Annotated in this window: 45 protein-coding genes, 1 tRNA gene and 1 other RNA gene (1 of these 47 cut by a window edge); 29 read left to right on the forward strand and 18 right to left on the reverse strand. The window is 65.3% G+C overall.

Annotation, left to right across the window (positions count from 1 at the left end):
* The 5 genes from rtcA to AC07X4_RS05195 all read right to left on the reverse strand — a co-directional run.
* Positions 1–925 carry the 5' portion of an RNA 3'-terminal phosphate cyclase gene (gene rtcA, locus AC07X4_RS05175; protein WP_494739450.1) on the reverse strand. It extends 143 nt beyond the left edge of the window, so the window shows 925 of its 1068 coding nt (coding positions 1–925); it begins with the start codon at positions 923–925; the stop codon falls past the left edge of the window.
* A complete protein-coding gene (locus AC07X4_RS05180; protein ID WP_494739451.1) occupies positions 922–2145 on the reverse strand; it encodes an RtcB family protein in 1224 nt (407 codons plus the stop codon). Before AC07X4_RS05180 ends, rtcA begins: the two co-directional genes overlap by 4 nt.
* 54 nt (positions 2146–2199) lie before the next feature.
* Positions 2200–3012: a hypothetical protein gene (locus AC07X4_RS05185; RefSeq protein WP_494739452.1), complete on the reverse strand. Its 813-nt coding sequence runs from the start codon at positions 3010–3012 to the stop codon at positions 2200–2202.
* Between the two features lie 9 nt (positions 3013–3021).
* Positions 3022–4155: a slipin family protein gene (locus AC07X4_RS05190; RefSeq protein ID WP_494739480.1), complete on the reverse strand. Its 1134-nt coding sequence runs from the start codon at positions 4153–4155 to the stop codon at positions 3022–3024.
* A 296-nt stretch (positions 4156–4451) separates the two neighbouring features.
* Positions 4452–4524: transfer RNA gene (locus tag AC07X4_RS05195), tRNA-OTHER, on the reverse strand.
* 344 nt (positions 4525–4868) lie between these two features.
* On the opposite strand from AC07X4_RS05195, the gene rtcR reads away from it, so the two are divergent.
* Both rtcR and rnpB read left to right on the forward strand, forming a co-directional pair.
* On the forward strand, positions 4869–6503 hold the full coding sequence (rtcR, locus tag AC07X4_RS05200; RefSeq protein ID WP_494739453.1) for an RNA repair transcriptional activator RtcR: 1635 nt from the start codon (positions 4869–4871) through the stop codon (positions 6501–6503).
* Positions 6504–6513: 10 nt separating this feature from the next.
* Positions 6514–6853: RNase P RNA component class A (gene rnpB, locus AC07X4_RS05205), an RNA gene on the forward strand.
* Between the two features lie 23 nt (positions 6854–6876).
* On the opposite strand, the gene AC07X4_RS05210 is transcribed toward rnpB, so the two are convergent.
* From AC07X4_RS05210 to AC07X4_RS05245, 8 genes are all read right to left on the reverse strand, one after another.
* Positions 6877–7284, reverse strand: coding sequence for a hypothetical protein (locus tag AC07X4_RS05210; protein ID WP_494739454.1), 408 nt, complete (start codon positions 7282–7284; stop codon positions 6877–6879).
* Complete coding sequence (locus tag AC07X4_RS05215; protein WP_494739455.1) at positions 7284–8165, reverse strand: DUF6402 family protein; 882 nt, start codon at positions 8163–8165, stop codon at positions 7284–7286. The genes AC07X4_RS05210 and AC07X4_RS05215 overlap by 1 nt, the downstream gene beginning before the upstream one ends.
* Before the next feature lie 172 nt (positions 8166–8337).
* Positions 8338–9624, reverse strand: coding sequence for a M48 family metallopeptidase (locus AC07X4_RS05220; protein WP_494739456.1), 1287 nt, complete (start codon positions 9622–9624; stop codon positions 8338–8340).
* 2 nt (positions 9625–9626) lie between these two features.
* A complete protein-coding gene (locus tag AC07X4_RS05225) occupies positions 9627–10892 on the reverse strand; it encodes a YjgN family protein (protein ID WP_494739457.1) in 1266 nt (421 codons plus the stop codon).
* 336 nt (positions 10893–11228) lie between these two features.
* The gene (locus AC07X4_RS05230; RefSeq protein ID WP_494739458.1) at positions 11229–12023 is read right to left on the reverse strand and encodes an rRNA pseudouridine synthase; all 795 of its coding nucleotides are present in this window, start codon (positions 12021–12023) and stop codon (positions 11229–11231) included.
* Positions 12024–12054: 31 nt separating this feature from the next.
* Positions 12055–13752 carry an MBL fold metallo-hydrolase gene (locus tag AC07X4_RS05235; protein WP_494739459.1) on the reverse strand — a complete coding sequence of 566 codons (1698 nt, stop codon included), beginning with the start codon at positions 13750–13752 and terminating at the stop codon, positions 12055–12057.
* Positions 13753–13832: 80 nt separating this feature from the next.
* Positions 13833–14585 (reverse strand): maleate cis-trans isomerase family protein, encoded by a 753-nt coding sequence (locus AC07X4_RS05240; RefSeq protein WP_494739460.1) that lies wholly within the window; start codon positions 14583–14585, stop codon positions 13833–13835.
* A gap of 93 nt (positions 14586–14678) precedes the next feature.
* The gene (locus tag AC07X4_RS05245) at positions 14679–15641 is read right to left on the reverse strand and encodes a Bug family tripartite tricarboxylate transporter substrate binding protein (protein WP_052952277.1); all 963 of its coding nucleotides are present in this window, start codon (positions 15639–15641) and stop codon (positions 14679–14681) included.
* Between the two features lie 98 nt (positions 15642–15739).
* On the opposite strand from AC07X4_RS05245, the gene AC07X4_RS05250 reads away from it, so the two are divergent.
* Positions 15740–16609, forward strand: coding sequence for a LysR substrate-binding domain-containing protein (locus AC07X4_RS05250; protein ID WP_056745290.1), 870 nt, complete (start codon positions 15740–15742; stop codon positions 16607–16609).
* Between the two features lie 7 nt (positions 16610–16616).
* On the opposite strand, the gene AC07X4_RS05255 is transcribed toward AC07X4_RS05250, so the two are convergent.
* Complete coding sequence (locus AC07X4_RS05255) at positions 16617–17819, reverse strand: MFS transporter (protein ID WP_056059279.1); 1203 nt, start codon at positions 17817–17819, stop codon at positions 16617–16619.
* A gap of 124 nt (positions 17820–17943) precedes the next feature.
* On the opposite strand from AC07X4_RS05255, the gene AC07X4_RS05260 reads away from it, so the two are divergent.
* On the forward strand, positions 17944–18828 hold the full coding sequence (locus AC07X4_RS05260) for a LysR substrate-binding domain-containing protein (RefSeq protein ID WP_494739461.1): 885 nt from the start codon (positions 17944–17946) through the stop codon (positions 18826–18828).
* Between the two features lie 25 nt (positions 18829–18853).
* Here the strand turns inward: AC07X4_RS05260 and AC07X4_RS05265 are convergent, their stop codons facing one another.
* Both AC07X4_RS05265 and AC07X4_RS05270 read right to left on the reverse strand, forming a co-directional pair.
* Positions 18854–19051 (reverse strand): hypothetical protein, encoded by a 198-nt coding sequence (locus AC07X4_RS05265; protein ID WP_015012532.1) that lies wholly within the window; start codon positions 19049–19051, stop codon positions 18854–18856.
* Positions 19052–19172: 121 nt separating this feature from the next.
* A complete protein-coding gene (locus AC07X4_RS05270; protein WP_494739462.1) occupies positions 19173–19877 on the reverse strand; it encodes a glutathione S-transferase N-terminal domain-containing protein in 705 nt (234 codons plus the stop codon).
* A 95-nt stretch (positions 19878–19972) separates the two neighbouring features.
* Between AC07X4_RS05270 and dapF the strand changes: the two genes are divergently transcribed.
* The 4 genes from dapF (at position 19973) to lepB (ending at position 23361) form a co-directional block, all read left to right on the forward strand.
* Positions 19973–20854 (forward strand): diaminopimelate epimerase, encoded by an 882-nt coding sequence (dapF, locus tag AC07X4_RS05275; RefSeq protein WP_494739463.1) that lies wholly within the window; start codon positions 19973–19975, stop codon positions 20852–20854.
* Entirely contained in the window at positions 20851–21540 is a 690-nt protein-coding gene (locus AC07X4_RS05280) for a DUF484 family protein (RefSeq protein ID WP_056059265.1), read from the forward strand. The genes dapF and AC07X4_RS05280 overlap by 4 nt, the downstream gene beginning before the upstream one ends.
* Positions 21541–21596: 56 nt before the next feature.
* Positions 21597–22574, forward strand: a complete 978-nt coding sequence (locus AC07X4_RS05285) for a tyrosine recombinase XerC (RefSeq protein WP_146869966.1) — start codon at positions 21597–21599, stop codon at positions 22572–22574.
* 118 nt (positions 22575–22692) lie between these two features.
* Positions 22693–23361, forward strand: a complete 669-nt coding sequence (lepB, locus tag AC07X4_RS05290; protein ID WP_494739464.1) for a signal peptidase I — start codon at positions 22693–22695, stop codon at positions 23359–23361.
* Between the two features lie 39 nt (positions 23362–23400).
* Here lepB and AC07X4_RS05295 read toward each other — a convergent pair whose 3' ends face one another.
* Positions 23401–25062, reverse strand: coding sequence for a methyl-accepting chemotaxis protein (locus AC07X4_RS05295; RefSeq protein WP_494739465.1), 1662 nt, complete (start codon positions 25060–25062; stop codon positions 23401–23403).
* Positions 25063–25094: 32 nt separating this feature from the next.
* Complete coding sequence (locus tag AC07X4_RS05300) at positions 25095–25622, reverse strand: chemotaxis protein CheW (protein WP_099731229.1); 528 nt, start codon at positions 25620–25622, stop codon at positions 25095–25097.
* Between the two features lie 228 nt (positions 25623–25850).
* On the opposite strand from AC07X4_RS05300, the gene AC07X4_RS05305 reads away from it, so the two are divergent.
* The 21 genes from AC07X4_RS05305 (at position 25851) to ftsZ (ending at position 51438) form a co-directional block, all read left to right on the forward strand.
* Complete coding sequence (locus AC07X4_RS05305) at positions 25851–27086, forward strand: class I SAM-dependent rRNA methyltransferase (RefSeq protein ID WP_494739466.1); 1236 nt, start codon at positions 25851–25853, stop codon at positions 27084–27086.
* Positions 27087–27197: 111 nt separating this feature from the next.
* Positions 27198–28259: a CobW family GTP-binding protein gene (locus AC07X4_RS05310; protein WP_494739467.1), complete on the forward strand. Its 1062-nt coding sequence runs from the start codon at positions 27198–27200 to the stop codon at positions 28257–28259.
* A 197-nt stretch (positions 28260–28456) separates the two neighbouring features.
* A complete protein-coding gene (gene dksA, locus AC07X4_RS05315) occupies positions 28457–29254 on the forward strand; it encodes an RNA polymerase-binding protein DksA (RefSeq protein ID WP_494739468.1) in 798 nt (265 codons plus the stop codon).
* 45 nt (positions 29255–29299) lie between these two features.
* A complete protein-coding gene (locus AC07X4_RS05320; RefSeq protein WP_494739469.1) occupies positions 29300–31039 on the forward strand; it encodes an STAS domain-containing protein in 1740 nt (579 codons plus the stop codon).
* 150 nt (positions 31040–31189) lie between these two features.
* Positions 31190–31756: an ATP-dependent protease subunit HslV gene (gene hslV / locus AC07X4_RS05325; protein WP_056059237.1), complete on the forward strand. Its 567-nt coding sequence runs from the start codon at positions 31190–31192 to the stop codon at positions 31754–31756.
* A gap of 132 nt (positions 31757–31888) precedes the next feature.
* Positions 31889–33214, forward strand: coding sequence for an ATP-dependent protease ATPase subunit HslU (hslU, locus tag AC07X4_RS05330; protein WP_056059234.1), 1326 nt, complete (start codon positions 31889–31891; stop codon positions 33212–33214).
* A gap of 252 nt (positions 33215–33466) precedes the next feature.
* The gene (mraZ, locus tag AC07X4_RS05335) at positions 33467–33895 is read left to right on the forward strand and encodes a division/cell wall cluster transcriptional repressor MraZ (protein ID WP_015012546.1); all 429 of its coding nucleotides are present in this window, start codon (positions 33467–33469) and stop codon (positions 33893–33895) included.
* Between the two features lie 8 nt (positions 33896–33903).
* A complete protein-coding gene (gene rsmH, locus AC07X4_RS05340; RefSeq protein WP_494739470.1) occupies positions 33904–34830 on the forward strand; it encodes a 16S rRNA (cytosine(1402)-N(4))-methyltransferase RsmH in 927 nt (308 codons plus the stop codon).
* Between the two features lies 1 nt (position 34831).
* A complete protein-coding gene (gene ftsL, locus AC07X4_RS05345) occupies positions 34832–35158 on the forward strand; it encodes a cell division protein FtsL (protein WP_494739471.1) in 327 nt (108 codons plus the stop codon).
* A complete protein-coding gene (locus AC07X4_RS05350; RefSeq protein WP_494739472.1) occupies positions 35155–36900 on the forward strand; it encodes a peptidoglycan D,D-transpeptidase FtsI family protein in 1746 nt (581 codons plus the stop codon). Before ftsL ends, AC07X4_RS05350 begins: the two co-directional genes overlap by 4 nt.
* Entirely contained in the window at positions 36900–38414 is a 1515-nt protein-coding gene (locus tag AC07X4_RS05355) for a UDP-N-acetylmuramoyl-L-alanyl-D-glutamate--2,6-diaminopimelate ligase (RefSeq protein WP_494739473.1), read from the forward strand. The genes AC07X4_RS05350 and AC07X4_RS05355 overlap by 1 nt, the downstream gene beginning before the upstream one ends.
* Complete coding sequence (locus AC07X4_RS05360; RefSeq protein ID WP_494739474.1) at positions 38405–39883, forward strand: UDP-N-acetylmuramoyl-tripeptide--D-alanyl-D-alanine ligase; 1479 nt, start codon at positions 38405–38407, stop codon at positions 39881–39883. The genes AC07X4_RS05355 and AC07X4_RS05360 overlap by 10 nt, the downstream gene beginning before the upstream one ends.
* Before the next feature lie 39 nt (positions 39884–39922).
* The gene (gene mraY, locus AC07X4_RS05365) at positions 39923–41101 is read left to right on the forward strand and encodes a phospho-N-acetylmuramoyl-pentapeptide-transferase (protein WP_494739475.1); all 1179 of its coding nucleotides are present in this window, start codon (positions 39923–39925) and stop codon (positions 41099–41101) included.
* Positions 41098–43074: a UDP-N-acetylmuramoyl-L-alanine--D-glutamate ligase gene (gene murD / locus AC07X4_RS05370; protein WP_494739476.1), complete on the forward strand. Its 1977-nt coding sequence runs from the start codon at positions 41098–41100 to the stop codon at positions 43072–43074. The genes mraY and murD overlap by 4 nt, the downstream gene beginning before the upstream one ends.
* Complete coding sequence (ftsW, locus tag AC07X4_RS05375; protein ID WP_056059212.1) at positions 43071–44339, forward strand: putative lipid II flippase FtsW; 1269 nt, start codon at positions 43071–43073, stop codon at positions 44337–44339. The genes murD and ftsW overlap by 4 nt, the downstream gene beginning before the upstream one ends.
* Positions 44340–44418: 79 nt before the next feature.
* Complete coding sequence (murG, locus tag AC07X4_RS05380; RefSeq protein ID WP_395452814.1) at positions 44419–45489, forward strand: undecaprenyldiphospho-muramoylpentapeptide beta-N-acetylglucosaminyltransferase; 1071 nt, start codon at positions 44419–44421, stop codon at positions 45487–45489.
* Positions 45486–46919, forward strand: coding sequence for a UDP-N-acetylmuramate--L-alanine ligase (gene murC / locus AC07X4_RS05385; RefSeq protein ID WP_494739477.1), 1434 nt, complete (start codon positions 45486–45488; stop codon positions 46917–46919). The genes murG and murC overlap by 4 nt, the downstream gene beginning before the upstream one ends.
* Positions 46916–47905: a D-alanine--D-alanine ligase gene (locus AC07X4_RS05390; RefSeq protein ID WP_494739478.1), complete on the forward strand. Its 990-nt coding sequence runs from the start codon at positions 46916–46918 to the stop codon at positions 47903–47905. The genes murC and AC07X4_RS05390 overlap by 4 nt, the downstream gene beginning before the upstream one ends.
* On the forward strand, positions 47905–48708 hold the full coding sequence (locus tag AC07X4_RS05395) for a cell division protein FtsQ/DivIB (RefSeq protein WP_494739479.1): 804 nt from the start codon (positions 47905–47907) through the stop codon (positions 48706–48708). Before AC07X4_RS05390 ends, AC07X4_RS05395 begins: the two co-directional genes overlap by 1 nt.
* A gap of 107 nt (positions 48709–48815) precedes the next feature.
* Positions 48816–50045, forward strand: coding sequence for a cell division protein FtsA (gene ftsA, locus AC07X4_RS05400; protein WP_015012559.1), 1230 nt, complete (start codon positions 48816–48818; stop codon positions 50043–50045).
* Between the two features lie 151 nt (positions 50046–50196).
* Positions 50197–51438 (forward strand): cell division protein FtsZ, encoded by a 1242-nt coding sequence (gene ftsZ, locus AC07X4_RS05405; RefSeq protein WP_056059196.1) that lies wholly within the window; start codon positions 50197–50199, stop codon positions 51436–51438.
* Positions 51439–51746 lie beyond the last annotated feature (308 nt).

Raw genomic sequence — 51746 nt, forward strand, 5'->3', positions numbered from 1 at the left:
CACTGCGCCACACAGACAGGGCCAGCGGCAGCATCCACTGGTCCGCCAGGTGCGGGCCCAGCGCGCCGGTGCTGCGCTGGTAGGCGCGCACCTCGTCCACCAGCCGCTTGGCCACCTGCTCGGCCGACAGGCTGCGCTCGCCCAACTGGCAAAACACCTCGGTCACCTGCGCATACTCCAGCGTGGCGATCAGCGCATTGCCCGGGCCCTCGTTCTGGCGTGTGGATGGCTGGCGCAGTTGGCCGGCCTCGAACGTCCAACCCATGCGCTGGCCCAGCGCCTCCAGCTCCCGCGTGGCAATGTGGCGCGCCAGGCCGGGTGCCAGTGCCTCGCCCCAGCCGTTTTGCAATGGGCCGCGCTCCAGCACATCCACCGGCGCCAGCGGCTGCGTGGTGGTGGTGGCGGGCGTGATGTGCGCCACCAGCTCGCCGCCCCCGGCGGGGTAGAAGCCCCGCCGCTGCAGTTGCAACTCCAGCCCCACCCCCATCCGCCGCACCAGCGGCGCAAAGGCGCGTTCCAGAAAATCAAACGGCGGCGCCATCGGGTTGTGCGTGCCACCCGACAGCTCGACCTTGCTCGGACCATCGGCCAGCATCAGCGCGGGCAGCACCGTCTGCAGCACCAGCAGGCAACTGCCTGCGGTGGCAATCTGAAAACGGTAGTCGCCCGCACGCACCACGCCGGGTGTGAACACCAGCGTTTGCGAATTCAGCTCCGCGCCTTCGGCCTGCCCACCGCACACGGCCACCGCCGCTTGCACACAGGCCAGGTGCTGGCGCATCAGCCCCGGCTTGGGACGCCCCGCACGGATGCGCGTGATGTGCAGCGGGCGGCCGGTGACCATGGACAGGGCCAGGCCGGTGCGCAGGATCTGGCCGCCGCCTTCGCCGGTGGAGCCGTCTAAGTCCAGTTGCTGCACGTTCATCCCTTCACGCACACGACTTGCTTGAGCGTGTACACCACCTCCACCAGGTCTTCCTGCGCCGCCATCACCGCGTCGATGTCCTTGTACGCCATCGGAATCTCGTCGATCACATCCGCGTCCTTGCGGCATTCCACGCCCTCGGTGGCCTTGATCTGGTCTTCGACCGTGAACAGCTTCTTGGCCTTGGTGCGGCTCATGGTGCGGCCTGCGCCGTGGCTGCAGCTGTTGAAGCTCTCGGGGTTACCCTTTCCGCGCACGATGAAGCTCTTGGCCCCCATGCTCCCAGGGATGATCCCCAGCTTGCCTTGCTCGGCACTCACCGCGCCCTTGCGGGTCACGAACACGTCTTGCCCGAAGTGCGTTTCGCGCTGCACATAGTTGTGGTGGCAGTTCACGGCTTCCACGTGCGTCTCGAATGGCTTGGTGATCACCTTGCGCAGCGCGGCAATCACGCGGCCCATCATCACCTCGCGGTTGGCGGCGGCAAACTTTTGCGCCCACCCCACGGCCTTCACGTAGTCGCCGAAGTACTGCGCGCCTTCCTCGAAGTACGCCAGGTCCTTGTCCGGCAGGTTGCGCTGGTTCATCTCGGCGTCCTTCTTGGCCAGCTCGATGAAGTGGGTGCCGATGGCGTTCCCCACCCCGCGCGAGCCCGAGTGCAGCATCACCCACACGGACTGGTGTTCGTCCAGGCAGATCTCGATGAAGTGGTTACCCGTTCCCAGCGTTCCCAGGTGCTTGTAGTTGTTGGTGTTCTTGATGCGCGGGTGCGCCTCGCAAATTTCCTCGAACTCATCCACCAGCCCCGCCCAGGCGCGATCGGTTTCAGCGGGCGGCGTATCCCAGCTTCCCTTGTCGCGGCCGAAGCGCTTGGGCGTCATGCCCACAGGCACGGCGCGCTCGATGGCGGCTCGCACGCCGGACAGGTTGTCGGGCAGGTCGCTTGCCGTGAGCGTGGTCTTGCACGCCATCATTCCGCAACCCAGGTCCACCCCCACCGCGGCGGGGATGATGGCCTTGAGGGTGGGCACCACCGAGCCGATGGTGGCGCCGATTCCCAGGTGCACGTCGGGCATCACCGCCACGTGCTTGAACACGATGGGCAGGCGCGCGATGTTGCGCAGCTGGTTCTTCGCGTCTTCCTCTACAGGCACGCCGTTCGTCCACATCTTCACGGGAACGCCGTTTGGGATTTCGAGTTGTTCGTAGTTATTGGTCATGGTTCTTTTCTCGTTGTTTCTTTGTTGTGTTGTTCGTTTTTTGGGCGACGGGCGTTATGCAGTCATCGCGTCAAAGACTGCGCTGATCCGCTCCGGGAGCGGGTAGCGCTGATGGTCCACGGCCCCCGCTGGCAACCAGGAACTGGTGGGGCCTGCATCCACCAGGCGCATGAGCTTTTCCGCCCAACGTGCCTTGGTGGCGGGCCTGTTCAGCCATTCCTCCATGGTGCGTTTGTATTCGGCCTGGTCGGCGGCAAACGCATTGCCCATCTGGTTGGCATTCCACACATAGTCCCAATAGCACGCGTCCACAAAGTTCAGGGTCGATGTGTCGCTGCCGCTATCGAGCCAGTGCTGTAGCAATGGCTCCAGCGGCACGCGGGCATAGGCCCACATGAGCAAGATGGTGAAGGCGTTATCCCCCTGGAAAAGCGAATCGTTGCCCGCAGGCCATTGCTCCAAGCCTTGTGCAAAGTACGCCAGCGCAAAGCCCTGCAGCGCAGCCTGTTCTGTCGCTGAAAAGGAGCCGGGCTCGCACCGCCCCAAGCGGTCCAGGTACAGCTCGGTGGAGTGGTGCAACCGGGCGCCTTCGGCCAGCAGTTCCAGCAGCCGTGGGGCCAGGTATTTGATTTCATCCGCAGGCTGCACCTGGCTCTTGGCCGAATCGTTGTATTGGTAGAAGTGCTTCTCGGTCAGTTGGGGCAGCGGCAGGTGGCTCATTTGCAGTGCCAGGTCAGCATCCATGCAGCAGGCAGTGCAGACATCCAGGGTGCCCACCTCTGGTGCGCTGTATTGGGCAAACGCCTGGTAGACCGCCTGTATGGCTGCTTCCAGCGGTGTGGTTACAGGTGTCGGTTGCTTCTTCATAGCGTTCTTTCATCTCATTTTCACCAGGCCGTTCAGCACCTGGTCCAGGCCGCCGAACACCGAGATTTTGTCGATGCGCTCAGCCACCCGTTCCAGGGTCTCCAGCTCTTTCATGCGCAGGGCGACGGGGTTGTCCTCCATCACCTTGGCGGTGTTGAGCAGCGAGCGCGTGGCGGCGGTTTCCTCGCGGCGGCGGATTACGTTGGCCTCGGCCTGCTTCTGCGCCTGCACCACCTGGGTCAGGATGGTCTTCATCTCGCCCGGCAGCACGATGTCCTTCACGCCCACGCTTTCCAGCTGCATGCCGTAGGGCAGCAGCTTGGCGGCCATGTGTGCGCTCACCACGTCGTCGATCACCGTCTTGTTCTCCAGCAGCTCATCGAGCGTGCGGGTGCCCACGGCGGCGCGCAGCGCAAACTGCAGCTCGCGGTACAGGTGGTCGGCAGGCTTTTGCAACTGGGCAAAGGCGCGCAGCACATCGGTGTAGCGGTAGGTGGCGCACAGGTTCAGACGCAGGCTTACCTTGTCGCGGGTCATGATGTCCTGGCCCGATACCTCCACGGCTTGCAGGCGCAAATCCACCATCTCCACGGCCACGGTGCGGCCGTACTTCCAGAAGGCGTAGGTGCCTGCGGTCAGCAGGCGCTCGACCTTGCCGTCCACCGTCAGCAGGCCGCACTGGCCCTCGGGCACCTGCACTTGCAGCACACCGGCCAATCCGGTCACGCTGCGCTGGCGCAGCTGGGTTTGCGTCAATCGCGCCACCAGTGCGGCGGGCAGTTCAGGGCCTGCTTGCAGGTCCACCACGTGCACGCTCACATCCACCAAGCCTTTCCAATAAAGACGGCGGGTGCCAGGGGGCAGGATCTCGACCAGCACGCCGTTTTCGCTGCGCAGGCCCACTTCGGTTTCCGACAGGCTCACCTGCACAAACTCGGCTGCCACCACGGCGGGTTCTTGCGCCATCAGGTACTCGGCCAGGCCGTGGGTGAAGGCGGGTTGTTCGAGGGCGAAGGTTTCCACGCGCAGCGCGTCGGTGCCCGCAAACAGCCAGTAGGTGCCGCTGCGCAGCACGCGGTCAAAGCTGCCATTGCGCAGCAGCAGGGCGCGTTCGTTCTTCTTGACGGTGGCGCGTTGGAACATCTTCGTCAGCATCTCTTTTTCCTCTCTCTTCTTCGTTGTCGTATCGGGTTGCCGTTACAGCGATGGCGGGGTGCCAGGGGGTGCAGCCTGGGCCGTGCAGTGCGCCGTGGTGGCTGCCGCCATCCCCAGCGGGAATGGCGGCAGCGCGGCTGGCTGCGGGCGCGGGCTGTGCCGGGTGCTGGCACAAGCCGCCACCGGCTGACGGGGTGAATCCCTTGCGGTCGCTGCGCAACCTCGGGGCCTCTCCCCGCGTTCGGCGGGTGGTCTTTCGACCGGTACTTCCAAACAAGGTCTTGCGACCGTGGGCAGGAATCGAACCTGCGACAACCGCCTTTCGGCGGGGCTCTACCAGACTGAGCTACCAGTGGTGGCACGCCTGGAGTCGAACCAGACACTTCCTTTCGGAGTGGTCACCACGACCGTGCCGCTACCCAGCGTTGGCGATGTGCGGCATGCAGAACATCAACAGAACCCGAAGGCCCCGGACGCCCTGCACCGGTGGGGCGAACATTTGTCCTAACCCCAGCCTGTGAGCGGTCACCGCTTGCGCTGGATGCTTCTTCTATTGCCAGATGTGTGCCAGCTTGTGGTGAGTGGTATTCAACTTGCCCAAGCTGTTGATTTGTATGGTGATATTTTTGTTTTTACGAAATTGGTGTGGTGTGCGTTTGTCGGAATAATTAGAATGAAAGCTAGTTAAATAGACAAAATAAATGCGCAAAAACAAGGTGGTCATGGGGTTCCTTGGCACCCAGCTCGACTCCGGCCGGGGCGCCGGGCGGTGGGAGAAGTGGCGCCCCACCGTATCGCTGGTGCAGCATGAGGACGTGGTGATCGAGCGGCTGGAGCTGCTCTACACACCACCGCACCGCGAGCTGGCCCACCAGGTGCGCACGGACATGGCGACTGCCTCGCCCGAGACCACGGTGAACCTGGTGCCGCTGCCCATTGCCGACCCGTGGGACTTTGGCGAGGTCTATGCCCAGCTGTACGACTGGACGCAGGCCTACCGCTTTGACACCGAGCGCGAGGAGTACTGGACGCACATCACCACCGGCACGCACGTCGCGCAGATCTGCCTGTTCCTGCTGGTGGAGTCGCGCCGCATTCCGGGTGTGCTGGTGCAGACCTCTCCGCCCAAGCGCCAGCAGATGGGCAACCCTGGCAGCTACACGCTGATCGACCTGGACCTCTCGCGCTACGACGTGATCGCGCAGCGCTTCGGCGCGGAGCAGCAGGATGCGGTGCAGTTCCTCAAAAGCGGCATTGCCACGCGCAATGCGCGCTTCAACGCGCTGATCGACGAGGTGGAGCGGGTGGCGGTGCGCTCGCGCGCACCCATCCTGTTCACCGGGCCCACGGGCGCAGGCAAGTCACACCTAGCGCGGCGCATGTATGAGCTGAAAAAATCCCGTCACCAGGTCGAGGGCGAGTTTGTGGAAGTGAACTGCGCCACGCTGCATGGCGACGGTGCGGCGTCCACGCTGTTCGGCCACAAGAAAGGTGCGTTCACCGGCGCTGCGGCCGACCGTGCGGGCCTGCTGCGCACGGCGCACAAGGGCGTCCTGTTTCTGGACGAGATTGGTGAGCTGGGCCCGGACGAGCAGGCCATGCTGCTCAAGGCCGTTGAGGAAAAACGCTTCTACCCCCTGGGCAGCGACCGCGAGGTGGAGAGCGACTTTCAACTGGTAGCTGGCACCAACCGTGACCTGCGCACCGAGGTGGCGGCAGGGCGCTTTCGTGAGGACCTGTTTGCGCGTATCAACCTCTGGAGCTATGTGCTGCCGGGCCTGGCCCAGCGGCCCGAGGACATCGAGCCCAATGTGGACCACCTGCTGCAGCGAGCGGGCGAAGAGCTGGGCCGCAGCGTGCGCTTTTCCAACGAGGCGCGCGCTGTCTACCTGCGCTATGCCCAGTCGCCTGAAGCGCTGTGGACTGGCAACTTCCGCGACCTCTCGGCCAGTGTCACGCGCCTGGCCACTCTGGCTGATAGCGGCCGCATCGGCCTGCCGCTGGTGGAGGCCGAGATCGCCCGCCTGCGCTGGCTGTGGCAGCCCGCGAGCGATGCGCGCCATGGTCTGGTTCCCGCCGCAGGCGCGGTGGGGCGCGACGAACTCGCGGCTTTGCTGGGTGACGAGGTGGTGGAGTCCATGGACCTCTTCGACCAGTTGCAATTGGCCGCCGTGCTGCAAGTCTGCCGCCAGTCGCGCACCTTGTCGGACGCGGGGCGCCAGTTGTTCCAGGCCTCGCGCACGCAGCGCACCGTGGTCAACGATGCGGACCGGCTGCGCAAGTACCTGGCGCGGTTTGGACTGGATTGGGAGCGGGCATCGGGTGCTGGGCGATAATCTCGCCCGTGAAGCACGCCAGACCGCCGCTGGTGCAATCTGGGAAACCAGGCACTGGAGGAACGTCCGGACTGCACAGGACAGCGTAGCAGCTAACGGCTGCCCACCGTGAGGTGAGGATCAGAGCAACAGAGACGAGTCCCGGGGGAGTGCCGCAAGGCAAACCACCGGGGGTGAAACGGGCAATCTCTACGCGCAGCAATACCAAGTAGGCCAGCGTTGATGTGGTTCCGCAGAGCTGGCGGGTAGGTAGCACCGAGCCGTGGTGGCGACACCCGGCCCAGATTAATGGCGGTCACACTGCGGGCAACCGTGGTGCACAGAATCCGGCTTATCGGCGTGCTTCACACTTTTTCTTAGAGTACTTTCTGGCTCAGTGTTTGTAGTTTGGGCAACTTGGGGCTTGGGCGGGCTCGTTGCATTCCCCTGGGATGTTCTCGAAAATGACGTCGCGTCCGACATATACCTTGTTGAATTGCAATGGGGGATCCAGGTGCCAGCTGATTTCGCCATTGAACAGCAAATCAACGACCGCACTTTCGCCCAACAGTGTTTTTGGCTCGATGCGGTACAGGCGAACGACATAAGGCATCTTGTGGGCGGGGTGCACCACGCGTTGCAAAAAAGATGCCTTATGGAACTCCAATCGATAAACCCGGTGTGGGCTATTCTCCGCGTCGGCGAAGGTAGGGGTGGCCAGGTACCAACCTATAGCGCATAGAACACTGAGCGCGATGCACCATGCAATACAAGGTACTCGTTTCAAACGGGAAAATTGCATCACCACTCCAGCCGAACAGGGGTTGTCAGGCGAACCCGATGCACGTCCGACAAGACCATGAAATCTCCGCCGTAGCCCTGCGTTTTGCGCCATTGCCTGAAATGCTTGTTTTGCACAAGATAGTTCTGGCTGCGCAGCTCGGAAGGATCTCCGTACGCCCATTGGGTGGTTGTGGGAACGTCAAGTGCCAGTTGCGGTTTGCGTTCTACGCCATTGAAACTCCAGAAGCCCAGAGGCTGCGACAGAAAAGAGTCGTCGTTGAAGTCATAGGAATCGCGCAAGTAGAACCCTAGTTCATCGATCACGATGGCTGCTTTGCCCGGGCCTTTTGGCGTAACGACGCCCGAAACGGCCACCTTGAGAGTGGCTTCTCCCATCGCACCATAGAAGTCATCCATGGGGTCGCTGAGGTTACCGATGCTCTCGAAATTCACCTGGCTGGTCTGGTCGAGGATTTTTGCAGAGTGGGCAAGGTTTCCAAACTGCCAGCACTGGGTGGATCGTCCCACCCCTTGCTCCGCTACCCTTCGTTGCAATTGAGCTACTCCTGCCGGGCTGGACCATTTGCTCTGCAACTTGGCCAAGGCCGCTTGCACTCTCGCATGGCTTAATGCCCACGTCATCTTTACCGTGGTTTCGTCCAATTGCGCGGGATTCAGCTGTGTTAACCGGTGCGGCGCTCGCCCACTTTTTACTGCATCTGACATCACATGTGCTGGCGCCCTGAACCAGCGGTCCATAAGCGTAGCTGCCACTGGCCATCCTAGACGGGCGCGCATGACATTGGGGATGTCATCCAGCCTGAATCGCTGCACCTTTGGTGGCAGCCGTTTTTCAAGCTGCGCCGAGAGCTGCTCTGCTCCTGAGACGATACCGCCCATGATATTCCCTCCCACATCCGCTTCTTTTTAAGCAGTGGATTCTCATGGTTGAGCGTTCGTGAGCTTTGTAAGGTGGCTCTTTTTTGGTTACGGGGGGTAACCCGATGGGGCACGCCGCAAGTGCGTTAGCGCAGGTCTTGCGCTTGTTACGGTGGACTGGCCTGGGTGTGGGTCACTTCTTTGCGCAGTGCGGCGCGTGCCCTTGCTCCAGTTCGGTGGCGCGTTTCACCGTCTCGGGGTGGCTGCTGAGCAGCGACCAGACCGGGTGAGATTCGGCCTCCTGTCCCAACTTGCGTTTGCGTGTGGCGTCGGGCGCGCTGGCGGCTGATTGGGGCGTAGGGCCGTGGGAAGCATCGACTGGGTTGTCGCCGGCCGCCTTTTTGTCCTTGTCGCTGCCCTTGCCCTTGTCCTTGTCCTTGTCCTTGTCCTTGTCCTTGTCCTTGTCCTCTTCGTCTTCATCGTCCCGCGCAATGGCCAGCAGCAGCTTGCCCATGGGCGCCGTGGGCAGCGCGGTGTGGCGCATGAGGGCGATGGCGTAGCAGTCGGCCTCGCGCTCGTGGCTGCGGCTGTAAGCCAGTCCCGTCATCACCGAGGCACCGGTGGAGACGATGGCCGACACATCTCCCAGTGCCAAGCCCAGGCCCACATTGAGCACGCCTTGCTCCACCACCATGCGGGTGGTGTGGCGGTGCACGACATGGCCGATCTCGTGGGCCAGCACGCCCACCAGGGCGTCGTCGGGCAGGCCCTTGTCGGCGGCGGCTTTCACGATGCCGTCGGTCATCACGATCTTGCCGCCGGGCAGGGCAAAGGCATTGGCGCCCATGCCCGAACGGAACTCCAGCGACAGGGGCGGGTTGTACTGTGCGTAGCGGTGCAGCGTGGCGGGCGCCTGTTGCACCAACGTGTTGAAGCGTGCCTGGAGTTGCTGCTGCCGCTCTTTGGGGAGCTGGCTGGGCTTGAGCGTGCCTTCATCCATCTGCTTGAGCACGTTCTCAGCCACGCTGGTTTCCCAGCCCAGGGGCACAAACCGCGTGAGCTGCGTGGCCGCCCAGGGTGTGCCGTAGCGGTAGAACAGCGTGAGGCCAATGACGGCGGCGGCCGTCACGCCCAGCAGCACGGGCCAGCGGGTCTGCATGCGTTGTGCGATGCCGGGGCGCTCACCTGCCGCGGCCAGGGCGGCGCGCCATTCGGTCACGGCATCGATCTCCACGCTGCCATGGTCGCGCAGATCGACGACCACGCGGGGTTGCGGCTTGCGCTCGTTCCAGGCCTCGGGCCAGCCCACCTGTTTCCAGGCAAAGACCACAGGCTCGGCCCCGGGCTGTGAGAGCGGGTGCAGCACCAAGGAGGGGCCTTGTGGCGTGGGCCGCAGGCTCACCACCACGGGCCGGGCCTTGCTGCTCTGGCCATCGAACCAGCGCCCGGGGACGAGGGCTGGGTGCGCAGATGCCGACATGTTCAGCCGATAAGGTCGAGGCCAGCCGCATCCGCCAGTGCATCGCCCAGGCCCCCCTGCTGCTGGCGCACCATGGCACCGGTCACCTGCTCCACGCCGCCCTTGACGTGCAGGGTGACGGACTCACACTTCATGCGGTATTCGCTGACCCGCGCAAACGGGCGGTACAGCCCCAACGTCAGCAGGGTAAGCAGCATGTTCTTGATGCGCAGCCACACGTAGCGGCCGCTCTTGAGGTGGCACTTGAAGCGGGCCACGTGGCTCACGCCGATGTTGTTCCACATCAGCTGGAACATGCGCGCCTCGCGGTATGCGCGGGCCGGTGCCGATGCCAGGATCAGCATGAAGATGCCCGCGATGATGGACACGATGATCACCACAAACATCCACAGGCCCAGGCGATCGCTCTGGCCGGCCACCAGGGCGATGGAGCTGCCTGCGAGGATGCCGATCAGCGCCGAGAACCCCACCACGCACAGGATGAATACGGCCACGGTGGCCATCCACACCTTGACGAAGTCCATGTACACGGGCTTCCAGCGGCCTCGCTCGGCACCCACCTGGGCCTTGAGCACCAAGAGGCTCTTGAAGTTGTATTCGGTGCGGATCACGCACAGCACCGACAGCACCAGGCCCAGCAGTACCAAGCCGCCCATGGCGGGCGTGAAGCGGGGCATGGGTTGTTTCTTGCCCTCTTCTTCGATGGCCTCCAGCGCCTGGGCCAGGTCGGGCGACAGCAGCTGCAGACCATAAAACACGCCAAACCACACCAGCGCCAGCGCAAAAACAGGCCAGCTGGCGATGTACACCTCTTTCCAGCTGGCCGTGAACTGCAGTCGCAGCCCGCGCCACCGCGTGGCCCCCAGGCGAAACCGCATGGCGCTGGCCCAGATGAAGGGCGCCAGCGCTGCGCCCGCCAGCAGGAACAGGCCCACCGCCGTGTCCTGCCCGGTGTTGGCGGCCAGGTTGTAGGCAATGGTCAGCAGCATCAGCAGCACAAAGCCCATCACCATCTTGCGCTGCTGCGCGGTGAATTCGAGGGGGCTGCCGGCCACCAGCGTGTGGCTGTAGAAATACTGGGCGGTGCGGCGGCGCGCCCAGGGGGTGTAGATGCCCAGCGTGACGATGGACAGCAGCACGTTGACGATCCAGACCCGGAAATACTCGCCCCCGCTGCCCGTGAACTCGAGCGGGTGGGCATCGATGTTCATCGGCATGAAGGTGGACATCGGCCCCGCAGCGCCGCCAGACGATTGGTTTGTGTTCATGAACTCCCTCCAGAGTGCTGCGCAGTGTAGCAGCGGTGCGGATCGAAGGAATTCAAATGAAAAAGGCTTGAAGCGCCTGTTTTAAAAGCGCTGGCAGCTATGTTTTCAGGAGCATATGTGCTTGACTTGTCCGGTGCGCATCGGCAGGGTGCCGCTGGGCCCGCAAGCCCTTAGGGCAACGCTGAACAAGTCCCTCGCGCACCGCGAACCCCTGCTTTGGGCGGTCTGCCGCGTTGCAAATCCTCGCGATAGCTACGGCTATCGCTGTGGTTTGCGCCTTGCATCCCATCCCAAATCAGGGCGGGCGCCACTGCGGGGGACTTGTTCAGCGTTGCCTTAGAACTTCTCCCAAGGCTGCAGGTAGCGCCACTGCCCCTCAGGCACCTTGGCCAGCGGCACGCGGCCGATGCGGATGCGCTTCATGCCCACCACCGTCAGGCCCACCGCCTCGCACATGGCCGGGATCTGGCCGGGGCGGATGCCCTTGAGCGCAAAGCGCAGCTTGGTTTCGTTCTGCCAGCTCACCTTGATGGGGGGCAGGGGGCGGCCATTGAACGTGAGGCCATGGCACAGGCGCTGCAGGCCATTGGGCGCGATGTCGCCATTGACCTCGACGATGCACTCCTGCTCCAGCGACTCGATGTCTTCGGCCAGCTTGCGCGCGATGCGCTTGTCTTGCGTGTACACCACGAGGCCGCTGGCCTCAATGGGTAGCGGGGTGAAGCATTCGAGCTGCTTGAAGTGGCGCTGCAGCACGCGGATGCCCGAGGCGTCTTCCGGCAGGTGGGACGCCGCGCTGAGCAGCGTGAGCGCCTGTTGCGCACCCTGACTGCGGCTGGCGTGGGCCGCCTGCCCGGTGGGTGAGCCAGGCAGGCCCAGGCCGGCTTCAAACCCTGCGGGCTTGTGCAGCAGCAAGGTCACTGGGGTCAGCTCCAGCAGGCTGGCATCGGGTGCGACCGCCACGGTCTGATCGGGGCGCACGCGCGCGCCGGGGGCTTCCTCGATCTGGCCGTCCACGCTCACAAAGCCGCCCTCGATGAATTGCTCGGCCGTGCTGCGCGAGCAGCTCAGCTGTTCGGCCACGCGTTTGGCCAGGCGGATGTGGGTGGAGTCAGGGTTCTTGTCGGTCATTGAATGAAGGCGGTCTTGGTGTTCTTGTGGTTCAGTCATTGCCGGGCTGCAGAGAGCGAATGCGCTCCACATGCGCCAGCAGCGAGCGCTGGGCCACGGGCCACATGCGCTGCGGTACGTCGTCATAGGCGTGGCGCACCCAGTCGTCCATGCTGCCCTGGGGCAGCGCCTGCATGGCGGCCAGTACCTTGGCCTCGCGCGCCAGGCGGTGGGCCCTGAGCTTGGCGATGGCATTGCGGGCACCGAGGACCGGGCCCCCCAGCACGTAGCCATGCGCGGGCAGGATGAACTCCACGCTGTGCTCGGCGCAGACCGCATCCAGCCGTTCCAGCGAATCCAGGTAGTCGGCCATGTTGCCGTCCGGCGGGTCGATCACCGTGGTGCTGCCGTTCAGGATGTGGTCACCACTGAACAGCAGCGCGTCTTCCACCAGCAGCAGGCACAGGTGGTTGGCCGCATGGCCTGGGGTGTGGATCACCTGCAGGGTATGGGTGATTTTGCCTTCATATGCTAGTCCCTCAAGAACGAGCAGCTCACTATTTTGTAGCGCCCGGTCGGGGGTGAACTGGCTGGCCGCGCGGGCCGTGGGGGCCGACGGCAGGCCCAGAACGGGCGGGCGTGCCTTGCCGGCCTGCACACACATCGCCTGCAGCGGTGCGGCGCCGGGAGAGTGGTCGGCGTGCGAATGGGTGCACACAATCATGCGGATGTCGCCCCCCGCTGCACGCCAGAGCTTGTCCAGGTGCTCGGCGTCGGCCGGGCCAGGGTCGATGGCGATGAAGCCTGTGGCCGGGTCGCCCACCAGATAGCTGTTGGTGCCAGGGCCGGTCATCACGCCGGGGTTGGGCGCGGTCAGGCGCATCACGTTGCGCAGCAGCGGCACGGGGCGCTCGGTCTGCCAGTCCAGCGGGTGCACGATCTGCCCGTCGGGGCAGACCAGCGCCAGCTCGCCAAACGGCATTTCGTCCTCCATGTAGCGCGCTTCCTTGCCTGCCAGCAGGCCTGCGCGCGGGCAGCTGACCCACAGGGGCTGCTCGTGCGCCACGGCGTCCAGCACCGCCTGGGTGCTGGCAAATTGGGCCAGGCGCTGCAGCGTGCGGATGGTCGGGAAGATCATGAAGAACTGCCCCGCCTCGTGCCGCGCCAGCGCGTCGGCAGGGCGCACCCACACGGGCTCGAACTGCTCTGCCTCGTCGGCCACGGGCTCCTGGCCCTCGGGCATGCGGGCCACCAGAAAGGGCACTTCAAAGCGGCGCGCCAGGTCCCGGTCGGCCGTCCAGTGGGCCAGCAGGTACACCCCATCTGCCGCCAGGCGCAGTCCGCGAGCGGCGCACTGCGCGGCAAACGGCTGGTGGCGGTCGATGGCGGCAATGTCCTGCGCGTCGGCCATCTGCCCTTGGCGGGGGCCGTCGGCATGGCGCGCCAGCAATACGCCCAGCTCTTCAAAACTCTCACGGATGGCAGCAATCGCCTGGGTGAGGTGCTGGTGGCTTTGTGTGGGGCGGCGGTCGGCGGTGGCGTGCGTGGCGGGCGCAGCGTCCAGCGCATCAATGCCCCCGCCGGGGAACACATAGGCGCCAGGCGCAAAACTGGCCGTGGCCGAGCGCCGGGTCATGAGGACTTCGAGCCCGCCGCCGCCAGGCACATCGCGCAGCAGCAGCACGGTGGCAGCGGGGCGGGTGGCTACCGGTTCTCGGTGGGGGTGGAGTTGTTGGCTGGAGCGGGGCATCGGGCCATTATCCGGCGTTGCCCTGCAGCCTGCCCGCCAGCTGCTTTCGTCAACGGACCGGCCTCTTGCCCTTGGGGAGGTCAGTAGGCGCCAGAGAGCAGGGCCCCTGCGTTGGGTACCCGCGTTTCCAGCCCCAGGCGCTTGAGCATCGCCCAGGTGGTGCAGGCTGCAGCGGACACGACAGGAATGCCCAACTGGTCCTGTGCCATCTGCACGGACGCCAGCGAGGGCATCTGGACGCAGGCCGAGATCACCACCACGTCCACGCCGCGCGTGTCCAGCCGTTGCACCAGCTGGGCCGGGGCGGCGGGGTCCTGCGCGCCCACCTGCAGGTTGTCGGCAATTTCCAGCGACAGGCTGTCGTGCACGGCAATGCCCTCGTGCTCGATGTAGTCCACCACCAGCTGGGTCAGCGGCTTCATATAGGGCGTGAGCACCGACACCTTCTTCGCGCCCATGGCCTTGAGCCCTTCGACCAGCGCGCCTGCGCTCGACACCACCGGCGCGGGCTTGCCATTGGCCAAGGTGACCTCATGCAGCCGCTTTTCGGATGCGCGGTGGTAGCCCAGGCCCATGCTCATGATGGCCACCAGGCAGGCGTAGCCCATCACGTCCATCTTGCCGTCCGACAGTTCCAGCGCGCAGCGGTCGGAGTCTCGGTCCATTGCGGCCAGCTCTTCCTTGGTGACTTTTTGCATGCGCATGCGGCTGGCGTGGAAGCTGAAGCGCTCGGGCAAGATCTGCTCACGGGCGCGCAGCATGGCTGGAATCTCGGTCTCCATGGTGGTGTTGGAGCTGGGCACGATCTGCCCGATGCGGTAGGTGCGTTGCATGGTGGTCTTTCAGGGGGTGATGGGCAAAGCGCTGCCCAACCGGCGCGCAGAGCGCCGGGAATGGGATAGCGCAAGGGGAGGTTTGCGGGCCGGTCAGTCGGCCTTGATGCCCGCGGCCTTGATGGTCTTGGCCCAGTAGGCGGTTTCTGTTTTCACCAGCTCACCCAGGGCGTCGGGTGGCAGGTAGCGCAGTTCGATGCCGGCAGCGTCGGCGCGCTGGCGCGTCTCGGGCATGTCCAGCGCCTTCTTCACATCGGCGGTGAGTTTGGCCACCACGGCGGGTGGCGTGGCGGCCGGGGCGAACAGGCCCACCCAGGCTTCGAGCTTGAAGTCGGGCATGCCGGCCTCGGCCACGGTGGGCACGTTGGGCAGGCCCGGGTGGCGCTTGGTGCCGGTGACGGCAAAGGCCTTGAGCTTGCCGCTGACCACATGCTGCATGACCGACGGTGGCGTGGTGATGAACACCTGCACCTGGCCCGCCAGCACATCAGCCACCGCAGGGCCCGAGCCACGGTAGGGGATGTGGGTCATGAAGGTGCCGCTTTGCTGCTTGAAGATCTCGGTGCCGATGTGCGACAGCGAGCCGTTGCCCTGCGAGGCGTAGTTCACCTTGCCCGGGTTGGCCTTGAGGTAGGCGATGAATTCCTTGAGGTTGTTGGCTGGCACCGAGGGGTGAGCGGCAATCACGTTGGTGGCCACGGTGAGCAGCGCGACGGGGGCGAAGTCCTTGGCCTCCCAGGGCAGGCTGGGGGTTAGGGCCGGGTTGCCCACGTGGTAGGCCGAGTACGAGATCAGCAGGTTGTAACCATCGGGTTTTGCGCGGGCCACGGCGCCGTAGGCCACGTTGCCGCTGCCGCCCGCCTTGTTGTCGATCACCACCGGCTGGCCGATCACGCGCGCCAACGGCTCGTTGAGCAGGCGGGCCGAGGTGTCCACCACGCCGCCGGGCGGGTTGGGCACGGTGAGCGTGATGGCCTTGCTGGGGTAGTTGTCTTGCGCCATGGCCAGGCCCGAGAGGGCCAGCGTGGCAGCCAGCAGGCTGTGCTTGATCGTCATGTTCGTCTCCACCAGATGTTGTAGTGAAGGTATTGTGGAAACAAGCGAATCCGCAGTCCAATATATTGTTGGTCTTGATCAAGACCTGAAAAGTATCAATGGAACTGCGCCATCTGCGTTACTTCGTCGCCCTGGCGGAAGAGCTGAGCTTCACACGCGCCGCGCAGCGCCTGCATGTCTCGCAGCCGCCGCTGAGCCTGCAGATCGCCCAGCTGGAACAAGAACTGGGCGCCCAGCTCTTCGTGCGCACCAGCCGGCGCGTGGAGCTGACGCTGGCAGGCCAGGCCTATCTGGTGGATGCACGCGCGGTGCTGGAGCGGCTGGACACGGCGCGCCAGCGTGTGGCGGCCATCGGCCAGGGGCAGGCCGGGCGCATTGAAGTGGGGCTGTCGGGCTCGCATTTCCTCGGGCCGTTTCCGGCGGCGCTGGCGCGCTACCGACAAAGCCATCCGGGCGTGGATGTGGTGCTGCACGAGATGCAGCCTTCGCTGCAGCAGGCGGCCCTGCGCGACAAACGCATTGATGTGGGCATCTCGCGCACGGCCGTCAACGACGACCAGCTCGCCAGCACCCTGCTGTGGCCCGACCCTGTGGTGGCGGCTTTGCCGCCCGGCCACCCGCTGGCGGCGCGCAAGGCACTGGCCTTGAAGGACCTGCGCAGCGAGGCCTTCGTGATGCTGCGCCGCGACTCGTCGGCCCATGCCGAGCACATGGTGCAGTGCTGCGTGCAGGCCGGCTTTGCGCCCCAGGTGGCGCAGACCACGGTGGAGCTGGCGGCCGTGCTGAGCCTGGTGGCGGCCGGGCTGGGCGTGGCCCTGGTGCCGTCGTCCCTGGGCATGCTGTTTGGGCCACGCGTGGTGTTCAAGCCCTTGGGCGCCAAAGCGCCGCGCGCCGATGTGCATGCGGTGCAGCGGCGCGACGACTTGCTGGGCGTGGTGCCGGCTTTCGTGCGGGTGATGGCGGGCTGACGTGGGCTCAGTGCCCCACAGGCACCACACCAGCGGCACGCACGGGGATGCCGCTGCGCCGGTCCAGCACACCGCTCCAGTGCGTGAGGGCCAGCGACACCAGCACCACCAGCGCACCGATCCACGGCGTGTGCTGCAGGCCCAGGTGCGTCACGATCAGGCCACCGGCCCACGCGGCGCCGGCGATGCCCAGGTTGAACGCTGCGATGTTCAGGCCCGAGGCCACGTCCACCGCCTGCGGCGTGAAGCGCTCGGCCTGCTTGACCACATACACCTGCAGCCCCGGCACATTGCCGAATGCCACGGCGCCCCACAGCAGCACGGTGCCCACAGCCAGCCAGGGGTGGGGCGCGGTGAACTGCAGCAGCAGCAGCACGGCCGCCAGCAGCGCAAAGATGATGCGCAGCGCAGGGATGGGGCCCAGCCGGTCGGCCAGCTTGCCGCCCCAGAGGTTGCCCACGGCCACGGACACGCCGTACACCAGCATCACCCAGCCCACCGAACCCGCGCTGAACCCCGAGATGTCGGTGAGGATGGGCGCGAGAAAGGTGAACGGAATGAAGGTGCCGCCGTAGCCGATGGCCGTCTTGGCATATACCAGCAGCAGGCGCGGCTCTGCCAGCACCTTGGCCTGCTGCAGCAGCGAGGCGGGCGGGGTATGCGCCAGGTTGCGCGGCACGAAGAGGGCGCTGCCGATGAAGGCTGCCGCGCCCAGGGTTGACACGGCCAGGAAGGTCTCGCGCCAGCCAAAGTGCTGGCCGATGAAGGTACCCAGCGGCACGCCCGTGACCAGGGCCACCGTGAGGCCGGTGAACATGATGGCAATCGCACTCGCGGCCTTTTCGCGCGGCACCAGGCCGGTGGCGATGGTCGAGCCGATCGAGAAGAACACGCCATGCGCCAGCCCGGTGAGGATGCGCGCGGCCACCAGTGTCTCGTAGCTGGGTGCCTGCCAGGCCAGCAGGTTGCCGGCGGTGAACAGCGCCATCAGCGCCAGCAGCAGCGCCTTGCGCGGCAGCTTGCCGGTGAGTGCGGTGAGCACCGGGGCGCCGACGGCGACCCCCAGGGCGTACAGGCTGACCAGCAGGCCCGCCGAGGGGATGCTGATGGAAAGGTCTGCCGCCACGGTGGGCAGCAGGCCAACGATCACGAACTCGGTCGTGCCGATGGCAAAAGCGCTGAGCGTCAGCGCGAGCAAGGCAATGGGCATGGGAACACTCCAGTTTTCAGGCTTTCGGGCTCTGGAGTGTGGGTGTTTGGATCTTGCAGAAAAAGAGGGTGAGGCGCCATTGATAATTGACTGAAAATCAACAATCAAAGCGCCAGGAGCACCCATGAAAACCACGCTGGAAGAACTGCAGGCCTTTGTCGCCGTGGTGGATGGCGGTTCGATCACGGCTGCAGCCGACGCACTGGGCCAGACCGTCTCGGGCATCAGCCGGGCACTGGCGCGGCTGGAGAAAAAGCTGGACACCACGCTGCTTCGCCGCACGACGCGCCGCACTGCGCTGACCGAGGAGGGCCAGGCCTTTTTGCAGCGCACGCGCGCCATCCTGGCCTCCATCGACGACGCCGAGGAGCACATGGCTGCGCGCCGCCAGCAGCCCGCAGGCCGCCTGCGGGTGAATGCCGCCACGCCCTTCATGCTGCATGCCGTGGTGCCCCTGGTGCCGGCGTTTCGCGAGGCGTATCCGCAGATCACGCTGCAACTGGACACGGATGAAACGTACATCGACCTGCTGGAGCGGCGCACGGACGTGGCCATTCGCATCGGACAACTCCAGGACTCCAGCCTGCATGCGCGCCCCCTGTGCACCAGCCGCCTGCGGGTGCTGGCCAGCCCCGACTACCTGGCGCGCACGGGCAAGCCCAAAAGCGTGGCCGACCTCGCCCGGCACACGCTGCTGGGCTTCAACCAGCCCGAGTCGCTTAACCACTGGCCGCTGCGGGGCGAGCATGGTGATGCCTGGCCCATCGTGCCCAGCCTCACCGCGTCGAACGGCGAAACGTTGCGTCAGCTTGCGCTGCAGGGGGTGGGCATCGTGTGCCTGTCCGATTTCATGACGGCCGGTGACCGTGCGCGTGGCGACCTGGTGCAGGTGCTGGCCAAGGACACGGTGGAGGTGCGCCAGCCCATCAGCGCGGTGTACTACCGCAACACGCAGCTGGCGGCACGCATCGCGTGTTTTCTGGATTTTCTGCAGGAGCGTCTGGGCTGAGCAGGCCTGCCTTGCAGGCCCGCCGTTAGCGCAATGCGCGCAGCTGCTGCAGGCGAAGCAGCACCGCGTCGATGACGGCATTGGCACCCTCCACATCGCAGCTCCACAGCATTTCCAGCAACTCGATCAGGGCGATGGCGTTCGTTTCCTGCAGCGCTGCACGGGCGGCAGCCTGGAGGTCGTGCAGGTCCAGATCCTGAAGAACATCAACGGTCAATCCCATGGGGCACTCCCTGTTTTTTTTAAGGAGGCCCATGGTAGGTGCGTGGCGGCCGGGTGCCGGGCTGCGCGGCATGATCAAGATCAAGGGCCGATGAGAAACCCAGGCGCCCTGGCGCCCGCCGTCAGCCGCGTGCCGGAATCGCCAGCCCCCGGGCCACCGCCGGGCGCGCCACAAACGCATCGAGCACGCGCTGCACTTCCTTGAACTGGCCAAACTCCACCAGGTCGCCCGCGCCATAGAAGCCGATGAGGTTGCGCACCCAGGGCAGGATGGCAATGTCGGCGATGGTGTACTGGTCGCCCATCACCCATGGGCGGCCCGCCAGGCGCTCGTCCAGCACCTTGAGCAGGCGCTTCGATTCAGCGACATACCGGTCGCGCGGGCGCTTGTCCTCATAGTCCTTGCCCGCAAACTTGTGGAAGAACCCGAGCTGGCCAAACATGGGGCCCACGCCGCCCATCTGCCACATCACCCATTGCAGGGTCTCGTAGCGCCCGGCGGTGTCCTGCGGCATCAGCTGGCCGGTCTTGCTGGCCAGGTACACCAGGATGGCGCCGGACTCGAACAGCGCCAGCGGCTGGCCGTCCGGGCCGTTCGGGTCCAGGATGGCCGGGATCTTGTTGTTGGGGTTGAGCGAGAGAAACTCGGGGGAGGTCTGGTCGTTGGTCTCAAAGCTCACCAGGTGGGGCTCGTAGGGCAGGCCCAGTTCTTCCAGTGCAATCGACACCTTCACGCCGTTGGGCGTGGGCAATGAGTACAGCTGGATGCGGTCGGGGTGCCGGGCGGGCCATTTGCGGGTGATGGCAAAAGCGGAAAGATCGGTCATGCGAGGTTCCTGAAAAAGCCGGTGGAATCGAGAGAAGCTGCCAAGCGTAAGCCCGCACGTGGTTTGGCGCAGGGGCGGGGCCATAATCCCATCCCATGCAGATTCGCTTCACCAAAATGCAGGGCGCGGGCAACGATTTTGTGGTGCTCGACGAAACCCAGGGCCGCCTGGGGCTGAACACGGCCCAATACCGCTTCCTGGCAGATCGACACTTCGGTGTCGGGGCCGACCAGATTCTCACCGTGCGGCCTTCTCCTGGTGACGGCATTGACTTCGAATACGTGATCCACAACGCCGACGGCGGCGAGGTGGAGCAGTGTGGCAACGGCGCGCGCTGCTTTGCGCGCTTTGTGCATGACCGGGGCCTGTCGGGCAAGGACACCATCCGCGTGCAGACCAAAAGCGGCGTGATCGCGCCCCGCCTCACGGGCGACGGCCGCGTCACGGTGGACATGGGGCGTCCCGAGTTCGACCCCGCCCAGGTGCCGTTCGACACCACCGGTCTCACGCCCGTGCAGCAGGGTTTGGGGCAAAAATGGCCGCTGGCGCTAGAAGAATATGCCCCTGGTGCTTCTGTTTTGATAGCTGTTGCCTCCATGGGCAACCCGCATGCGGTGCAGCTGGTGGACAACGTGGACACCGCTCCGGTCGCGCAGACCGGGCCGCTGATCGAGCGCCATGCGCGCTTCCCTCAGCGGGTGAACGCCGGCTACCTGCAGATCGTGGACCGCTCCCATGTGCGCCTGCGCGTGTTCGAGCGCGGCGCAGGCGAGACCCTGGCCTGTGGCACCGGCGCCTGCGCGGCAGTGGCCAGCGGCATCCGCCTGGGGCTGCTCGACCCCGAGGTGCAGGTGGACACGCGCGGCGGCCGCCTCACCATTGCGTGGAGCGGTGCCGACACCGATTCCGTTTTCATGACAGGCCCCGCCACCACGGTGTTCGAGGGCCAGATCGACATTCCCGACACGCTCGTATGACTACCCACATCCCACCGATCACCGAAGACGACATCGCCCAGTTCCTCACCAACACGCCCGGCTTCTTCGAGCGCCATGCCGAGGTGCTGGCCAGTGTGCAGATCACCAGCCCGCACGGCGCGCGTGCGGTGAGCCTGCAGGAGCGCCAGGCCGAGATGCTGCGCGAGAAGATCAAGGGCCTGGAGCACCGCATCATGGAAATGGTGCGCAACAGCACCGAAAACGCCGCCATTGCCCAGAAGGTGCACCAATGGACTGGCAGCCTGCTGCAGGTGCGCGACCCGTTCGACCTGCCCCAGGCCGTGGTCGATGGTGTGCGCACCCTCTTCGACGTGCCCCAGGCGGCGGTGCGTGTGTGGGAGGTGGCAGCGCCTTATATCGACGCCGACTTCACCCAAGGCGCGAGCGAGGACGCGCGGGCCTTTGCGTCGTCGCTGACCATGCCGTTCTGCGGGCCCAACCTGGGTTTTGAGCCTGCGGGCTGGCTGGCGCAAGAGGCCGGTGAGCCTGCACAGTCGCTGGCTCTGCTGCCGCTGCGCGCAGGCGCCATCGACAGCGCCACGCCTGCGTTTGGCCTGCTGGTGCTGGGGTCGCACGATCCACAGCGTTTTGATGCCACGATGGGCACCGACTTTTTGTCGCGCATGGCAGAGCTGGCGAGCGCAGCCCTTCTGCGGCTTCAGTAAGCAGTCGCAAGCCCCGCCGCCATTGCCAACCCAACGGCGTCTCAGCCACGGCCCCCATGCCTGAAACGCCCGCGGCACCCACCACGCTCGACCCCCACGTCCTGCGGTATCTGGAACATGTGCGCGTCGAAAAGCGGCTGGCCGCGCGCACGCTCACGCTCTACACCCTCGACCTCGAAAAACTGGCGCAGTTTGCGGCCGGCGTGAATGTGCCGATGCTGCAGTTGCAGACCGCTCACATTCGCCGCTTTGTCGCGCAGATGCACAGCGGCGGCCGCAGCGGGCGGGGCATCGCGCTCATCCTGTCGGGCTGGCGCGGCTTTTTCATCTGGGCGGGGCGGCAGGGGCTGATCCCGCACAACCCGGTGCAGGACGTGCGCGCCCCCAAGGCGCCCAAGCCTTTGCCCAAGGCGCTGGGGGTGGACGACGCCGTGCGGCTGGCCGAGTTCGACAACACCGGCGCCGACCCCTGGCTCGAGGCGCGCGATGCAGCCATGGTGGAGCTGCTGTACGGCTGCGGCCTGCGCGTGGGCGAACTGGCGGGGCTCGATGCCATCCCCAACGCCGACACCCAGCGCCAGGGCCGTGGCTGGGTGGACCTGCAAGCGGGCGAGGCCCATGTGTTCGGCAAGGGCAGCAAGCGGCGCAGCGTGCCGGTGGGCGCGGCTGCCACAGCCGCGCTGCAGGCCTGGCTGCAGCTGCGGGCCACACCGTTTGGGGGCGAGGGCTCTGTGCGGCTGGACACCGCCCTGTTCGTGGGCCAGCGCGGCAAACGCCTTACCGCCCAGTCCATCTGGCTGCGCCTGCGCCAGCGCAGCCAGCAGGCGGGGCTGACCACGCCGGTGCACCCGCACATGCTGCGCCACTCGTTTGCCAGCCACCTGCTGCAGAGCAGTGGCGACCTGCGTGCGGTGCAGGAGCTGCTGGGCCACGCCAACATCACGACCACGCAGGTGTACACGCGGCTCGACTTTCAGCACCTGGCCAAGGTGTATGACGCGGCCCACCCCCGCGCGCGAAAGAAGTCTCCCTGAGTTGCCGTGCGGCGTCTCTCCAAAGGGCGGCGCGCCTGCTGGCCTGGCGGAACCAAGTGACAACCAGGCGCCTCCGATCAACGTGGCGCCCGCTGTGGAGCGCCCTGGAGTTGTCCTCATGCTGCTGAAATGGATCCAATCGAACCGGTGGTTCATCGTGTTGCTGTTGTGCTTTGGTGTTTTTCGCACTGCAGTGGCCGACTGGAATCCCATCCCTTCGGGCTCGATGCGGCCCACGCTGCTGGAGGGGGACGTGGTGCTGGTCAATCGCCTGGCCTACGACCTCAAGCTGCCGCTCACGGACATGATCCTGGCGCACATCGATGATCCGCAGCGCGGCGATGTGGTCACCTTCTCGTCCCCGCTGGATGGCACCCGCCTGATCAAGCGCATTGCGGCCTTGCCCGGAGACACGGTGGAGATGCGCAACGAGGTGCTCTACGTCAACGGCCAGGCCGCCGAATACGAGATGCCCGATTCTGTGCAGGAGCCGGTGCTGCCAGGCCACACGCTCACGGCCACGCGCTGGACAGAGCGCCTGCTGGGGCATGAGCGCCGCGTGCAGTGGCTGCAGGGCGTGACAGCGCGCAGCAGCTTCGATCCGGTGCAGGTGCCTGAGGGCGAATACCTGGTGCTGGGTGACAACCGGGACAACAGTGCCGACTCGCGCTACATCGGCCTGGTGCCACGCCATCTGCTCATCGGGCAGGCGCACCGCGTGCTGCTGTCGGCCGATGTGCTGGGCCACTGGGCGCCGCGCCTGGAGCGCTTTGGCAAGGCGCTGTAGCCAGGTTCATCGAGGGCGCAGCCTGCCAGGTCACGCCGCTCAGGCGGCCGCCATCGGCAGATGGGCGTGATCCAGCAGGGGGCGGCGTACCGGCCGGTGTTGCACGACAGCGCGTGGCTCTTGCACGGGGACCTGGGCTTGGTCCTGGCAATCAGGCAGCTTGAAGGTGGCGACCGTCTGGACCAGTTCGCCCGCCTGCTGGTTCAGGCTGGCAGCGGCTGCGGCCATTTCTTCCACCAGGGCGGCGTTTTGTTGGGTGGCGTGGTCCATCTGCGTTACCGCTTCGTTGATCTGATCCACCCCTTGGCTTTGTTCGGTGCTGGCGGCACTGATCTCGCCCATGATGTCGGTGACACGGCGGATGGAGGCAACGACCTCACTCATGGTTTGACCGGCGCGGTCCACCAGGGCAGACCCGGCTTCCACGCGCTCCACACTGGTCCCGATCAGGCCCTTGATCTCGCGGGAGGCCTCGGCCGAGCGGCTCGCCAGCACGCGCACCTCGGTGGCCACCACGGCAAAGCCCCGGCCCTGGTCGCCAGCGCGGGCGGCTTCCACCGCCGCGTTCAGCGCCAGGATATTGGTCTGGAACGCGATGGAGTCGATGACGCCAATGATCTCGGAGATCTTGTTGCTGCTGTCGTTGATGTCCTTCATGGTGCGCACCACGTCAGCCACCACCTCGCCACCCTGCACTGCAATCGAGGTGGCGGTCTGGGCCAGTTGGTTGGCCTGGCGGGAGTTCTCGGCGTTCTGGCGCACAGTGGCGTTGAGCTGCTCCATGGAGGCGGCGGTCTCTTCGAGCGCGCTGGCTTGCTCTTCGGTGCGCGAAGACAGGTCGTTGTTGCCCTGTGCGATTTGTTCCGAAGCGCTCGCTACGTTGATGGAGCTCTGGTGCACCATGGCTACCATGGTGGCAAGGCTGTCCTGCATGCGCTTGAGTTGCGCCATCAGGCTGGAGGTGTCGCCGGGCCTGAGGTCAATGGCCACGGTCAGGTCGCCGTGCGCCACGCTGCGCGCCAGTGCGGCAGCAGTGCCCGGCTCTGTGCCCAACTGGCCCACGATGCTGCGGGTCACGAGGTAGCCAAAGCCCAGTGCGAATAGCACACCACTGGCAATAGCCAGCGCCACGAACCATCGCGTATTGGCATAGGACTCGACCGCTTGGTCATACTCCTTTCGCGCAGTGTCCAGTTGCACCTGCACCAGAGCGCCCAGCACGTCTTGCAGCGGGTCCAGTGCGGGGTACATCTCTCGTGCTGCATAGTCGGTCAGGCCCGGCAGGTCCTTGTTACCGATCAGGTTTTCCAGCGCTTGGACGGCGCCATCGGCTTTGGGCTGCAGCTCTTTGAATTGGGCTGCCAGGCGCACTTCGTCGGCCACCAGCTCGGTCGCCAGATAGGCGTTCCAGTTGTCACTGATGTCCTTCTTGGCTCTGGCGATCGAATCCAACCCTTGCTGCGGGGTGAGCGCGCCGTCGCGCACCTTGTGTGCGGTATCCACTACGTTCACGGCGTACGCGTCTGACACCAGCTTGATCTGTTTGAGTGGCACCACGCGGTCCTGGTACACGGTATTGAGCCCCGCATTGGCGCGCTGCATGCCGGTGAGGCCTGCGCTGCCGATCGCAACGGTCAGCACGCAAAGTACGGCCAGCAGCAGAGACAGGCGGGTAGAAATCTTCAGGTCATTGAAGTTCATGATTAGCAGTTCCTTGTGGGTGATGCAGCCGCTCAGTGGCTGGTGGCAGGTGTATCACTCGCTACCGATTTGGCAAGAAATTTCTCGATATCGAGCAGGATCAGCATGCGCGGGCCGACCGAGCCGATGGCCAGCAGGTGTTCGGGCTTGACGTTGCCGCGCAGGGCGGGCACGGGGCGCAGCTGTTCGCGCTCCAGCGTGAGCACGTCGGACACGCCGTCCACCACCACGCCCACCGTCCGCTGGCCGATGTGCAGCACGATCACCACCTTCAGGTGGTCGTACTGCACGGCGGTCTGGCCCAGCTTCAGGCGCAGGTCGAGGATGGGCACGATCACGCCGCGCAGGTTCATCACGCCCAAAAGCTCACCGGTCGCGTTGGCGATGGTGGTGGGCTTCTCGTACGACCGGATCTCCTGCACGCGCAGGATGTCCACCCCGTATTCCTCGTTGCCTATCTTGAAGGCCAGAAATTCGCGAAGGTCGGTCATCACGGCCTGGGCCGTGCCGGGCGCGGGGGCCAGGCGGGTGATGCTGGGGCGTGTGGCAGAGGTGGTCATCGGAGCGTTTGTGATAAAAATGATAATTTACGCAATTCTATCGATTGCAAATCATATTTGTCAAATATGCGATTTCAATGCGGCAGATCGGCTGCGTTCCTGCCGGGCTGGGAAGGGCTGGCTGGGCCTGCCTGATGGGGGTGTGACCAGGGGCGTGGGTAGCTTTTGCGCGCAGTTTTCCATCGGCGGGTGGCTCACCCGTGCCCGCCAGCACGCACAATCCGGGTCATGAAAACCCTTCGACTCCGCGCGGGCAAAGAGCGCTCGCTGTTGCGCCGCCATCCCTGGATCTTTGAATCGGCCATCGCCAAGGGCGGCGGCGACAGCGGCGAGACCGTGCGTGTGGAGTCGCACGAAGGCCAGTTCCTGGCCTGGGCCGCTTACAGCCCCAGCTCGCGCATCCGCGCGCGGGTGTGGAGCTTTGACGAGGCGCAGCGCATTGATGCTCCGTTTTTTATAGCTGCTTGCGCACGTTCCATCATCGCCAGAGCCCGTTTTGATGTGCAAAGTGATGGCGTGCGCCTGGTGCACGGCGAATCTGACGGCCTGCCGGGGCTCATCGTGGACCGCTATGGCGACACGCTGGTGGCTCAGTTCACCAGCGCAGGCACCGAGCGCTGGAAGGGCGTGATCGCCGATGCGCTGCTGCGCGAAACGGGGCTGACCAAGCTATACGAGCGCTCGGATGCCAGCGTGCGTTCGCTAGAGGGCCTGGAGCCCGCCACCGGCTGGCTGCGCGGCGGGCCCACGGGTGCTGCAGGTGATGGCGAGGGGCCGCCGCTCGAACTCACGATCCGTGAACACCAGTGGCGTCTGACGCTCAACATCGCTGAGGGCCACAAGACCGGTTTCTATCTGGACCAGCGCGACAGCCGCCAGCGGTTTGCCGACTACACCCTGCGCCTGGGTTTCAAGCATGTGCTCAACTGCTTTTGCTACACCGGCGGCTTCAGCGTGGCGGCACTGGCGGGCATGCGTGCAGCGGGCACCGTGGCCGACGGGCACGTGACCTCCATCGATTCCTCGGGCCCGGCCCTGGAGCGCGCCCGCGCCCATGTGGCGCTCAACGGGTTCGATCCGAACCGAGCCACCTTCCTCGATGCCGACGTGAATGCCTCGCTGCGCCAGTTCCTCAAGGAAGGCCAACGTTTTGACGCCATCATCCTGGACCCGCCCAAGTTCGCCCCCACGGCGGCCCACGCCGAGCGGGCTGCGCGCGCCTACAAGGACATCAACCGGCTGGCGCTGCAGTTGCTGTCGCCCGGCGGGGTGCTGTTCACCTTCTCGTGCTCGGGCGGCATCAGCGCCGACCTGTTCCACAAGATCGTGGCCTCGGCTGGCGCCGATGCAGGGGTGGACGGCTACATCCTGGAGCGCCTGGGCGGCGCGCCCGACCATCCGATGACGCTGGAGTTTCCGGAGGGCGAGTACCTCAAGGGGCTGGTGGTGATGCGCAAGGGGTGAGCTTTCCGGCGCCAGCAGGGGCTTGACAGCCTCGGTACACTGAAAAAGATGCCCCTGGGTGGGGCACTGCTGCCGCGCAGCGCGAGTATTTGACCCTTGAAAGACAGATTTATGGCACTGATCCCCGTCACCATCCTCACCGGCTTCCTGGGCTCGGGCAAAACGACCCTGCTCAAGCGTCTCTTGAGCGAAGCCCATGGCCAGAAGATCGCCGTGATCGAGAACGAATTCGGCGAAGAGAACATCGACAACGACATCCTCGTGACCGAGTCCAAGGAGCAGATCGTGCAGATGAGCAACGGCTGCATCTGCTGCACCATCCGGGAAGACCTGCGCGAAACGCTGCAACTGCTGGCCGCCAAGAAGCGCAAGAACCTGCTCGACTTTGACCGCATCGTGATCGAGACCACCGGCGTGGCCGACCCGGGCCCCGTGGCCCAGACCTTCTTCATGGACGAAGAGATCGCCGAGACCTACCTCATCGACTCGATCATCACGCTGGTGGACGCCAAGCATGCGCCACAGCAGCTCAACGACCGGCAGGAGGCGCGCCGCCAGGTGGGGTTTGCGGACCAGATCTTCCTGTCCAAGACCGACCTAGTGTCCAAGGACGAGACCGAAGCGCTGATCCATCGCCTGAAGCACATGAACCCGCGCGCGCCCATCAAGGCCGTGCATTTTGGCGAAGTGCCGCTCAAGGAGGTGCTGGACCTGCGTGGCTTCAACCTCAATGCCAAGTTGGACATTGACCCGGACTTCCTCAAGGAAGAAGGGGATGGGCATGACCACCACGACCATGACCACGAACATGGCGAGCACTGCAGCCACCCCTCCCACCAACATGAGCACGGCCATGGCCATCACCATCACCACGACGACGATGTGAAGAGTTTTGTGTACCGATCGGACCGCCCGTTCGATCCGGCCAAGCTCGAAGACTTCCTTGGCGCCATCGTCAATATTTACGGCCCGCGCATGCTGCGCTACAAAGGGGTGCTGAATATGAAGGGCACTGAGCGCAAGGTCATATTCCAGGGCGTGCACCAGCTCATGGGCAGCGACCTGGGCCCCCAGTGGGCCGAGGGCGAGGCGCGTACCAGCAAGATGGTCTTTATTGGCATTGACCTGCCCAAGGACATCTTCCTGCAGGGGCTGGAGCAAAGCCTGGTCTGACCTGTTCGCCGGTTCCGAGGGGGCAATGGAGTCCGATTTGTGTTGTATCTGCAACGTTTCCGTTTGCGTCAGCCCAGGTCGATACAATCGCGCCCCGGCAAGAACCTGTGAACAGGTTCTAGACCCCGGAAGGCTTGCCACACGCCCTTGGCTGCGAATGCAGCTGGGGCCCGCCCGTACTGCGAGGAGACCAGGAAGTGAAAGCCGACACCAGCAAATCCAAGGGGGCCACCAAGGCAACCCCTGCCGCGGCGAAAAGCGCCGCCGCCCCAGCGGCACCCAAAGTTGCTGCGAAGGCCACTGCCAAGGCTGCTGCGGCACCCAAGGTGGTCGCGCCCCCGGCCGCGGCTGCACCCGCTCCGGCGCCCGCACTGCAAGCGGGCTCGCAGGTACCCGTGCGCACAACCCGGCCTTCTTCCCGATTGGCCCAATTGACCGTACCATCCATGGCACAGACGGTGGCTTCGACAGCTGCCAAAGCCAGTTATCAACACACCATGCCCACGACCGCGCAAGCGCAGCCTACTTACACGGCTGCCAAAAAAGACCCCAAGCTGGCGAACAACTGGAAAACCAAGTCCGTCGCCGAGCTGACCGACGCTGAAGTCATGGCCATGCCCGACAGCGAGTACATGAACGAAAAGCAGATGGCGTTCTTCCGCCTCAAGCTCGTTCAGCTCAAGCAGGACATCCACAACAGTGCCGGCGAAACCACTGAGCATCTGCGTGAGGACACCGTGGTGGTGCCCGACCCGGCCGACCGCGCCACCATCGAAGAAGAGCACGCACTGGAGTTGCGCACCCGCGACCGCGAGCGCAAGTTGCTCAAGAAAATTGAACAATCCATTGCCCGCATTGATGCGGGTGACTACGGCTACTGCGACGAAACCGGTGAGCCCATTGGTGTGGGCCGCCTGATCGCACGTCCCACCGCCACGCTGTCGCTCGAAGCGCAGCAACGCCGCGAACTCAAGCAGAAGATGTTTGGGGATTGAGCAGGCAGCCGCCTGTTGATCAACGCGCAATCTGCACCCTGAGCCATGAGCAAGGAAGAATCCACCCCTGGCGGCCTGCTATCGAAGGTGGTGCGGTTCGTGAAGAATCCGACCGTCAACTGGACGGAGCTGGACTCCCTCCAGGACGACCGGGAGAGCCAGTACAGCAAGCAGATGCTCAAGGAGATGATCGAGCGCAAGCGCCGCAACGATTTTGTGCGGCGCCGCGAGTTCGATCAGCTGCGCAAGCTGCGCCAGCGCGAGGTCTTGCACGGGCAGCGGGTGGAAGATGCCGCAGGGCGCCCCTCGTTTTTCCAGAGCAGCATGGCATCGCCCGACGAACGGGCCGTCACGCTCAAGAAGATCGACGAGATCGAAGCGCAGATGTCCCAGCAGTGGTGGAAGAGCAAGCAGGGCGCTGACGCACCCACCCAGCCAGGGGTGATGCCGGATTCCAGCACGGAGGCGTCTGCGGAAGAGCAAGCCCGTGCCTATGCGCCCACGGTGCCCGGGAGCCTGTCTGCCCCACTGGATACCAAACCCGCCGTTCAGCCTCTGTTCGCTGATGACAGCATGGCCATTGGCCGCTTTGGTGGCACGGACGCCACCATGCTGCCCGGCAGCACCCCACACGTCGAAGCATCCTTCAGCCCTGCGGCTCCCACGGCTGCGCCCGCGCCCGCATTCGAACCGGAGGAATTCGTGCACGAACCCGATCTTGAAGAAGCCGCCATCCGGTTTGCCAATGGTGACCATGCAGGGGCCGAGTCTGGCCTGCTGGAGGTGCTGGCCCAGCACCAGCAGGACGATCCAGCGCAGCAGCTGGAAATCTGGATGACGCTGTTCGACCTTTACCGGGCCACCGGGCAGCACGACCGTTTTGACACCCTGGCCATCGACTTTGCCGCGCAATATGGCCGCTCGGCGCCGCTGTGGTTTTCCATCCCGGCGCAACTGGGCCTGGCCGTTGAAGTGGCTCCCGCTGCCGAGCCTGCCGCCGCTATGCGCCGTGATTTCAGCTGGAACGCTCCGCCCACCGTGGCGGTTTCTTCGGTGGCCGCACTGCAGGCCTCGCTGGCCCGTGCGGCGTCCCCCTGGACGCTGTCCTGGTCACGCCTTGCTTCGATTGACGAGGCGGCAGTGCCCCTGTTGGCTGACCAGTTCAGCCTGTGGGCCGACCGCGATGTCCAGATCGCGTTTTCGGGTGTTGAAAAGCTCCATGCCCTGCTCGATGCCAAGACCCAGTCGGGCGACCGCTCGAACAGCCCCGAGTGGTGGCGTTTGCGCATGGCAGCCATGCGCCTCATGGGCAAGCCCGACGAGTTTGAACTGGTGGCGCTCGACTACTGCGTGACCTACGAAGTCTCTCCACCCTCCTGGGTGTCGCCACGTTGCGGATACTCGGACAACGAGGGTGTGTCTTCAGGCTCTGCGCCTCTGGCCGCCGACAGCGACTTCATGGCGTCCGATCTCGGTGAGTCGTCGGTCCCCGCTCCCTTGGAGACCGGACCCGTCGCACAGCTCAGCGGCCATATCGATGGCGATGCCACGCCCCTGCTGCAGCCGTTCGAGGCACACTTCAAGCCCGGCGTGCCGCTGACCATTGCCTGCGACAAGCTGATCCGGGTGGACTTTGCTGCCGCAGGCTCCGTGCTCAACTGGGCGGCTGAGCAACAGGGCCACGGCCATGTGATCCAGTTCCACAACCTGCAGCGGCTGGTGGCGATCTTCTTCAACGTGATCGGAATCAACGAACACGCCTGGGTGGTCCCCCGGAAGAACTAGCAGCACCTCTCCTGGAGGGCCTGTTCCGGTCCAGATTCCAGTCTTGCGGGTAGTCGGGAGGGCGTGTCGCGTGGTTGGCCAGACTGCGTGTGCGGCATCCGTCCCGAGGTCGGCTTGCAAAATGCCTGGTGATCCCCATCTGCCGCAGCTATGGATTCATCTCAAGACAACCATCCGGTGTTCCACGGCACCACCATCCTCAGTGTGCGTCGCCAGACGCCTTCCGGCATCCAGGTCGCCATCGGCGGCGATGGGCAGGTCACGCTGGGCAACATCGTGGTCAAGGGCACGGCGCGCAAGGTGCGCAAGCTCTACCACGGCAAGGTGCTGGCGGGCTTTGCGGGCGCTACGGCCGATGCGTTCACGCTGTTCGAGCGCTTCGAGGCGAAGCTGGAAAAGCACCAGGGCCACCTGACGCGCGCTGCCATCGAACTCACCAAGGACTGGCGTACCGACCGGGTCTTGCGCCGCCTCGAAGCCATGCTGGCCGTGGCCGACGCCAGTGCGTCGCTCATCATCACCGGCAATGGCGACGTGCTGGAGCCCGAGCAAGGCATCGTGGCGATTGGCTCGGGTGGCGCTTATGCGCACTCGGCGGCCAAGGCGCTGCTGGTGAATACCGAGTTGTCTGCCCAAGAGATCGTGAAAAAGTCGCTCGAAATTGCGGGCGAACTCTGCATCTACACCAACATGAACCACACCATCGAGACGCTCTGAGCGTGCGACGGTGGAACAGGCCCCGCGCTGGCCTCACGGTCAGCGCATCGGGGGCTGAATGCTCTGTTTTTTATAGCTGCTGGTGCACGATTCACTAGCGCTACAGTCCCATTTGATACCAGGAAGACCTGTATGTCGTCCATGACCCCCCAGGAAATCGTCTCCGAGCTGGACCACCACATCGTGGGCCAGGCCAGCGCCAAGCGTGCCGTGGCCATCGCTCTGCGCAACCGCTGGCGCCGCCAGCAGGTGGAAGGCAGCCTGCGCCAGGAGATCACGCCCAAGAACATCCTCATGATCGGCCCCACCGGCGTGGGCAAGACCGAGATTGCACGCCGCCTTGCAAGACTCGCCGATGCGCCCTTCATCAAGGTCGAGGCCACCAAGTTCACCGAGGTGGGCTACGTGGGCAAGGACGTGGATTCCATCATCCGCGACCTGGCTGAGATGGCTGTGAAGCAGACGCGCGAGGCCGAGATGAAGAAGGTGCGCACCCGCGCCGAAGATGCCGCCGAGGAACGCATCCTGGACGTGCTGATCCCCCCGGCCCGCGCAGCGGCAGGCAGCGAACCCGCCGCTGACAACACGGCCCGCCAGGTCTTTCGCAAGAAGCTGCGCGAAGGTGCACTGGATGACAAGGAGATCGAGATCGACGTGGCCGAAGGCCGCCCCCAGCTCGAAATCATGGGCCCCCAGGGCATGGAAGAGATGACCGAGCAGCTGCGTGGCATGTTCAGCCAGCTGGGGCAGGACAAGCGCAAGACCCGCAAGCTCAAGATCGCCGAGGCCCTGAAGCTCATTGCCGATGAAGAGGCGGCCAAGCTGGTCAACGAAGAGGACATCAAGACCCGCGCGGTGGCCAGCGCCGAGCAAAACGGTATCGTCTTCATCGATGAGATCGACAAGGTGGCCGCGCGGCAGGAAAGCAGTGGCGCTGACGTATCGCGCCAGGGCGTGCAGCGCGACCTGCTGCCGCTGGTGGAGGGCACCACGGTGTCCACCAAGTACGGCATGATCAAGACGGACCACATCCTGTTCATCGCCTCGGGGGCGTTCCACCTGTCCAAACCCAGCGACCTGATCCCGGAGTTGCAGGGGCGGTTCCCGATCCGGGTGGAGCTGGAATCGCTATCGGTCAAGGACTTCGAAGCCATCCTCACCCAGACCCATGCGTCGCTGGTCAAGCAGTACCAGGCGTTGCTGGCCACCGAGGGCGTCACGCTGGAGTTCGCGCCCGAGGGCATCACCCGCCTGGCGCACATCGCCTTTGAGGTGAACGAACGCACCGAGAACATCGGCGCGCGCCGCCTGTCCACGGTGATGGAGCGCCTGCTGGACGAGGTGAGCTTTGACGCCACCCGCCTGGCCGGCCAGACCATCACCATCGACGCCGCCTACGTCGATACCCGCCTGCAGACTCTGAGCCAGGACGAGGACCTGTCGCGCTACATCCTGTGACCACTCGGTCAAGCCTTGAGAGGTCACTTTCATAGGCCTCTCTAAGTGCTTCTTTTTCAACGACTTTTGGCGTTCTGGCGTCTGAAAAAACGCATCTAAGTCGTTGATTTCATTGAAAAGTTTGTGGGACAACCCCCTTGTTCGGTGTGCTTTTCCTGCTACAGTGCAAAAAAGTGCAATTAAGTGGTGAAAAGTGCCCTCAAGGTCCATTTCTGGACCTGCGAGGCGCAAAACCGAACTGGGAATCTGTCCGTGTTTCAAGGTGCCTCGTCGCTGAGTCTCGATGCGAAGGGTCGGCTGTCCGTGCCGACCCGGCATCGTGACGTCCTCGCGGCCACGGCATCCGGTCAGCTCACCATCACCAAGCACCCGCACGGCTGCCTCATGGTCTTCCCTCGCCCTGAATGGGAGAAGTTCCGTGAGCGCATCGCCCAGCTGCCCATGTCCGCCCAGTGGTGGAAGCGCATCTTCCTGGGCAATGCCATGGATGTGGACATGGACGCCACCGGCCGTGTGCTGATCTCCCCCGAGCTGCGCGAAGCCGCCGGTATTTCCAAAGACACCATGCTGCTGGGCATGGGCAACCATTTCGAACTCTGGGACAAGGCCACCTACGACGAGCAGGAAGCCAAGGCCATGCAGGGTGAGATGCCGGATGTCTTCAAGGACTTCTCCTTTTAAGGCGCGCTGTGACATCCCCCTTGCAACACACCACCGTCCTGCTGAATGAGGCCGTGGACTCTCTCCTGGGCGGCGCAGGCCCGGAGCCTTCCGGCACCTGGATCGATGCGACCTTCGGGCGCGGCGGGCACTCCCGCCTCATCCTGCTCCGGCTGGGCCCCCAGGGGCGCCTGGTGGCCTTTGACAAGGACCCCGAAGCCATCGCCGAAGCAACGCGCATCACCGATGCGCGTTTTTCCATTCGGCACGAAGGTTTTCGCCATCTGGCCGAGCTGCCGCCCGCCAGTGCTGCGGGCGTGCTGATGGACCTGGGCGTGAGCTCGCCCCAGATCGACAGCCCCGAGCGGGGCTTCAGTTTCCGTTTTGACGGTCCGCTGGACATGCGCATGGATACCACGCGCGGCGAAAGCGTGGCCGATTGGTTGGCCACGGCCGAAGTCGGTCAGATTGCGGAGGTGATACGTGACTACGGTGAAGAACGGTTTGCTGGCCCCATTGCAAAGGCGATTGTTGCTCGGCGCGAAGAACGGGGTCCTCTTGCAACCACCGCAGAACTGGCCGACCTCGTGGCTGGCGCGGTCAAAACCCGCGAGCCGGGCCAGAACCCTGCAACGCGCACATTTCAAGCTCTTCGGATTTTCATCAACGCCGAGCTTGAAGAGCTGCAACAGGCGCTAGAGGCCAGCCTCTCGGTGCTGCAGCCCGGTGGGCGGCTGGTGGTCATCAGCTTCCATTCACTCGAAGACCGCATCGTCAAGCAGTTCATCGCCAAACATTCCAAGGAGGTCTACGACCGCCGCGCACCGTTTGCTGCGCCGCAGGCCATGAAGCTCATCGCGCTCGACCGCATCAAGCCCAGTGCGGCCGAGGTCGAGGCCAATCCCCGCTCGCGCAGCGCCATCATGCGCGTGGCCGAGCGCACGGCGGTCGTCTGACATGACGCGGCTCAACGTGGTCCTGTTGCTGGCGGTGCTGGCCAGTGCGATCTATCTGGTGCACACCCAGTACGAATCGCGCCGCCTGTTCACCGAGCTGGACCGCGCCGTGGCCGAGGCCCGCCGTCTGGAGACGGAGCACCAGCGCCTGCAGGTGGAAAAGCGCGCCCAGGCCACGCCGCTGCGGGTGGAGAAGATCGCGCGCGCACAGTTGAACATGCGCACCGCCACCCCAGCGATCACCCAGTACGTGTCTGACCCGCAAGGCGTCGCAACTGCCACCGCCGCAGCCGCCGCCGCCTCGCAACCCGCCGGGGTGCAGCCATGAGCCGCAGCGTGCTCTACACATCCAGCCCTTTGCTGGCCAGCAAGACGCCGGTCTGGCGCAGCAAGTTCATCGTGGCGGTGATTGGTCTGGGCTTTCTGGGGCTGGCTGGGCGGGCGGCCTATGTGCAGGTGTTTGGCAACGCGTTCTTCCAGCGTCAGGGCGAGGTGCGTTTTGCGCGCACGCTGGAGCTGCCTGCCAACCGCGGCAAGATCGTGGACCGCAATGGCCTGATCCTCGCGTCCAGCGTGCCGGCTGCCAGCATCTGGGCGATCCCCGAAGACGTGGACCAGGACAGGCCCGAGGTTCGCGCCAAGCTCAAGCAGCTGGCCAAGCTGCTGGACATGCCGCAGGCCGACCTGCTGAAAAAGCTGGCAGATGAGGACAAGACCTTCGTCTGGATCAAGCGCCAGCTCGACTGGGAAGTGGGCCAGCAGATTGCGGCTCTGGACATCAAGGGCATCTACCAGCGCAAGGAATACAAGCGCCAGTATCCCGAGGGCGAGGCCGCCGCACACGTGGTGGGCTTCACCAACGTGGAAGACCATGGCCAGGAAGGCATGGAGCTGGCCTTCGACAAGGAGCTGGCAGGCAAGCCCGGTTCGCGCCGCGTGATCAAGGACCGATTGGGCCGTGTGGTCGAAAGCGTGGGCGAAACCGTGCCCCCGGTCGATGGCAAGGACATGCAGTTGTCCATCGACAGCAAGGTGCAGTTCTTTGCGTACCAGAAGCTGCGCGACCAAGTCGCCGCGCACAAGGCCAAGGCGGGCAGTGTGGTGGTGCTTGATGCCCACACGGGCGAGCTGCTGGCGCTGGCCAACTACCCGAGCTACGTGCCCGACAAGCGCCAGAACCTGACGGGCGAGCAGCTGCGCAACCGTGCTCTGACCGACGTGTTCGAGCCCGGCTCGACCATGAAGCCGTTCACCATCGGCCTGGCGCTGGAGACCGGGCGCGTGCGCCCCGAGACCGTGGTGGATACCAACCCCGGACGCATCACCATCACCGGCTCCACGATCTCGGACACGCACAACTACGGCGTGCTCACGGTCGAAGGCGTGATCCAGAAGTCCAGCAACGTGGGCACCACCAAGCTGGCCATGCAGATGCCCGCGCGCGAGATGTGGGAGACCTTCTCGGCCGCCGGTTTTGGTCAGAAGCCCCAATTGCACTTCCCGGGCGTGGTGACGGGCCGCCTGCGCCCCTACAAGAGCTGGCGCCCTGTGGAGCAGGCCACCATGTCGTACGGCTACGGCCTCTCGGCCAGCCTGTTCCAGATGGCGCGGTCGTACACCGTGTTTGCCAATGGCGGTCGGGTGATTCCCGCCACCATGCTCAAGACGGCCGAGCCCGCCGTGGGCGTGCCTGTTTTTTCCGAGCGCACCGCCGACCAGGTGCGCAAGATGCTGCAGATGGCCGCAGGCCCCGGCGGCACGGGCCAGAAGGCGCAGACCGTGGGCTACTCCGTGGGCGGCAAGTCGGGCACGGCACGCAAGCAGGTGGGCAAGAACTACGCCTCGGGCAAGTACCGCGCGTGGTTCACCGGCATGGCACCCATCGACAAGCCCCGCATCATCGTGGCCGTGATGATCGACGAGCCCAGCAATGGCGTGTTCTACGGCGGTGCCGTGGCCGCGCCGGTTTTCAGCGAGGTGGTGCAGCAGACCCTGCGCATGATGGGCGTGCAGCCCGACATGGCCGTCAAGCCGCAGATCGTGGCCAATGCCGTGGAGGAGTCGCTGTGATGCAAGCGCCGCTCCACACCCTCCAGACTGCCAGCGACGCGGTGCAATGGCTGCGCACGCGCGTCACCGGCGCACTACATACCGACAGTCGCCAGATCACGCCCGGCGACGGCTTTATTGCCTGGCCCGGTGCCGCCACAGACGGCCGCGCGCATGTGGCCGACGCCATGGTGCGTGGCGCCACGGCCTGCCTCGTCGAACAGGCGGGGGTCGAGGCCTTCGCTTTTGCGGGCGACCACATGGCGGCGCTGCAAGGTCTCAAGGCCGCCACAGGGCCCATCGCCGCCGAATGGTTTGCACAACCCACGCAGCAGCTGAAGGTGCTGGCGGTGACGGGAACCAACGGCAAGACCAGCACGGCGTGGTGGCTCGCAGGTGCTCTGAATGTGCTATCGAATGAGGAGCAATCAGGGCAAGATCAATGTGCGCTGGTGGGTACTTTAGGCATGGGACTGCCACCCGCGCTCACCTCCACCGGCATGACCACGCCCGACCCGGTGCGGTTGCAGCGCGCGTTTGCCCAGTTTGTGGCGCAAGGCCTCGGTGCCTGCGCTATCGAGGCTTCGTCGATTGGATTGGCCGAGGCCCGGCTCGACGGCACGCACATCCACGCGGCCATCTTCACCAACTTCACGCAAGACCACCTGGACTACCACGGCAGCATGGCCGATTACTGGCTGGCCAAGCGGGCGCTGTTCGACTGGCCGGGCCTGCAGGCCGCCATCATCAATGTGGACGACCCCGCAGGCGCCCAATTGCATGGCGAGCTGAAGGGCAGTGCACTGGATCTGTGGAGCGTCTCGGCCCAGGGGGCTGCGCGCCTGGCGGCGCAGGACATCACCCTGGGCGACCAGGGTCTGTGTTTCACGGTGGCCGAGGGCTATGACCGGCAGCTGCTGCAAACCCGCGTGATCGGCCAGTACAACGTGCTGAACCTGCTGGGGGTGCTGGCCACGCTGCGCAGCCTGGGCGTGCCGCTGGACCGCGCCGTGCGCGCCTGCGCCAGCCTGCAGCCCGTGCCGGGCCGCATGCAGCGGCTGGTGGCGGTGGGCCAACCCCTGGTGGCCGTGGACTACGCACACACCCCCGACGCTTTGGACAAAGCCCTGCAAGCCCTGCGCCCCCTGGCCACCGAGCGTGGCGGGCGGCTGTGGTGCGTGTTCGGCTGCGGCGGCGACCGCGACGCGGGCAAACGCCCGCTGATGGGTGCCGTGGCCCAGCAGCAGGCCGACCAGGTGCTGGTGACCAGCGACAACCCCCGCAGCGAAGACCCGGCCGCCATCCTGCACCAGATCCTGCAGGGCACGATTGCCGGTGGCACCGTGCGTGCTGAGCCCGACCGTGCGGCCGCCATCGCGCAGGCCATTGCCGAGGCCGCACCTGCCGATGTGGTGCTGATTGCCGGCAAGGGCCACGAAGACACCCAGGAGACGGCAGGCGTGCGCGTGCCGTTCTCCGACATGGCCCACGCGCAGGCTGCGCTGCAGGCCCGAGGAGCCCACACATGGGCATGAATCCCATTGCACCCGTCATGACACTGCAGCAAGCCTGGGCACTGCTGCTGCCGCGTATTCCCGCTGCCCGCTTGGTGGGCGATGGCGCCACGCCGCTGGCGCGTGTGCACACCGACACGCGCACCCTCCAGCCGGGCGATCTGTTTGTGGCGCTCAAGGGCGAGCGTTTTGATGCCAACGCCTTCCTGGCCGATGCCTGTGCTGGCGGTGCCGCTGCAGCCATTGCACACGGTGGTCTGGAGGCAGCCGGTTTGCCCGGCATCGAAGTGCCCGACAGCCTGGCTGCGCTGGGCGCACTCGCCACCGGCTGGCGTACGCAGTTCCACCTGCCGCTGATCGGCGTGACGGGCAGCAATGGCAAGACCACGGTGACGCAGATGATCGCGTCCATCCTGCGTGCCTGGCAGGGTGAGGCTGCGTTTGCCACGCAGGGCAATTTCAACAACGACATCGGTGTGCCGCTGATGCTGACGCGCCTGCGCGCCAGCCACCGCGCCGCCGTGATCGAGATGGGCATGAACCACCCCGGCGAGATCGCCACGCTGGCCGCCATGGCCCAGCCCACGGTGGCCTTGGTCAACAACGCGCAGCGCGAGCATCTGGAGTTCATGCATACCGTCGAGGCGGTGGCCCGCGAGAACGGCTCGGTGTTTGCCAGCTTGCCCGCCGATGGCGTGGCCGTGTTTCCGTCAGGGGATGCCTACACGGGCCTCTGGCAGTCGCTGGCTCTGGGGCGGCCCGGCCGCCGCACGGTGACCTTTGGTGATGGCGGCGATGTTCGCTGTGCGCAGGCCACTTGGGAGCGCGGCGCCTGGGCGGTCACCCTGACCACACCACGCGGTGAGATCACGACCCGCCTGCACATCGCTGGCCGCCACAACGTCACCAACGCGCTGGCGGCCACGGCGTGCACGCTGGCAGCGGGTGCACCCGTCGCGGCCATTGCCCAGGGTCTGCGCGACTTCACACCGGTCAAGGGCCGCTCGCGCGCTTTCAGCGTGACCGTCGCGGGCCGCGACATCACGGTGGTGGACGACACGTACAACGCGAACCCCGATTCCATGCACGCAGCCATCCAGGTGCTGGCCGAACTGCCAGGCCCGCAACTGCTGGTGATGGGCGACATGGGCGAGGTGGGCGACCAGGGGCCACAGTTCCACACCGAGGCCGGCGCACTGGCCCGTGAGGCTGGTATCCCCACGATGTTTGCGCTGGGCGCGCAGTCGGTGCACGCCGCGTCGGCGTACGGCGACGGGCAGGGTGGTGTTGCCCGGCATTTCAACGATATGAGCGCACTGCAGGATGCGGTGCGCAACGCCCTGCCCACGGTGGGCAGCGTGCTGGTCAAGGGATCGCGATTCATGAAGATGGAACAGGTGGTCGAGGCAATCAGCGCCGCCGCACTGCCCCCAGAACAACAACAAAAGCCGATCAATCCACTGGAGGGACACCATGGCGCAACGCATTGATATTGCCCGTACGGTGTCAGCCCATGCCGGAGGTGCCACATGCTGCTGATGCTGTCGCAATGGCTGCAGGGCCTGTCGCCCGAGTTCGGCTTCTTTCGGGTGTTCCAGTACCTCACGTTCCGTGCGGTGATGGCCGCCATGACGGCGCTGCTCATCGGGCTGGTGGCCGGCCCCAAGGTGATTCGCATCCTCGCCTCGCTCAAGATCGGCCAGCCCATCCGGGGCTATGCGATGCAGTCGCACCTGTCCAAGAGCGGCACGCCCACCATGGGTGGTGTGTTGATTCTGTTGTCGATCGCCATTTCCACCCTGCTGTGGTTTGACCTGTCCAACCGCTTTGTGTGGATTGTGCTCATCGTCACGCTGGGCTTTGGTGCCATCGGCTGGGTGGACGACTGGCGCAAGGTGGTCAACAAGGACCCCGAAGGCATGCGTTCGCGCGAGAAGTACTTCTGGCAGTCGGTGATCGGCCTCATGGCCGCGCTGTACCTGGTGTTCAGCATTTCTGAAAGCTCCAACGCCAAGGTGTGGGAGCTGTTCGTGGGCTGGGTGCAGTCGGGCTTTTCGCTGGACCTGCCGCCCAAGGCGGGGCTGCAATTGCCCTTCTTCAAGGAAGTGAGTTACCCGCTGGGCGTGCTCGGCTTCGTGATCCTCACCTATCTCGTCATCGTGGGCTCCAGCAATGCGGTGAACCTGACCGACGGCCTGGACGGCCTGGCCATCATGCCCGTGGTGATGGTGGGCTCGGCGCTGGGCGTGTTTGCTTATGTCACCGGCAGCTCGGTGTATTCCAAGTACCTGTTCTTCCCGCACATTCCGGGTTCGGGAGAGTTGCTGATCTTCTGCGCTGCCATGGCGGGCGCGGGCCTGGCTTTCCTCTGGTTCAACGCGCACCCCGCCCAGGTTTTCATGGGTGACGTGGGAGCGCTGGCGCTGGGCGGAGCCCTGGGCACCATCGCCATCATCGTGCGCCAGGAGATCGTGCTGGCCATCATGGGCGGCATCTTTGTGGTCGAGGCCCTGTCGGTGATGCTGCAGGTCACCTGGTTCAAGTTCACCAAGAAGCGCTACGGCGAAGGCCGCCGCCTGCTCAAGATGGCGCCCCTGCACCACCACTTTGAAAAGAGCGGCTGGAAAGAAACGCAGGTGGTCGTGCGCTTCTGGATCATCACCATGCTGCTGTGCCTGATTGGCCTGTCCACGCTGAAACTGCGATGAACCCGAACGATCCTCTTCTCCCTGACCCCCTCGGCACGTCCGAGGCCATGCCCCCGTTGGCAGGGGCTGGGGTGGATGCTGCAGGTGCTCCAGAGGTCGACCCTGGCAGGCAGGATGCTGCGCCCGCGGTACCCGATGTGAATCCAGGGCAGGACACTGCGGCATCGGGCAGCGAAGTGTCAGACGGCATGCCTCCCGCAGAGGTCACTGAGGCGGCCCCAGGTGCGCCGGCAGGAAAGAGCACCAGCACTGCCTGGAACCCCGAGGCCGTGCCTGCTGTCTCCGCCGCGAAAGCCGCAGCGGATTTTGTGGCGCAGATCTTTGCCGAGGTGGCGGCTCCTGAGTCGGGAGCCGCTGACAGTGTGGGCGCTGCAGACACCGCAGAGGCCGACGAGCCCATGACGCCGGACGTGCCTGCAGGCCCCGCGCGCGAGGGCGTTGCGAACCTGCTGCAAGGCCAGCACATCCTGATCCTGGGCCTGGGCGCCTCGGGCATGGCGATGGCACGCTGGTGCGTGCGTTGCGGCGCGCAAGTCACTGTGGCCGACACGCGCGCCGCCCCGCCGCAACTGCCCGCACTGCAGCGAGAGCTGCCCCAGGTCCGTTTTGTGTCGGGCGCATTCGATGCCAGCCTGGTACAAGGGCAGAATCTGCACGCGGTCTATCGTTCGCCAGGGTTGAGCCCTGAGGCAGTTGCTCCTGTTTTCGAAGCGGCTCGTGCAAACAACATCTGCGCTGGCGGTGAGCTGAGTCTTTATGCCATGGCCCTGGCAGCGCTGCGCGAATCGCACGCGTATGCCCCCGCCGTGCTGGCTATCACCGGGACCAACGGCAAGACCACCGTGACCTCGCTCACCGGACAGTTGGTGGAGCGCTCTGGCAAACGCGTGGCCGTGGCCGGCAACATCGGTCCGACCCTGCTCGACACACTGGCAGAACACCTGGATGCAGACACCTTGCCCGACGTGTGGGTGCTGGAACTGTCGAGCTTTCAGCTGGATGGCGTGAATGGGGGTGAAGGGGGCTTCGAGCCCACGGCCGCCACGGTGCTCAACATCACGCAGGACCACCTGGACTGGCACGGCAGCATCGAGGCCTATGCTGCGGCCAAGGCGCGCATCTTTGGCCAGACGGGCTTGATGATCCTGAACCGCGAAGACGCTGCGGTGATGGCCATGCTGCCGCCACCCGTCAAGGTCAAGCTGCAAAAGCCGCAGGTGCGCGCGCACCTCACCTTTGGTGGCGACATGCCCCGGCGTCCGGGCGACTTTGGCATCGAGGTGGTGAGCGGCATGCCCTGGCTGGTGCGCGCCATGGACGCGGACGAAACCCGAAAGCGTGGCCGCAACGAGGTCGAAGAGGACCTGCACATCCAGCGGCTCATGCCGGCGGATGCCCTGCGCATCCGGGGCCGCCACAACGCCACCAACGCATTGGCCGCGCTGGCTCTGGCCACGGCGGCGGGTTGCCCGCTGGCGCCCATGCTCTACGGCCTGCGCGAGTACCGGGGCGAGCCGCACCGTGTGGAGCCCGTGGCCATCATTCACGGCGTGGAATATTTTGACGACAGCAAGGGCACCAACGTGGGCGCCACGGCGGCTGCGCTGGTGGGGCTGGGCGCGGAGCGGCGTTTGGTGGTCATTCTGGGCGGAGAAGGCAAGGGGCAGGACTTTGCGCCCCTGGCAGCCCCCGTCGCACGTTATGCACGTGCGGTGGTGCTGATTGGCCGCGACGCACCGCTGATCCGCGCTGCGCTCCAGGACGCTGGTGTGCCGTTGCTCGATGCGGACACCTTGCCTGAGGCCGTTGCACTGGCCGCGCAGCGCGCCCATTCTGGCGATGCGGTGCTGATGTCGCCCGCCTGCGCCAGTTTCGACATGTTCAAGGACTACGAGCACCGCGCCCAGGTCTTTTGCGAGACCGTGCGGGCGATGGCCGACGATGCGGGCCAGTCGGCGGAGGGCATGCAATGACGGCACCCGCCAGCACCTTGTTGCAACGCGTGACCGGCTGGTTCGGTGGCCTGCCTGGTAAGGCGGCCGACGTGTTGCCCGTGCGCGTGGGCGGCACCGAGTACCGGCAGTCGTCCAGCACGCCCGCGAGCGTGCTGGGTTTTGACCAGGCCTTGCTCTGGGTGGTGGTGGCACTGCTGGCGTGGGGGTTGGTGATGGTGTATTCAGCGTCGATTGCCATGCCGGACAACCCGCGCTTTGCCAACTATGCGTCCACCCATTTCCTGACCCGCCACATGATGTACCTGGTGGTGGGGTTTGTGGCGGCGCTGCTGGCGTTCCAGGTGCCCATGGCGCTCTGGGAGCGGGTGGCGCCCTGGTTGTTCATCGTGGCCTTGCTCATGCTGGTGGCTGTGCTGATTCCCGGCGTGGGCAAGGTGGTCAATGGCGCGCGCCGCTGGCTGTCCATCGGCCCCGTGGGTTTCCAGCCCTCCGAGGTGGCCAAGTTTGCGGTGCTGATCTATGCCGCCGACTACATGGTGCGCAAGATGGAGGTGAAGGAGCGCTTCTTCCGCGCCGTGCTGCCCATGGGCGCAGCGGTGGCCATCGTCGGCGTGCTGCTGCTGGCCGAGCCCGACATGGGCGCCTTCATGGTGGTGGCCGTGATTGCCATGGGCATCCTGTTCCTCGGCGGTGTGAATGCCCGCATGTTCTTCCTGATCGCAGGGGTGCTGGTGGGTGCCTTTGCGCTGATGATCGCCAGTTCGCCCTGGCGCCGCGAGCGCGTGTTTGCGTACCTGGATCCCTTCAGCGAACAGCATGCACTCGGCAAGGGCTACCAGCTATCGCACTCGTTGATCGCCATCGGACGCGGCGAGGTGTTTGGCGTGGGGCTGGGGGGCAGTGTGGAGAAGCTGCACTGGCTGCCCGAGGCGCACACCGACTTCCTGATGGCCGTGATCGGCGAAGAGTTTGGCCTGGTGGGCGTGGTCGCGCTCATCGTGCTGTTCCTGTGGATGACCCGCCGCATCATGCACATCGGCCGCCAGGCCATTGCGCTGGACCGCGTGTTCGCAGGGTTGGTGGCGCAGGGCGTGGCGATCTGGATCGGTTTTCAAGCCTTCATCAACATGGGCGTGAATTTGGGCGCGCTGCCGACCAAGGGGCTCACGCTGCCACTGATGAGTTTTGGCGGGTCGGCGATTTTGATGAATCTGGTGGCGCTGGCGGTGGTGCTGCGGGTCGATTACGAAAACAAACTTCTCATGCGCGGAGGCCGCGTATGAAAAGTTTGTTTCACCAAAACAAGCTGTGCATTGCGCAAGCAATGCCAGGCACGCAGTGCCTCATGCGGGGAGGTCGCGTATGAGCACGCAGAAGACCGCCCTCATCATGGCTGGTGGAACCGGCGGCCACATCTTCCCCGGCTTGGCCGTGGCCGAGGAACTGCGCGCACGCGGCTGGCGTGTGCACTGGCTGGGCGCGCCCGGCAGCATGGAGTCGCGCATCGTGCCGCAGCACGGCTTTGCGCTGGAACTCATCGATTTTTCGGGCGTGCGCGGCAAGGGACTCGTCACGCTGGCCCTGTTGCCGCTGCGCCTGCTGCGTGCGTTCTGGCAGGCGCTGCAGGTCGTGCGCCGTGTGAAGCCCGACGTGGTGGTGGGCCTGGGTGGCTACATCACTTTTCCGGGCGGGATGATGGGTGTACTCGCGGGCAAGCCCCTGGTGCTGCATGAGCAGAATTCGGTGGCGGGCATGGCGAACAAGGTCCTGGCAGGTGTGGCCGACCGGGTGTTCACCGCCTTCCCCCAGGTGTTCAAGCAGGGCCAGTGGGTGGGCAACCCCCTGCGCACCGCCTTCACGCAGCAGCCGGGCCCGGCCGAGCGGTTTGCAGGCCGCAGTGGTCCGCTGCGCCTGCTGGTGGTGGGCGGCAGCCTGGGAGCGCGTGCGCTCAACGAGATCGTGCCCCAGGCCATCGCATTGATGCCGGCCGGCCAACGACCCACCGTGATCCACCAAAGCGGTGCGGCACAGATCGATGCCCTGCGCGCCCACTACGCCGCTGCAGGGGTCGAGGCAGAGCTGACGCCATTTATCGACGACACCGCCAGCGCGTTTGCAGCGGCCGACATCATCGTCTGCCGGGCGGGGGCGAGCACCGTCACCGAGATCGCTGCCGTGGGCGCCGCGTCCATCTTTGTCCCCTTCCCGTCGGCCGTGGACGACCACCAGACCACCAACGCGCAGTTCCTCGTGAACGCAGGAGGCGGCTGGCTGGTGCAGCAGCGCGACCTGACGCCGCAAGGGCTATCTGAAATGCTATTGAAATTAGAGCGTCCCACACTTGTGGATGTGGCGCTCAAGGCCAAAAACATGCAAAAAATCAACGCCACCCGCGAGGTGGTGACTGCCTGCGAGGAGTTGGCCCAACCATGAAACATGCGATTCGCCACATCCATTTCGTAGGCCTCGGCGGCGCCGGCATGAGTGGCATTGCCGAAGTGCTGTTCAACCTGGGTTACCGCATCTCGGGCTCGGACCTGGCCGACAGTGCCACGCTGCGCCGCCTGGCAGACCTCGGCATCAAGACCTGCCTCGGCCACGCGGCAGCGCACATCGATGGCGCCGACGCCGTGGTCACGTCCACAGCCGTCACTTCGGACAACCCTGAAGTGCTGGCCGCACGCGAAAAGAAGATCCCCGTGGTGCCGCGCGCACTGATGCTGGCCGAGCTGATGCGCCTGAAGCAGGGCATTGCCATCGCGGGCACGCACGGCAAGACCACCACCACCAGCCTCGTGACCAGCGTGCTGGCCGAGGCGGGGCTGGATCCGACCTTCGTCATCGGCGGCAGGCTCAACAGCGCGGGCGCCAATGCCAAGCTGGGCAGCGGCGACTACATCGTGGTCGAGGCCGATGAGTCCGACGCGTCGTTCTTGAACCTGCTGCCCGTGATGGCCGTGGTGACCAACATCGACGCCGACCACATGGAGACCTATGGCCACGACTTCGGTCGGCTCAAGGGCGCGTTTGTCGATTTCCTGCACCGCATGCCGTTCTACGGCACGGCCATCCTGTGTGTGGACAGTCCCGCCGTGCGCGACATCCTGCAGAGCGTGACCTGCCCCATCACCAGCTACGGCTTCTCGGAAGACGCGCAGGTGCGCGCCATCAACGTGCGCGCCGAGGCGGGCCAGATGCGCTTCACCGTGCAGCGACGCAACGGCGTCACGCTGCCCGATATGGAGATCGTGCTCAACCTCGCGGGCGAGCACAACGTGCTCAACGCGCTGTCGGCCATTGCCGTGGCGGTAGAGCTGAACATCCCGGACGAAGCCGTGCAGCGCGCGCTGGCGGGCTTCAAGGGCGTGGGCCGGCGCTTCCAGCGCTATGGCGATCTGCCCGCGAAGGACGGCGGCACCTTCACCGTCATCGACGACTACGGCCACCACCCTGTGGAGATGGCTGCCACGCTGGCGGCCGCACGCGGTGCGTTCCCCGGGCGGCGCCTGGTGCTGGCCTTCCAGCCGCACCGCTACACCCGCACGCGCGATTGCTTTGAAGATTTCGTCAAGGTGATCGGCCATGCCGATGCGGTACTGCTCACCGAGGTGTACGCCGCAGGCGAGGCGCCAGTCGTGGCCGCCGATGGACGCTCGCTGGCCCGTGCCCTGCGTGTGGCAGGGCGCGTGGAGCCGGTGTTTGTGGACAACGTGGCTGATCTGCCCCAGGCCATTGCCAACAACGCACGCGCGGGCGACGTGGTGATGTGCATGGGAGCCGGCTCCATTGGCGCAGTGCCCGGCAAGGTGGTTGAGATGCTACAAAATAATGAGCTGAAAGCGCATGAAGGGAGCGCACTATGACCCTTCCTGAATCGAATATCGATGTGAAATCGCTGGGCAAGGTCGCCGTCCTGATGGGCGGAGACTCGGCCGAACGTGAGGTGTCGCTGATGTCGGGCAGCGGCGTGCTGCAGGCGCTGCGTTCGCGCGGCGTCGATGCCCATGCGTTTGACCCTGCGCAGAATGCGCTGGGTGATTTGAAGCGCGACGGCTATGCGCGCTGCTTCATCGCACTGCATGGTCGCCATGGCGAAGACGGCACGGTGCAGGGCGCGCTGGAGCTGCTGCGCATTCCGTACACCGGCCCTGGCGTGATGGCGTCGGCGATTGCCATGGACAAGGTCATGACCAAGCGGGTGTGGCTGGCCGAGGGCCTGCCCACGCCCCGCTATGTGTGGCTGGCTCCCGACCGGCAGCAGCGCGAGGTGGTGCGCACCGTGCCCGACGAGCTGGGCCTGCCGCTCATCGTCAAGCCGCCGCGCGAAGGCTCGTCCATCGGCGTGACCAAGGTGCGCGGCTATTCGGACATGCAGGAGGCCGTGCAGCTCTCTGCCCAGTACGACCCCGACGTGCTCTGCGAAGAGTTCGTCGAGGGCGAAGAGGTGACCTGCCCCGTGCTGGGTCAGGGCGCCAACGCCCGCGCACTGCCGGTGATCCGCATCGTGGCGCCCGATGGCGCCTACGACTACCAGAACAAGTACTTCACCGACGACGTGAAGTACCAGTGCCCAAGCGGCCTGCCCGAGGCCGAAGAGCGCGAGATCCAGCGCATCGTGCTGGAGGCTTACCGCACCCTGGGCTGCCGGGGCTGGGGCCGTGCCGACCTGATGATCCGCGCGAGTGACCGCAAGCCCTTCCTGCTGGAGATGAACACATCCCCTGGCATGACGGGGCATTCGCTGGTGCCCATGTCGGCCCGCGCCTCGGGCATCAGCTACGAAGAGCTGTGTCTGCGCATCCTCGCCGATGCGGCCCTCGACACGCCCGCAAAACCAAAGGCCGCCTGATGACCCAGACGCTGCCCGCACCCCTGGACGTCAAGCTCATGAACCTGACCGCGTCGGTCCTGTTCGTGGGCTGCGCCCTGGCCGTGCTGGCGGCGGGGGTGGGGTGGGTGCTGCGCTACCCCGGCTTTGCCATCGCACGCATCGTGGTGCAGGGCGAGCTGGTGCACAACAACGCGGTGACCCTGCGGGCCAATGTGGCGCCACATCTGGTGGGCAACTTCTTCACCGTGGACCTGCGTGCTGCCCGCGAGGCCTTCGAGCAGGTGCCCTGGGTGCGCCGCGCGCAAGTGCGTCGGGTCTACCCCGGCAGCCTGCGCGTGGAGCTGCAGGAGCACGACGCCGTGGCGTATTGGGGCCCGGACACTGGCTCAGCGCTGGTCAACAGCCAGGGTGAAGTCTTCGAGGCGAATGTGGGCGATGTGGAACAGGAAGGCCTGCCGCGCCTGCAGGGGCCTACAGGCAGCTCGGCCGAGGTGCTGCAGATGTACGGGTTGCTGGAGCCGGTGTTCCAACCCCTGGGGCTGGACGTGGAAGAACTGGAGCTGACAGGGCGGGGCGGCTGGCGCGCCACCCTCGACAGCGAGGCTGTGGTGGAGCTAGGCGGCGGCACGCCGCAGGAAGTGGTGCAGCGCACGCAGCGGTTCGTGCGCACCCTCACCCAGGTGGCCGCGCAGTATGGCCGCCGCGTGGACGCGCTGGAGTCTGCGGACCTGCGCCACGCCGGGGGCTACGCCCTGCGCCTGCGGGGTGTGACCACAGTGACTGCAGACGCAACCGGCGCGACGGCTGTGCGCAAGAGGTGATGGCATGAGGAACAACAGGACTGGACGCAGCATGCTGCAGGCCCCGAGAGGGCGGTGTGAGGGCTTGGTGGGACAGCGGGACAGAACCGAGAAGGGCAGAGACTGATATGGCAAGAGAATACAAAGACGTCGTCGTGGGGCTGGACATTGGCACCGCCAAGGTCATGGCCGTGGTGGCCGAGGTTCTGCCCAATGGCGAGCTCAAGCTCGCAGGCTTGGGCGTGGCCCCGAGCAATGGTCTCAAGCGCGGCGTGGTGGTCAACATCGATGCCACCGTGCAGAGCATCCAGCAGGCGCTGAAAGAGGCCGAGCTGATGGCGGACTGCAAGATCCAGCGCGTCTACACCGGCATCACGGGCAGCCACATTCGCGGTCTCAACTCCAGCGGCATGGTGGCGGTGAAGGACAAGGAAGTCACGTCGGCCGACGTGGCCCGCGTGGTGGAGACGGCCAAGGCCATCAACATCAGCAGCGACCAGCGCCTGTTGCTGGTGGAGCCGCAGGAATTCGTGATCGACGGGCAGGATGTGAAGGAGCCCATCGGCATGAGCGGCATCCGCCTGGAGGCCAAGATCCACATCGTGACCGGCGCGCAGAGCGCGGCCGAGAACATCATCAAGTGTGTGCGCCGCTGCGGCCTGGAGGTCGAGCAGCTCATGCTCAATCCTCTGGCCAGCAGCCAGGCCGTGCTCACTGACGACGAGCGCGAGCTGGGCGTGGTGGTGGTGGATATCGGCGCGGGCACGACCGATGTCGCCATCTTCACTGGCGGCGCGATCCGCCACACCGCGGTGATTCCGATTGCGGGCGACCTCATCACCAGCGACATCGCCATGGCACTGCGCACGCCGACCAAGGACGCAGAGGACATCAAGGTGGAAAGCGGCTACGCAAAGCAACTGTTGGCTGACCCCGAGGCGCAAGTGGAAGTGCCCGGCCTGGGCGACCGCAGCCCGCGCATGCTGAGCAAGCAGGCGCTGGCCGGTGTGATCGAGCCGCGTGTGGAAGAAATCTTCTCGCTCGTGCAGCAGGTGGTGCGCGAGTCGGGCTACGAAGAAGTGCTGTCGTCGGGCATCGTGCTCACGGGCGGCAGCTCGGTCATGCCGGGAATGATCGAACTGGGCGAGGACATCTTCCTCAAGCCCGTGCGGCGCGGCATACCGAAGTATTCCAGCGCTCTGGCTGACATGGTGGCCCAGCCCCGTGCAGCCACCGTGATGGGGCTGCTGGAAGAAGCGCGCCTGGCACGTCTGCGCGGCTTCAAGGTGGCTCAGAAGAGTGGGTCCATGAAGACCGCATTCGGGCGCTTCAAAGATTTCATCGTGGGGAATTTCTGACCATGAAATACCCCCTGTGGCTAGCGCGTGGGAGCCCTCACCAGATACCGCGCGAGCGATGGCGATGTACAGGACCGCCACGCACTACAAGAAAAATGATCCCATCTCTCAATTGGCAATTGCATACGAATTTAGAACCAGGAGCTCCAAGATGACCATCGAAATGATCGAAGCCGAAGAATTCAACCAGGGCACCCAGATCAAGGTGATCGGTGTGGGCGGTGGCGGCAGCAATGCCGTCGAGCACATGATTGCCCGCAGCGTGCAGGGCGTGGAGTTTGTCAGCGCCAACACCGATGCACAGGCGCTCACGCGCAGCTCGGCGCACCGCGTCATCCAGCTGGGCAACAGCGGCCTGGGTGCTGGGGGCAAGCCCGAGAAAGCCCGCGATGCGGCTGAGGCGGCGGTTGCCGATATCCGTGAAGCCATCTCTGGCGCCCACATGCTGTTCATCACGGCGGGCATGGGCGGCGGCACGGGCACGGGCGCTGCGCCCGTGATCGCGCGCGTGGCCAAGGAGATGGGCATCCTGACAGTGGGCGTGGTCACCAAGCCTTTCGACTGGGAGGGCGGTCGCCGCATGAAGAATGCGGACGATGGCCTGGCCGAACTGGAAGCCAACGTGGACTCGCTGATTGTTGTGCTCAACGAGAAGCTGCTGGACGTGCTGGGCGACGACATCACCCAGGACGAGGCCTTTGCGCACGCCAATGACGTGCTCAAGAACGCTGTGGGCGGTATCGCTGAGATCATCAACGAATACGGCCAGGTGAACGTGGACTTTGAAGACGTGCGCACCGTGATGGGCGAGCCCGGCAAGGCCATGATGGGCACGGCCACGGCCAGCGGCCCAGACCGCGCACGCATCGCAGCCGAGCAGGCCATCGCCTGCCCGCTGCTCGAAGGCATCGACCTGTCGGGCGCCAAGGGTGTGCTGGTGCTGGTCACGGCCAGCAAGGGCAGCCTCAAGCTGTCCGAGTCACGCCAGGCCATGAACACCATCAACGCCTACGCATCGACCGACGCGCACGTGATCTTTGGTGCTGCCTATGACGAAAGCCTGGGTGACGAGATCCGCGTGACCGTGGTGGCCACGGGTCTGTCGCGTGCCAATGCGCGCCGTCAGCCCATCTCGGTGGTGCAGGGTGGCCTGCGCACGGGTACGGACAACATGGCCTACCAGATGCCTGTCGCCGGTGTGGGTACGCTGGGTGGTGCCGTGGGCGTGCAAGGCGGCCACACGGGCAGCGCGCAGGCCGACTATGGCAGCATGTCGGTACCCAGCGTGTGGCGTACCAACCGCACGCAGGCCGCAGCCCGCGTGGATGCCCTGTCGTCCGGCGGTATGGATGACCTGGAAATCCCCGCCTTCCTGCGCAAGCAAGCGGACTGACAACCGCGCTGATCGCACCCTGCGGCCCCCTCCCGGGGGCTGCAAGACAAAAAGCCCTGCCGGCGCAAGCTGGTAGGGCTTTTTGACTGGGCGAACGTCAGCAGGCTCTCAGGCCCGGGTCGCCCCAGGCCTCTCAGTGATCAGAAAGATTCCCAGTCATCGTTATTGTCAGCCGCAGGCTTGGGGCTGCTTGCCTTGGGGGGCAATGCCGCCGCTGGCGCGGGTGAAGGCGCGGCAGCACGGGGGGCTGCTGGCGCCTTAGACAGGGCCGGGCGGGGCGCTGCCGCACGCACGGCAGGGGCCACGGC

Source organism: Acidovorax sp. GW460-11-11-14-LB4 (assembly GCF_059423685.1).

Excerpts from the sequence above, each read along its gene's own strand:
- AC07X4_RS05180 (WP_494739451.1), bottom strand. The coding sequence starts at position 2,145 with ATGACCAATAACTACGAACAACTCGAAATCCCAAACGGCGTTCCCGTG.
- AC07X4_RS05185 (WP_494739452.1), bottom strand. The coding sequence starts at position 3,012 with ATGAAGAAGCAACCGACACCTGTAACCACACCGCTGGAAGCAGCCATA.
- AC07X4_RS05190 (WP_494739480.1), bottom strand. The coding sequence starts at position 4,155 with ATGTTCCAACGCGCCACCGTCAAGAAGAACGAACGCGCCCTGCTGCTG.
- rtcR (WP_494739453.1), top strand. The coding sequence starts at position 4,869 with ATGCGCAAAAACAAGGTGGTCATGGGGTTCCTTGGCACCCAGCTCGAC.
- AC07X4_RS05210 (WP_494739454.1), bottom strand. The coding sequence starts at position 7,284 with ATGCAATTTTCCCGTTTGAAACGAGTACCTTGTATTGCATGGTGCATC.
- AC07X4_RS05215 (WP_494739455.1), bottom strand. The coding sequence starts at position 8,165 with ATGGGCGGTATCGTCTCAGGAGCAGAGCAGCTCTCGGCGCAGCTTGAA.
- AC07X4_RS05220 (WP_494739456.1), bottom strand. The coding sequence starts at position 9,624 with ATGTCGGCATCTGCGCACCCAGCCCTCGTCCCCGGGCGCTGGTTCGAT.
- AC07X4_RS05225 (WP_494739457.1), bottom strand. The coding sequence starts at position 10,892 with ATGAACACAAACCAATCGTCTGGCGGCGCTGCGGGGCCGATGTCCACC.
- AC07X4_RS05230 (WP_494739458.1), bottom strand. The coding sequence starts at position 12,023 with ATGACCGACAAGAACCCTGACTCCACCCACATCCGCCTGGCCAAACGC.
- AC07X4_RS05235 (WP_494739459.1), bottom strand. The coding sequence starts at position 13,752 with ATGCCCCGCTCCAGCCAACAACTCCACCCCCACCGAGAACCGGTAGCC.
- AC07X4_RS05240 (WP_494739460.1), bottom strand. The coding sequence starts at position 14,585 with ATGCAACGCACCTACCGCATCGGGCAGATCGTGCCCAGCTCCAACACC.
- AC07X4_RS05245 (WP_052952277.1), bottom strand. The coding sequence starts at position 15,641 with ATGACGATCAAGCACAGCCTGCTGGCTGCCACGCTGGCCCTCTCGGGC.
- AC07X4_RS05250 (WP_056745290.1), top strand. The coding sequence starts at position 15,740 with ATGGAACTGCGCCATCTGCGTTACTTCGTCGCCCTGGCGGAAGAGCTG.
- AC07X4_RS05255 (WP_056059279.1), bottom strand. The coding sequence starts at position 17,819 with ATGCCCATTGCCTTGCTCGCGCTGACGCTCAGCGCTTTTGCCATCGGC.
- AC07X4_RS05260 (WP_494739461.1), top strand. The coding sequence starts at position 17,944 with ATGAAAACCACGCTGGAAGAACTGCAGGCCTTTGTCGCCGTGGTGGAT.
- AC07X4_RS05265 (WP_015012532.1), bottom strand. The coding sequence starts at position 19,051 with ATGGGATTGACCGTTGATGTTCTTCAGGATCTGGACCTGCACGACCTC.
- AC07X4_RS05270 (WP_494739462.1), bottom strand. The coding sequence starts at position 19,877 with ATGACCGATCTTTCCGCTTTTGCCATCACCCGCAAATGGCCCGCCCGG.
- dapF (WP_494739463.1), top strand. The coding sequence starts at position 19,973 with ATGCAGATTCGCTTCACCAAAATGCAGGGCGCGGGCAACGATTTTGTG.
- AC07X4_RS05280 (WP_056059265.1), top strand. The coding sequence starts at position 20,851 with ATGACTACCCACATCCCACCGATCACCGAAGACGACATCGCCCAGTTC.
- AC07X4_RS05285 (WP_146869966.1), top strand. The coding sequence starts at position 21,597 with ATGCCTGAAACGCCCGCGGCACCCACCACGCTCGACCCCCACGTCCTG.
- lepB (WP_494739464.1), top strand. The coding sequence starts at position 22,693 with ATGCTGCTGAAATGGATCCAATCGAACCGGTGGTTCATCGTGTTGCTG.
- AC07X4_RS05295 (WP_494739465.1), bottom strand. The coding sequence starts at position 25,062 with ATGAACTTCAATGACCTGAAGATTTCTACCCGCCTGTCTCTGCTGCTG.
- AC07X4_RS05300 (WP_099731229.1), bottom strand. The coding sequence starts at position 25,622 with ATGACCACCTCTGCCACACGCCCCAGCATCACCCGCCTGGCCCCCGCG.
- AC07X4_RS05305 (WP_494739466.1), top strand. The coding sequence starts at position 25,851 with ATGAAAACCCTTCGACTCCGCGCGGGCAAAGAGCGCTCGCTGTTGCGC.
- AC07X4_RS05310 (WP_494739467.1), top strand. The coding sequence starts at position 27,198 with ATGGCACTGATCCCCGTCACCATCCTCACCGGCTTCCTGGGCTCGGGC.
- AC07X4_RS05320 (WP_494739469.1), top strand. The coding sequence starts at position 29,300 with ATGAGCAAGGAAGAATCCACCCCTGGCGGCCTGCTATCGAAGGTGGTG.
- hslV (WP_056059237.1), top strand. The coding sequence starts at position 31,190 with ATGGATTCATCTCAAGACAACCATCCGGTGTTCCACGGCACCACCATC.
- hslU (WP_056059234.1), top strand. The coding sequence starts at position 31,889 with ATGTCGTCCATGACCCCCCAGGAAATCGTCTCCGAGCTGGACCACCAC.
- ftsL (WP_494739471.1), top strand. The coding sequence starts at position 34,832 with ATGACGCGGCTCAACGTGGTCCTGTTGCTGGCGGTGCTGGCCAGTGCG.
- AC07X4_RS05350 (WP_494739472.1), top strand. The coding sequence starts at position 35,155 with ATGAGCCGCAGCGTGCTCTACACATCCAGCCCTTTGCTGGCCAGCAAG.
- AC07X4_RS05355 (WP_494739473.1), top strand. The coding sequence starts at position 36,900 with ATGCAAGCGCCGCTCCACACCCTCCAGACTGCCAGCGACGCGGTGCAA.
- AC07X4_RS05360 (WP_494739474.1), top strand. The coding sequence starts at position 38,405 with ATGGGCATGAATCCCATTGCACCCGTCATGACACTGCAGCAAGCCTGG.
- mraY (WP_494739475.1), top strand. The coding sequence starts at position 39,923 with ATGCTGCTGATGCTGTCGCAATGGCTGCAGGGCCTGTCGCCCGAGTTC.
- murD (WP_494739476.1), top strand. The coding sequence starts at position 41,098 with ATGAACCCGAACGATCCTCTTCTCCCTGACCCCCTCGGCACGTCCGAG.
- ftsW (WP_056059212.1), top strand. The coding sequence starts at position 43,071 with ATGACGGCACCCGCCAGCACCTTGTTGCAACGCGTGACCGGCTGGTTC.
- murG (WP_395452814.1), top strand. The coding sequence starts at position 44,419 with ATGAGCACGCAGAAGACCGCCCTCATCATGGCTGGTGGAACCGGCGGC.
- murC (WP_494739477.1), top strand. The coding sequence starts at position 45,486 with ATGAAACATGCGATTCGCCACATCCATTTCGTAGGCCTCGGCGGCGCC.
- AC07X4_RS05390 (WP_494739478.1), top strand. The coding sequence starts at position 46,916 with ATGACCCTTCCTGAATCGAATATCGATGTGAAATCGCTGGGCAAGGTC.
- AC07X4_RS05395 (WP_494739479.1), top strand. The coding sequence starts at position 47,905 with ATGACCCAGACGCTGCCCGCACCCCTGGACGTCAAGCTCATGAACCTG.
- ftsA (WP_015012559.1), top strand. The coding sequence starts at position 48,816 with ATGGCAAGAGAATACAAAGACGTCGTCGTGGGGCTGGACATTGGCACC.
- ftsZ (WP_056059196.1), top strand. The coding sequence starts at position 50,197 with ATGACCATCGAAATGATCGAAGCCGAAGAATTCAACCAGGGCACCCAG.